53 protein-coding genes and 5 tRNA genes (2 of these 58 only partly in view) are annotated in these 56,670 nt (G+C 73.4%); 40 read left to right on the top strand and 18 right to left on the bottom strand.

What is annotated here, in order from left to right; all coding sequences use genetic code 11:
- A protein-coding gene (locus LG396_RS16510) for a serine/threonine-protein kinase (protein ID WP_225795333.1) crosses the window boundary here: on the bottom strand, positions 1-914 show its 5' portion. Its footprint begins 394 nt before the window's first position; the window shows 914 of its 1,308 coding nt (coding positions 1-914); its start codon is at positions 912-914; its stop codon lies off the left edge, out of view.
- A gap of 170 nt (positions 915-1,084) precedes the next feature.
- Between LG396_RS16510 and LG396_RS16505 the strand changes: the two genes are divergently transcribed.
- The 4 genes from LG396_RS16505 (at position 1,085) to LG396_RS16490 (ending at position 3,389) form a co-directional block, all read left to right on the top strand.
- Positions 1,085-1,339 (top strand): DUF8836 family protein, encoded by a 255-nt coding sequence (locus LG396_RS16505; RefSeq protein WP_037750879.1) that lies wholly within the window; start codon positions 1,085-1,087, stop codon positions 1,337-1,339.
- A 184-nt stretch (positions 1,340-1,523) separates the two neighbouring features.
- The gene (locus LG396_RS16500) at positions 1,524-1,730 is read left to right on the top strand and encodes a hypothetical protein (protein WP_018836780.1); all 207 of its coding nucleotides are present in this window, start codon (positions 1,524-1,526) and stop codon (positions 1,728-1,730) included.
- Positions 1,731-1,895: 165 nt separating this feature from the next.
- Entirely contained in the window at positions 1,896-3,035 is a 1,140-nt protein-coding gene (locus LG396_RS16495; RefSeq protein ID WP_225795332.1) for a phosphotransferase family protein, read from the top strand.
- Positions 3,036-3,101: 66 nt separating this feature from the next.
- Positions 3,102-3,389, top strand: coding sequence for a TFIIB-type zinc ribbon-containing protein (locus LG396_RS16490; protein ID WP_225795331.1), 288 nt, complete (start codon positions 3,102-3,104; stop codon positions 3,387-3,389).
- A 96-nt stretch (positions 3,390-3,485) separates the two neighbouring features.
- On the opposite strand, the gene LG396_RS16485 is transcribed toward LG396_RS16490, so the two are convergent.
- From LG396_RS16485 to LG396_RS16460, 6 genes are all read right to left on the bottom strand, one after another.
- Positions 3,486-3,557 (bottom strand) — tRNA-Val (locus LG396_RS16485).
- Positions 3,558-3,709: 152 nt separating this feature from the next.
- A complete protein-coding gene (locus tag LG396_RS16480) occupies positions 3,710-4,852 on the bottom strand; it encodes a S1 family peptidase (RefSeq protein ID WP_037742284.1) in 1,143 nt (380 codons plus the stop codon).
- Positions 4,853-5,065: 213 nt separating this feature from the next.
- Positions 5,066-6,280: a GNAT family N-acetyltransferase gene (locus LG396_RS16475; protein WP_037742280.1), complete on the bottom strand. Its 1,215-nt coding sequence runs from the start codon at positions 6,278-6,280 to the stop codon at positions 5,066-5,068.
- Positions 6,281-6,436: 156 nt separating this feature from the next.
- Positions 6,437-6,511, bottom strand: a tRNA-Val gene (locus LG396_RS16470).
- A 1-nt stretch (position 6,512) separates the two neighbouring features.
- Positions 6,513-6,583 (bottom strand) — tRNA-Cys (locus LG396_RS16465).
- A gap of 26 nt (positions 6,584-6,609) precedes the next feature.
- Positions 6,610-6,682 (bottom strand) — tRNA-Gly (locus LG396_RS16460).
- 170 nt (positions 6,683-6,852) lie between these two features.
- Here LG396_RS16460 and LG396_RS16455 point away from each other — a divergent pair.
- From LG396_RS16455 to LG396_RS16445, 3 genes are all read left to right on the top strand, one after another.
- The gene (locus LG396_RS16455; RefSeq protein WP_225795330.1) at positions 6,853-7,980 is read left to right on the top strand and encodes a chorismate-binding protein; all 1,128 of its coding nucleotides are present in this window, start codon (positions 6,853-6,855) and stop codon (positions 7,978-7,980) included.
- Entirely contained in the window at positions 7,977-8,816 is an 840-nt protein-coding gene (locus LG396_RS16450) for an aminotransferase class IV (RefSeq protein ID WP_018836774.1), read from the top strand. The genes LG396_RS16455 and LG396_RS16450 overlap by 4 nt, the downstream gene beginning before the upstream one ends.
- Positions 8,817-8,879: 63 nt before the next feature.
- On the top strand, positions 8,880-9,710 hold the full coding sequence (locus LG396_RS16445; protein WP_225795329.1) for a GNAT family N-acetyltransferase: 831 nt from the start codon (positions 8,880-8,882) through the stop codon (positions 9,708-9,710).
- A gap of 119 nt (positions 9,711-9,829) precedes the next feature.
- On the opposite strand, the gene LG396_RS16440 is transcribed toward LG396_RS16445, so the two are convergent.
- Positions 9,830-10,342: a DsbA family protein gene (locus LG396_RS16440; protein ID WP_018843100.1), complete on the bottom strand. Its 513-nt coding sequence runs from the start codon at positions 10,340-10,342 to the stop codon at positions 9,830-9,832.
- Between the two features lie 128 nt (positions 10,343-10,470).
- Between LG396_RS16440 and LG396_RS16435 the strand changes: the two genes are divergently transcribed.
- The gene (locus LG396_RS16435; protein WP_100298367.1) at positions 10,471-10,950 is read left to right on the top strand and encodes a hypothetical protein; all 480 of its coding nucleotides are present in this window, start codon (positions 10,471-10,473) and stop codon (positions 10,948-10,950) included.
- A gap of 152 nt (positions 10,951-11,102) precedes the next feature.
- Positions 11,103-11,255, top strand: a complete 153-nt coding sequence (locus LG396_RS16430; RefSeq protein ID WP_018836770.1) for a hypothetical protein — start codon at positions 11,103-11,105, stop codon at positions 11,253-11,255.
- Here the strand turns inward: LG396_RS16430 and LG396_RS16425 are convergent.
- Together LG396_RS16425 and LG396_RS16420 are read right to left on the bottom strand one after the other, a co-directional pair.
- Positions 11,242-11,901 (bottom strand): CGNR zinc finger domain-containing protein, encoded by a 660-nt coding sequence (locus tag LG396_RS16425; protein ID WP_225795328.1) that lies wholly within the window; start codon positions 11,899-11,901, stop codon positions 11,242-11,244. The genes LG396_RS16430 and LG396_RS16425 overlap by 14 nt on opposite strands.
- A gap of 179 nt (positions 11,902-12,080) precedes the next feature.
- Entirely contained in the window at positions 12,081-12,494 is a 414-nt protein-coding gene (locus tag LG396_RS16420; RefSeq protein WP_018836768.1) for an SsgA family sporulation/cell division regulator, read from the bottom strand.
- Positions 12,495-12,849: 355 nt separating this feature from the next.
- On the opposite strand from LG396_RS16420, the gene LG396_RS16415 reads away from it, so the two are divergent.
- Positions 12,850-12,921: transfer RNA gene (locus LG396_RS16415), tRNA-Val, on the top strand.
- Between the two features lie 137 nt (positions 12,922-13,058).
- Here LG396_RS16415 and LG396_RS16410 read toward each other — a convergent pair.
- Complete coding sequence (locus LG396_RS16410) at positions 13,059-13,787, bottom strand: 3'-5' exonuclease (protein ID WP_018836767.1); 729 nt, start codon at positions 13,785-13,787, stop codon at positions 13,059-13,061.
- 470 nt (positions 13,788-14,257) lie between these two features.
- On the opposite strand from LG396_RS16410, the gene LG396_RS16405 reads away from it, so the two are divergent.
- The 3 genes from LG396_RS16405 (at position 14,258) to LG396_RS16395 (ending at position 18,135) form a co-directional block, all read left to right on the top strand.
- On the top strand, positions 14,258-15,418 hold the full coding sequence (locus tag LG396_RS16405; RefSeq protein ID WP_225795327.1) for a hypothetical protein: 1,161 nt from the start codon (positions 14,258-14,260) through the stop codon (positions 15,416-15,418).
- Positions 15,419-15,531: 113 nt separating this feature from the next.
- Complete coding sequence (gene thrS / locus LG396_RS16400) at positions 15,532-17,514, top strand: threonine--tRNA ligase (protein WP_225795326.1); 1,983 nt, start codon at positions 15,532-15,534, stop codon at positions 17,512-17,514.
- Between the two features lie 60 nt (positions 17,515-17,574).
- The gene (locus LG396_RS16395; protein WP_100298363.1) at positions 17,575-18,135 is read left to right on the top strand and encodes an HIT family protein; all 561 of its coding nucleotides are present in this window, start codon (positions 17,575-17,577) and stop codon (positions 18,133-18,135) included.
- 202 nt (positions 18,136-18,337) lie between these two features.
- On the opposite strand, the gene LG396_RS16390 is transcribed toward LG396_RS16395, so the two are convergent.
- Positions 18,338-18,892 (bottom strand): DUF4360 domain-containing protein, encoded by a 555-nt coding sequence (locus tag LG396_RS16390; RefSeq protein WP_037742255.1) that lies wholly within the window; start codon positions 18,890-18,892, stop codon positions 18,338-18,340.
- 344 nt (positions 18,893-19,236) lie between these two features.
- Positions 19,237-19,884, bottom strand: a complete 648-nt coding sequence (locus LG396_RS16385; RefSeq protein ID WP_037742253.1) for a DUF4360 domain-containing protein — start codon at positions 19,882-19,884, stop codon at positions 19,237-19,239.
- Positions 19,885-20,616: 732 nt separating this feature from the next.
- Here LG396_RS16385 and LG396_RS16380 point away from each other — a divergent pair.
- Entirely contained in the window at positions 20,617-21,666 is a 1,050-nt protein-coding gene (locus LG396_RS16380; protein WP_225795324.1) for a hypothetical protein, read from the top strand.
- A gap of 60 nt (positions 21,667-21,726) precedes the next feature.
- On the opposite strand, the gene LG396_RS16375 is transcribed toward LG396_RS16380, so the two are convergent.
- Positions 21,727-22,914, bottom strand: coding sequence for a trans-sulfuration enzyme family protein (locus tag LG396_RS16375; protein WP_225795323.1), 1,188 nt, complete (start codon positions 22,912-22,914; stop codon positions 21,727-21,729).
- A gap of 63 nt (positions 22,915-22,977) precedes the next feature.
- Here LG396_RS16375 and LG396_RS16370 point away from each other — a divergent pair, with 63 nt between their 5' ends.
- On the top strand, positions 22,978-24,432 hold the full coding sequence (locus LG396_RS16370) for an aminotransferase-like domain-containing protein (RefSeq protein ID WP_225795322.1): 1,455 nt from the start codon (positions 22,978-22,980) through the stop codon (positions 24,430-24,432).
- Positions 24,433-24,476: 44 nt separating this feature from the next.
- On the opposite strand, the gene LG396_RS16365 is transcribed toward LG396_RS16370, so the two are convergent.
- Positions 24,477-26,138: an AbeC-like domain-containing protein gene (locus tag LG396_RS16365; RefSeq protein WP_051102880.1), complete on the bottom strand. Its 1,662-nt coding sequence runs from the start codon at positions 26,136-26,138 to the stop codon at positions 24,477-24,479.
- 93 nt (positions 26,139-26,231) lie between these two features.
- Entirely contained in the window at positions 26,232-28,430 is a 2,199-nt protein-coding gene (locus LG396_RS16360; protein ID WP_100298358.1) for an elongation factor G-like protein EF-G2, read from the bottom strand.
- A 250-nt stretch (positions 28,431-28,680) separates the two neighbouring features.
- On the opposite strand from LG396_RS16360, the gene pgsA reads away from it, so the two are divergent.
- The 15 genes from pgsA to LG396_RS16285 all read left to right on the top strand — a co-directional run bounded on the left by pgsA (position 28,681) and on the right by LG396_RS16285 (position 44,185).
- On the top strand, positions 28,681-29,397 hold the full coding sequence (gene pgsA / locus LG396_RS16355; protein WP_100298357.1) for a phosphatidylinositol phosphate synthase: 717 nt from the start codon (positions 28,681-28,683) through the stop codon (positions 29,395-29,397).
- A gap of 20 nt (positions 29,398-29,417) precedes the next feature.
- Positions 29,418-30,293: a phosphatidylinositol mannoside acyltransferase gene (locus LG396_RS16350; protein WP_263979219.1), complete on the top strand. Its 876-nt coding sequence runs from the start codon at positions 29,418-29,420 to the stop codon at positions 30,291-30,293.
- The gene (locus LG396_RS16345; RefSeq protein WP_037742241.1) at positions 30,290-31,462 is read left to right on the top strand and encodes a glycosyltransferase family 4 protein; all 1,173 of its coding nucleotides are present in this window, start codon (positions 30,290-30,292) and stop codon (positions 31,460-31,462) included. Before LG396_RS16350 ends, LG396_RS16345 begins: the two co-directional genes overlap by 4 nt.
- 1 nt (position 31,463) lies before the next feature.
- Positions 31,464-32,021 (top strand): LemA family protein, encoded by a 558-nt coding sequence (locus tag LG396_RS16340; protein ID WP_037742238.1) that lies wholly within the window; start codon positions 31,464-31,466, stop codon positions 32,019-32,021.
- Between the two features lie 193 nt (positions 32,022-32,214).
- Complete coding sequence (pdxS, locus tag LG396_RS16335) at positions 32,215-33,135, top strand: pyridoxal 5'-phosphate synthase lyase subunit PdxS (protein WP_018836751.1); 921 nt, start codon at positions 32,215-32,217, stop codon at positions 33,133-33,135.
- An 11-nt stretch (positions 33,136-33,146) separates the two neighbouring features.
- Positions 33,147-33,737 (top strand): pyridoxal 5'-phosphate synthase glutaminase subunit PdxT, encoded by a 591-nt coding sequence (pdxT, locus tag LG396_RS16330; protein WP_018836750.1) that lies wholly within the window; start codon positions 33,147-33,149, stop codon positions 33,735-33,737.
- Between the two features lie 71 nt (positions 33,738-33,808).
- Positions 33,809-34,561, top strand: coding sequence for a YebC/PmpR family DNA-binding transcriptional regulator (locus LG396_RS16325; protein ID WP_026276296.1), 753 nt, complete (start codon positions 33,809-33,811; stop codon positions 34,559-34,561).
- Positions 34,562-34,726: 165 nt separating this feature from the next.
- On the top strand, positions 34,727-35,344 hold the full coding sequence (locus LG396_RS16320) for a crossover junction endodeoxyribonuclease RuvC (RefSeq protein WP_372483514.1): 618 nt from the start codon (positions 34,727-34,729) through the stop codon (positions 35,342-35,344).
- Positions 35,341-35,964 carry a Holliday junction branch migration protein RuvA gene (gene ruvA, locus LG396_RS16315; protein WP_037742230.1) on the top strand — a complete coding sequence of 208 codons (624 nt, stop codon included), beginning with the start codon at positions 35,341-35,343 and terminating at the stop codon, positions 35,962-35,964. The genes LG396_RS16320 and ruvA overlap by 4 nt, the downstream gene beginning before the upstream one ends.
- A 67-nt stretch (positions 35,965-36,031) precedes the next feature.
- Complete coding sequence (gene ruvB, locus LG396_RS16310) at positions 36,032-37,075, top strand: Holliday junction branch migration DNA helicase RuvB (RefSeq protein WP_145901909.1); 1,044 nt, start codon at positions 36,032-36,034, stop codon at positions 37,073-37,075.
- Between the two features lie 242 nt (positions 37,076-37,317).
- Positions 37,318-37,827 (top strand): preprotein translocase subunit YajC, encoded by a 510-nt coding sequence (yajC, locus tag LG396_RS16305; RefSeq protein ID WP_199790311.1) that lies wholly within the window; start codon positions 37,318-37,320, stop codon positions 37,825-37,827.
- Between the two features lie 161 nt (positions 37,828-37,988).
- Positions 37,989-39,764, top strand: a complete 1,776-nt coding sequence (gene secD, locus LG396_RS16300) for a protein translocase subunit SecD (RefSeq protein ID WP_225795319.1) — start codon at positions 37,989-37,991, stop codon at positions 39,762-39,764.
- Position 39,765: 1 nt separating this feature from the next.
- Positions 39,766-40,965, top strand: a complete 1,200-nt coding sequence (secF, locus tag LG396_RS16295; RefSeq protein ID WP_225795318.1) for a protein translocase subunit SecF — start codon at positions 39,766-39,768, stop codon at positions 40,963-40,965.
- A complete protein-coding gene (locus tag LG396_RS16290) occupies positions 40,962-41,510 on the top strand; it encodes an adenine phosphoribosyltransferase (protein WP_225795317.1) in 549 nt (182 codons plus the stop codon). The genes secF and LG396_RS16290 overlap by 4 nt, the downstream gene beginning before the upstream one ends.
- A 179-nt stretch (positions 41,511-41,689) precedes the next feature.
- Positions 41,690-44,185 carry a RelA/SpoT family protein gene (locus LG396_RS16285; protein ID WP_225795316.1) on the top strand — a complete coding sequence of 832 codons (2,496 nt, stop codon included), beginning with the start codon at positions 41,690-41,692 and terminating at the stop codon, positions 44,183-44,185.
- An 88-nt stretch (positions 44,186-44,273) separates the two neighbouring features.
- Here LG396_RS16285 and LG396_RS16280 read toward each other — a convergent pair whose 3' ends face one another.
- Both LG396_RS16280 and LG396_RS16275 read right to left on the bottom strand, forming a co-directional pair.
- Complete coding sequence (locus LG396_RS16280; RefSeq protein ID WP_027746438.1) at positions 44,274-45,503, bottom strand: DUF349 domain-containing protein; 1,230 nt, start codon at positions 45,501-45,503, stop codon at positions 44,274-44,276.
- Positions 45,504-45,733: 230 nt separating this feature from the next.
- Entirely contained in the window at positions 45,734-46,588 is an 855-nt protein-coding gene (locus LG396_RS16275) for a peptidylprolyl isomerase (protein WP_018836739.1), read from the bottom strand.
- Positions 46,589-46,780: 192 nt separating this feature from the next.
- Between LG396_RS16275 and LG396_RS16270 the strand changes: the two genes are divergently transcribed.
- The 10 genes from LG396_RS16270 to mltG all read left to right on the top strand — a co-directional run.
- Positions 46,781-47,500: an MBL fold metallo-hydrolase gene (locus tag LG396_RS16270; RefSeq protein ID WP_225795315.1), complete on the top strand. Its 720-nt coding sequence runs from the start codon at positions 46,781-46,783 to the stop codon at positions 47,498-47,500.
- Complete coding sequence (gene hisS, locus LG396_RS16265; RefSeq protein ID WP_037742212.1) at positions 47,497-48,783, top strand: histidine--tRNA ligase; 1,287 nt, start codon at positions 47,497-47,499, stop codon at positions 48,781-48,783. Before LG396_RS16270 ends, hisS begins: the two co-directional genes overlap by 4 nt.
- A gap of 186 nt (positions 48,784-48,969) precedes the next feature.
- A complete protein-coding gene (locus tag LG396_RS16260) occupies positions 48,970-49,611 on the top strand; it encodes a vitamin K epoxide reductase family protein (RefSeq protein ID WP_225795314.1) in 642 nt (213 codons plus the stop codon).
- Positions 49,612-49,644: 33 nt separating this feature from the next.
- Complete coding sequence (locus LG396_RS16255) at positions 49,645-51,030, top strand: replication-associated recombination protein A (RefSeq protein WP_100298348.1); 1,386 nt, start codon at positions 49,645-49,647, stop codon at positions 51,028-51,030.
- A gap of 163 nt (positions 51,031-51,193) precedes the next feature.
- Positions 51,194-51,805, top strand: a complete 612-nt coding sequence (gene rpsD / locus LG396_RS16250) for a 30S ribosomal protein S4 (protein WP_018836734.1) — start codon at positions 51,194-51,196, stop codon at positions 51,803-51,805.
- Positions 51,806-52,002: 197 nt separating this feature from the next.
- A complete protein-coding gene (locus tag LG396_RS16245; RefSeq protein ID WP_078536366.1) occupies positions 52,003-52,461 on the top strand; it encodes a DUF948 domain-containing protein in 459 nt (152 codons plus the stop codon).
- Positions 52,462-52,466: 5 nt separating this feature from the next.
- Entirely contained in the window at positions 52,467-52,817 is a 351-nt protein-coding gene (locus LG396_RS16240) for a DUF6167 family protein (protein WP_018836732.1), read from the top strand.
- Positions 52,817-55,486 carry an alanine--tRNA ligase gene (gene alaS / locus LG396_RS16235; protein WP_225795313.1) on the top strand — a complete coding sequence of 890 codons (2,670 nt, stop codon included), beginning with the start codon at positions 52,817-52,819 and terminating at the stop codon, positions 55,484-55,486. Before LG396_RS16240 ends, alaS begins: the two co-directional genes overlap by 1 nt.
- Positions 55,487-55,529: 43 nt before the next feature.
- Positions 55,530-55,997, top strand: a complete 468-nt coding sequence (gene ruvX / locus LG396_RS16230) for a Holliday junction resolvase RuvX (protein ID WP_181788481.1) — start codon at positions 55,530-55,532, stop codon at positions 55,995-55,997.
- A 78-nt stretch (positions 55,998-56,075) separates the two neighbouring features.
- Positions 56,076-56,670 carry the beginning of an endolytic transglycosylase MltG gene (mltG, locus tag LG396_RS16225; protein WP_225795312.1) on the top strand. The gene runs 1,043 nt beyond the window's last position, so 595 of the gene's 1,638 nt are visible here — the first part of the coding sequence; the start codon lies at positions 56,076-56,078; its stop codon lies off the right edge, out of view.

The raw sequence follows: 56,670 nt of genomic DNA, 5'->3' as shown, positions 1-56,670 counted from the left end.
CGCGGAGGCGGCGGCCGGTGCGCGGCCGTCGGGCCCGGGGCCGCCCGGTCCGCCGCGGCACGGCGCGGCGGGGCGGCCTCCGGCCCCGGGCCGTGCGTCTCGCGGGCCGCGATCTCCTTCAGCCGCAGCGACAGCTGAAGCGTCGAGGGCCGGTCGTCCGGCGTCTTCGCCAGGCACGTGCGCAGCAGCGGCGCCAGCGCGTCCGGCACCCCGTCGAGCAGCGGCTCCTCGTGCACCACCCGGTAGAGCATGACCTCGGAACTGCCCTGGCCGAACGGCGAGTCGCCCGTCGTCGCGTACGCGAGCGTGGCGCCCAGCGAGAAGACGTCGCTCGCCGGCGTCACCGGCTGCCCCCGCACCTGCTCGGGCGCCAGGAACCCGGGGGAGCCGACCGCCGTCCCGACGTGCGTCAGCGTGGAGGCGCCCGTCGCCCAGGCGATGCCGAAGTCGATGATCCGCGGGCCCTTGGGGGAGAGCAGGATGTTGGACGGCTTCAGGTCGCGGTGCACCACGCCCGCCTCGTGCACGGCGACCAGGCCCTCCGAGAGCGCCGCGCCGATCGCCGCGACCCGGGCGGCCATGAGCGGCCCCTCGTCGCCGACCTTGTCGTGGAGGGAGGGCCCCGGTACGTACTGCGTGGCGAACCACGGGCGGTCCGCGTCCAGGTCGGCCGCCACCAGCCGGGCCGTGCAGCCGCCGCGGATCCGCCGGGCGGCGGAGACCTCGCGGGCGAACCGCGAGCGGAACTCCTGATCCTCCGCCAGATCCGGCCGGATCACCTTCAGCGCGACCCGCTGGCCGCGCCGGTCCGAGCCCAGGTAGACCACGCCCATGCCGCCCGCGCCGAGCCGCCGGTGGATCCGGAACGAGCCGACGACACGCGGATCCTCACGACGGAGCCGCATCATCGCCATACCGTAACCATCCCCGCTGCCCGGTCTGTCTGCCGTGCACAGCTTACGGACTTGACCGCCGCTCGCGCTGGCAGGGCGCCGTGCGGCGGGCCGAATTGTCAGTCCCGGGTGGGATCCTGGAGGTATTGCCGGGCCCAAGTGCGGCCCCTAGGAAGGGGGATGCGGGACAGGTGAAGGGCGATCGAGTGGAGATAGTCGTGGACGCGGGGGACACGACGAGGACGTACCAGGTGGTGGCCTCGCGCGCCGGCCGGAGGGTCGAGACGTCGGTGCGCCGGGGCGTGGTCGAGGTGAGCGAGGTGACGCGCAGCGGGTCGGTGGTGCGCACGGCGCGGTTCATGGCCACCAGGGTGCTCGCCCTGGTGGAGCAGCCCGTGCCGCGGTCGGACGGCGAGGTCCCTGTCGGGGAAGACCCCGGGACGTAGTACGCGGTCTCCACCCATGGGAGTAGCGACTTCCCGCCTCAGTCATCCTCCGGGAGGCCAGGCAATCGGTACGCGGGCATGACGACCCGTGCCGATCATTTCCCTAATGTTGTCGTCAAGCGGCGGGCGCAGCACTCGTCCCCCGAGGTCGGACGCCCGCCGCCCCAACACAGGAGTGGGAACCATGGAGAGAACAGCGGAGCACGCCGCACGGCCCAAGGCCGTCGCCGGGGCGCTCGCCGCGTTCGGCGCACAGCCGTCGGAGCGCAGGCACCCGCTGGTCGCCCTCGCGATGGTGCTGCCCCTGGCGATCGTCCTCACCGTCGTCTTCGGCGGCTGGGAAGCGGTCATCACACATGCGTCGTCCGTGGCCGGAATGATGGGGCACTAGCCCCGTCAGGCCCGGGAGAGCGGCCCGGGCCGGGGACAGCCGGCTCAGCCCCGTGGGGACGGGGGTGCGGCGGACGGACGTGTACGCCCGGGCGTCTGGGGAGACGCCCGGGCTACGCGTTTTCCGGGCCGGGTCGGCCGTCGGGACAGCACTTAGGATGAGCCGGTGCGCGTACGCCTCGTCGACCGGCTGGCGGAGCTGAGCCGGGGGGCCGGCGAGCCCGTGGTGATCGTCGACCGCCCGGACGTGACCGTCGTACGCAGCGGGGGCACCGTACTCAAGGCCCACGCCCCGCGCCTGGACCCCGCCGCCCTCGCCGCCCGGCTGCGGGTGGCCGCCCACCCGCTGCTCGCGGGCATCCTGCTGACGCCGCTCGGCGGGCTGACCGGCCCCGTCGAGGGCCGCCACGTGAGCCGCTGGCCGTACGGGGCCCCGGTGGCGCCGGACGCCCCGGAGGCGGCGCCGTGGTGGGAGGCGGGGCACCTCACGGCCCGGCTGCACGCGATACCGGTGGGCCGGCTGCCGGGCCCTCTGCCGCCGATGTCAGGACCGGCGAACGCGGCCCGTGCGGTCGCGGCGCTCCGCACGACGCTCGCCGCCCGGGTCGCTGCCCCCGTACCCGCGCCCCGTGCCCCCGCGGACGCCGCCCCGGCGCCGTACGTCGGCGCTCCGACCGTGCCGGCCCCCGCACCCGCGCCGGCCCTCGCGTCGGCCCCGGCCCTCGCGCCGGACCCCGCTCTGGCACCGGACCCCGCTCCCGCCGGCCCCGGTCCCGCGCAGGAGCGCACCTCCGCCGCCGCCCTCGTCCTGCGGGCCTGGGAGCGGCTGCCCTCCTGGGCCCGTGACGAGGAGCCCCGCGCGCAGCCCCGCGCCCTCCTCTGCCACGGCGACCTCCACCTCGGCCAACTCGTGCGCCACCCCGCCCCCGACGGGCCCTGGCACCTCATCGACGTCGACGACCTCGGCCTCGGCGAGCCCGCCTGGGACCTCGCCCGCCCCGCCGCCGGCTATGCCACGGGCCTCCTCCCCGCCCCCGACTGGGCCGCCTTCCTCGCCGGCTACCGCGCCGCCGGCGGCCCCGCCGTCGCCCCCGGCGACGACCTGTGGCCGCCCGAGGTCGACCTGCCGGCCCGCACCCTCACCGTCCAGCTTGCCGCCCGCGGCCTCGTGGACGCCGCGACGGGCGTGCGGCCTCTGGACGACACCGACCACGACCTGCTCGCCGCCTGCGCCCGCATCGCCGCCATGGGCGACGGGACGGGGGACGGGGCGGACGGCGGGACGGGGCCGGGCGGCGCATCGTAGGCTGTGCAGCCATGGCCGCCGTCCGTCATCCGTGGCGGCGGGAGAACCGAGGAGTTGAGGGCGACCATGCAGTGTCCCAAGTGCCGTGCGCCGATGCAGACGTACAACCGCAACGGCGTGCAGATCGAGCAGTGCAGCGGGTGCCGGGGGATCTTTCTCGACTACGGCGAGCTGGAGACCCTGACGCGACTCGAGTCCCAGTGGGCACAGCAGGCCCCGCCGCCCCCGGCCGCCCAGGGGTACCCGCAGCAGCAGGCTCCGGGCTGGGGCGGCGGCCACCACGGCGGCCATGGCGGCCACGGCCACTACGGGCACCGCAAGGGCGGCTTCTCCCGGATGCTGTTCTCGTCCTGATACGGGCCGACCGAGGCCGTGCGGCCCCCGCGGGGGGCCGCACGGCACACGCCGGAGGGCCGGAGCGAATCGCTCCGGCCCTCCGGTCTTCTGCTGTGCGCGGTACTGGGATTGAACCAGTGACCTCTTCCGTGTCAGGGAAGCGCTCTCCCGCTGAGCTAACCGCGCGCGGTTTCTGCGGCTAGATACTTCCACGCGCCGACCGGCATCGCAAGTCCATGATCATCGCGTCCCGGTACGGCCCGTGCCACCCGCCGGCGGGCGGGCGGCACGGGCGCGCGGTCACCGGCGAGGGGCCGGTGCCACGGGGTGGTGCCGTGCTAAGCGGTGTGCAGCGTCAGCCCGTAGCGGCCGAGGATCTCGTTGACCGGCTGGTACCAGGTTTCGCCGCCGCCGCTGCAGTTGCCCCAGCCGCCGGAGGTGACGCCCTGCGCCTGGTCGCCGCTGATGAACGAGCCGCCCGAGTCGCCGGGTTCGGCGCACACGCTCGTCTTCGTGAGCTGGTGCACGACGGCGCCGCCGCTGTAGTTGACCGTCTCGTTCTTGGCCAGCAGCGTGCCGCAGTGCCAGCGCGTGGTGGAGCCGGAGCGGCAGATGGAGGCGCCCACCGGGGCCTCCGCCGAGCCGCGGACGAGCTGGTCGGGCACGGTGCCCCAGCCGAGGACCACGGGGACGGTCCACCAGCCGCTGCCGACGTTGACCCAGGCGTAGTCGTTGTCGGGGAACGACGAGCCCTGGAAGTTGCCGATGTACGAGCGGTCCCAGCCGCTGACGCCGGCGCCCGCGCCGCCGCAGTGGCCCGCGGTGACGAAGCCGCCGTGCACCGAGAAGCCGATGGAGCAGCGGACGTTGCCCGTGTAGTACGGGTCCCCGCCGACGGTGCCGGCGGCGAACGTGCCCGGCGCCTCGGGGACCGTGCCGACCTCGACGGGTCCCGCGGCGCGGGCCCGGTCGAGGAACGTGCGGACCGCGGCGTCGTCGCGGCGGTCGGCGACGACGTCGACCCGGACGCTGTTGGCGCGCACGTCGACGCGCCAACTGGCCACCCCGGCGGGGGCGGACAGCTCGTCCAGGCGCTTCACGGCGGCGTCCAGCCGCGCGGCGCTGTGCTCGACGACGCGCACGTCCGCGCCCGTCGCCCGCACCGCCCCGGCGTGCTGTGCGCCGGCGACGGCGACGGTGAGCCGGCCGCTGTCCGCGTCGAACCAGGAGCCGCCGTAGGCGGCGCCGGCGGCGCGCTCGGCCTTCTTCTCGGTCTCGGCCGCCCGGCGTTCGTCGGCCAGCCGCTCCCGGGCCTGGTCGGCCGTCAGGCCCAGGTCCCGTTGGAGTGCGGCCGCCAGACCGGGCGAGAGCTGGCGCGCGGAGTCCGCGCCGGCGGCGGGGGCCAGGGCGGCGGCGCCGCCCCAGGTGCTCAGCAGCAGGAGTGCGGACAGGCCGAGCCTTAATCCGAAGGTACGTCTCACGATGGCGGACCTTTCTGTAGTTCCCTCATGTCGAGTGGGGGTGGAACACAGACGGTTGAGAGCGCTCTCATTCAGCGCGCTGTCACCACAGCACGGGCCCGGACCTTTGTCCAGACCTTTCGCAGGCACGAAGAAGCGGCCGCCCGGTCCCGCGGGGGACCGGACGGCCGCTGGTGAACTGCCTCCGGGCGCACGCCTCTTCGGCGCGCCGTCTTAGAACTCCTCGACCGTGTGCGGCAGCAGCGGTGTGCGCAGCGCGGCGTCGAGCGCGTCGGCCGCGCCGGGGGTGTGCTCGGTCGCCAGGCCCGCGCGGACGGCGGCACCGAGGGCGGTGCCGCCGAGGTAGGCGGCGGAGAGGTCGCGTACGTCCACGGTGAGGTCCGGCTCCGCGTCGACGCCCTCGTACGCGGCCGGGACCCCGGGGCCCGCGGTGAGCCGGTAGGTGCCCGCGTTGGCCGGCACCGCGTCGTCGGCCACGGCCAGCACGACGTCCGCGGCGGCGGCCCAGGAGCGGCTGCGCAGCGCCGCGCCGACGTCGGTGAGCCGCACCCACAGCGCGGGAAAGGTGCTCGTGACCCGCACCTGGTCGCGGTCCGCGGCGAAGAGCAGCAGCGGGTCGTCGAGCGGGCGGCCCCAGGCGCGTACGGTGCCGGTCAGGTCCAGGGAGGCGAGGTAGCGCCACAGGGCCGCGGCCACGGCCGGGGTGTCCGCCTCCAGCTCGTCCAGGCGCACCAGGCCGGACGCGTCGGGGCGGTCGCCCGCGTCCTTCGTTCGGTAGACGGCGTAGCCGGCGAGGGGGTCGCCGAGGGCGACGACGCGCGGGCGGGAGAAGTCCTCGTCGTCCGGGTCCTGTTCGGCCAGCCACTCCTTGGCCCACCACTCCTCGCTGCGCGCGGGCCGGCCGGCGCGCGCCGCGCGGGTGCGGTCGTAGTACGGGCCGAGCAGCGCGGGCGCCGCGGCCGGGTCGACCAGCCGCAGGGGCCGCTCGTCGGGGGTGATCCGCAGCCGCAGCGCGGCCCGGGAGTCGATCTCGACGGTCGCGCCGTACGTGCCGGGGCCGAAGCCGAACCGCCCGTAGATGGCGGTCTCCGACGCCCACAGCGCCGCGATCGGCCAGCCCTCGGCCGGGCAGCGCGCGAACAGCTCGGCGATCATCCCGGAGAGCACCCCGCGGCGCCGGTGGGTCGGCGCGACGGAGACGAAGGTCAGGCCGGGGCAGGGGAGTTCGGCGCCGGGGACGGCCATCGTGAACGGCAGCGCGGCGACCATGCCGACCAGCGTGTCCGCGTCGTAGGCGCCGATGCGCAGGCAACCCGCCAGGAGTTCGTGATGGCGTTTGCGAAGTTCGTCCTCGGGCTTTTCGTGGAAGACCAGATAGGCCAGCTCCTGAGCCCGGTCGATGTCGCTTTCGGGTATTTCACGGAACACAATGGGAGCACGGTCGTTCATATTCTGACACTATCCGTCATGCCCGACCCGTGCACATCGCTTGATGCGGGCTCACGACGGAGGCTGCACGGCCGTGCGGCAACGAAGAAGGCGACCCGTGAGCGCGTGGTCCGCGGTCATGGGTCGCCCCTCACGTGGTGGACGATACTGGGATTGAACCAGTGACCCCTTCCGTGTCAGGGAAGTGCTCTCCCGCTGAGCTAATCGTCCGAGGTGGAGACGGGATTTGAACCCGTGTAGACGGCTTTGCAGGCCGTTGCCTCGCCTCTCGGCCACTCCACCAGCGGGGGCCCGTGAGACCCCCATCGAGCGGACGACGAGATTCGAACTCGCGACCCTCACCTTGGCAAGGTGATGCTCTACCAACTGAGCTACGTCCGCCGGTCGTGCTCCGAAGGCGCCGGTGAGGCGCTTCCGGTAGTCATGAACCTTAGCGGATTCCGGGGCCAGCTCAAATTCGGTTTCCCGCACGCACCCGGCCCGCGGCCCGCCCGTACCCGCCGCGCACCGGCCCGGGGGCCGGTGTCCGCGGGCCGCCATAGACTCGCGGCGTGCCCCGCCTCGCCCCGCTCGCCCGCTTCGGCGGTCTCGTCGCCTCCGACCTGCGCGACGTCACCGGCGACCCGGCCGCACTCGACTCGTCGGGCTGGTGGGCCGTCGTCGCCGGGTACGAGGGCCGGACGGTGTGCGCGCGCTTCGGGGACGTACGCCCCGATCCGCACCCGCCCGCCCGCCGCGCGCGCCGCTGGCGCGGCCCCGGCGCCGCGAGCTGGACGACCTCGCTCGACCGCGCCGGCTACGTGGCGGGGGTGCGGCGCATACGGGAGCACATCGCCGCCGGCGACGTCTACCAGGTCAACCTGTGCCGCGTCCTCACCGCCCCGCTCCCCGGCCCCGGCGACCGCCCCGGCGCCCCTGACACCGCCGACGCCCCCGACGCCGCCGATCCCGCTGATGTGGCCGACGCCGACATCGACGCCCTCTCCGCCGTCCTCGCCCGCGGCAACCCCGCCCCGTACGCCGGCGTCGTCCGGCTGCCCGCGCACGGCGTCGAGGTCGCCACCGCCTCGCCCGAGCTGTACCTGCGCCGCCACGGCCGCGCCGTCGAGTCCGGCCCCATCAAGGGCACCGGCCGCACCGCCGCCGACCTGACCGCCAAGGACCGCGCCGAGAACGTCATGATCGTCGACCTCGTGCGCAACGACCTCGGCCGCGTCTGCACCACCGGCTCCGTCACCGTGCCCGCCCTCTGCGCCGTCGAGGAGCACCCCGGCCTCGTCCACCTCGTCTCCACCGTCCGCGGCGAGCTGGCTCCCGGCGCCGGCTGGGCGGAGCTGATCGGCGCCACCTTCCCGGCCGGCTCCATCACCGGCGCGCCGAAGAGCAGCGCGCTGCGCCTCATCGACGAGCTGGAAACCGCCCCCCGGGGCCCGTACTGCGGCGGCGTCGGCTGGGTCGACGCCGACCGCGGCACCGGCGAACTGGCCGTCGGCATCCGCACGTTCTGGATCGACCGCACCGCGGCCGGCGGCGCCGTCCTGCGCTTCGGCACCGGCGCGGGCATCACCTGGGGTTCCGACCCGGAGCGGGAGTGGCGGGAGACCGAATTGAAGGCATCCCGCCTGCTCGCGGTAGCGTCGGAAGTGGAAGTCACGAGTGAAGGGACCGTACGCCCATGAAGGTCTGGCTCGACGGCGGGCTCCGCGAGGTGGCCGACGCACGGGTGTCCGTGTTCGACCACGGCATCACCGTGGGCGACGGCGTCTTCGAAACGCTGAAGGCCACCGACGGCACCGCCTTCGCCGTCACCCGGCACCTGGAGCGCCTGGCCCGCTCCGCCCGCGGCCTCGGGCTGCCCGAGCCGGACCTCGACGAGGTCCGCAGGGCCTGCGCCGAGCTGCTGGCCGCCGAGCCGGTGGCGCACGGCCGGCTGCGCATCACGTACACCGGCGGCGCCGCGCCCCTGTCCTCCCTCCGCAGCGACGCGGACGACAGCCGCCCCACCCTGGTCGTCGCCCTGGCCGCCGCCGAGCCGCGGCCGGACGAGACGGGCGCCGTCACCGTGCCCTGGACGCGCAACGAGCGCGGGGCCGTCGCCGGCCTGAAGACCACGTCGTACGCGGAGAACGTCGTCGCCCTGGCCCGCGCCCACGACGGCGGCGCCAGCGAGGCGCTCCTCGCCAACACCCGCGACCGGCTCTGCGAGGGCACCGGGTCCAACGTCTTCGTCGTCCTCGACGGCGAGGTGCACACCCCGCCGCTCGCCTCCGGCTGCCTGGCCGGGATCACGCGGCAGCTGGTGCTGGACTGGACCGGCGCGCGGGAGACGGACCTGCCGTTCTCGGTGCTCGCCGAGGACAGCGCCGTGGAGGAGGTCTTCCTGACGTCCTCGCTGCGCGACGTCCAGGCCGTACGCCGCCTCGACGGCCGCGACCTGCCGGGGGTCCTCGGGCCGGTCACGGCGAAGGCGATGCAGGTGTTCGCGGAGCGCTCGGCGGCGGACATCGACCCCTGAGGGCTGTCCCGTACCACCACGGCGACCTGCAGACTCCGAGCGTGCGAGGACGAAGGGGAAGCGATGACGACCCACCTGCGCCCGGCCGGAGCCGAGCGGCGCCAGCCGGACGGCGGCCGTACGCGCGCGTTCGCCGTGTGCGTCAACGGCCACCCGGTCGGCGACGTCGAGCTGGCCACCGACCCGCGTCTCGGCCGCACCACGGGCCGCGTACGCACGCTGCGGATCCAGCGGTCCGAGCGCGGCCGCGGCCGCGGCACGGTGGCGGCGCTGGCGGCGGAGGAGGTGCTGCGCGGCTGGGGCTGCCGGGAGGTCCTGCTCAGCCTGGACGCCCGCGCGGGCGTCGGCCTGCGGCTGGCGGCGGCGCTGGGCTACACCGAGACGGGCCGGACGCTGGCCAAGGAACTGGCGGCGGAGCCGGAGCTGCCGCAGGGCTCCGTGGTGCGCCCGATGGCCGCGGGCGAGTACCCGGACTGGCGGGACGCGGAGGTGGACGCCTACGCGCACCGGTGGCTGGACCGGGGGATGTCGCAGGCCGAGGCGCGCGACCGCTCGGCCGCCAACCACGACGACCTGCTGCCCGGCGGCGCCGCCACCGCGGACGTGGCGCTGCGGGTCCTGGAGCACGACGGGGTCGGGGTGGGCACGGTCTGGATCGCGCTGCGGCCCCAGATCGCCACCGGTGGGTACGTCTACTCCGTGACCGTCGCCCCGGAGCACCGGGGGAGGGGCCACGGCCGCACCCTGATGCGCGCGGCGGAGGGCGAGTGCCTGGCGGCGGGGCTGCGGACCCTGGGGCTGCACGTCTTCGCGGGCAACGAGGTGGCGCTGCGGCTGTACGAGTCCCTGGGCTACGCCCCCACGGCGTACCACCTGGGCAAGCCCCTGATCTGAGCGCGAGCCGGCCCGCGGCGCCTCGGCCGGCCGGGCGGGTGGCCGCGGAAGGCGCCTCCGCCCGCCGGCGGGCGCCGCCCGGCCCGCGGGCCGGGCCCGGGCGACCCGGCTTCCGTCCCTCAGCCCGCCGCGGCGAGCAGGCGGTCCGCGATCTCCTCGATCCGCTCCCGCAGCCCCTCCTGGCTCTTGCCGCCGTCCAGGCGCTCGCCGCCGATGACGTACGTCGGCGTCCCCGTCACCCCGATCGCCTTGCCCTCCGCGACGTCCGCGTCCACGACCAGGAAGTGCCGCCCGTCCACGAGGGCGGTCTCCACCTCCGCCGCGTTCAGATCCAGCTCCCGCGCCGTCTCGGCCAGCAGCGGCTCGCCCTGCTTGCCGAACTTCTCCGCGCGGGCCAGCACGGCCTCCACGTACTCCCAGCCCTTCCCCTGCGCGAACGCCTCCTCGGCGGCCTGGGCGCCCGCCATCGCGTGCTGGTGCTTGTCCAGCGGGAAGTGGCGCAGCCGGATGTCGAGCCGGTCCCCGTAGCGCTCCCGCAGGGCGTGCACGTCGGCGAGGGCCGTGCGGCAGTCCGGGCACTGCAGCTCGCACCACACGTCGAGCACGGGCGCACCGTTCACTTCGTTCTCCATGGACGTCAGTCTTCCAGGCCCCGCGGGGCGGCGCCGTCTCGGCCCTGCGGACGAGCCGGACCCGGAGATGTCCCCCATGCCGTGCCGCACCATGGCAATCGCGGCGCATTCCGGTGCACGATGGAAGCATGTTCACCACCACGGTCTGCGCCGCGCTCTCCGCGGCGGGGCTCGCGATCTCGCTGCTGACCGCATACCGGAGAAGGTTCCGGCGGGCGACGAAGATCGCCGCCCTGTCGCTGGTGCCCGTCGGCCTGGCCATGGCGGGGCTGATCGAGCTGGGCGGCAAGGTCGGCAAGGCCACCGGGGACTGGGCGACGGACCTGGTCCTCAAGCCCTCGGTCTGGGGCGGCTTCGGCGTGCTCGCGGTCGCCGTCGTGCTGTGGGTGGGCCAGCGCCTCGTCGGCGAGCGCGCCAAGCGCAAGGCGGGCGGCGGCGCCCCGGCGGCCCCGGCGGCGGCGCCGTCCGCGTCCCAGCCCGCGCTCGGCGCCGGCCGGGGCGGCAAGCCGCGCGGCTCGGCGCCGGCGGCGAGCGGCCGGCGGGGGTCCGGCTCCGGGGACGAGGACTTCTCCGACATCGAGGCGATCTTGAAGAAGCACGGAATCTGACGCTGCGGGCCCACCGAACTACCCTGCGCAGCCGCTAAGTCGATCTCCCTCGACAGAAACCGATCAAGCACGGCCGATCTTCGTGAACAGGCCGGGTTTTCCTGGCGTGTTGCCCACTCGGGCATGCGGGCCTGCGCAATTATCTGCGCGAGATGAACGATCACACGCCCGCACCCCCGCCGCCCGCTCCCGCCGAGCCCCGCGGCTGCCTCTTCGCCCTGTCCCAGCCGCCGTTGATGCTCTTCCTCACCGTCGTGGGCGGGCTGATCTTCGGCACCTCGGTCTACGACCTCATCGGCTGGTGAGCGCCGCCCCGCCGGCGGCGCCGGCCGCCGCCTTCCCGGCCCCGCTATCCGCCCCGTTCCCGGCGCCGTTCCCCGCTCCGTTCTGGGCCGCGGCCTCGCGCTGCCGCGCGCGGTACGCCGCCACGTGCAGCCTGTTGCCGCAGGTGCGGCTGGAGCAGTAGCGGCGGGACCGGTTGCGCGAGTAGTCGACGAACGCCCGGCCGCAGTCCGGCGCCTCGCAGCGGCGCAGCCGCTCGCGCTCCCCGGCGACGACGAGGAACGCGAGCGCCATCCCGCCGTCCGCGGCCAGGTGTTCTGCGACGGAGGCGCCGGGCGCGAAGTAGTGCACGTGCCACTCGTAGCCGTCGTGGTCCGTGAGCTGCGGCGTGGTGCCGGCGGCGGCCACGATCGCGTTGAGCCGCTCGGCCGCCGCCCGGTCGTCCGTGGCCGCGAAGACGGCCGAGAGGTCGTTCCGTACGGCCCGGACCGCGGCCACGTCGGAGCGGCAGAGCGCTTCGAGGCCGCTGATCCCGTGCTCGTCGACGAATCCCTGGAGCGCCCCCACGTCCACCAGCGCGTCCGCTTCCTGGCCCCCGTCCCCGGCGTCCGTGTTCAAAAGCGCCACGACGATGTCGAGCGCGCACCGGGTGTCGTGATTGATCAGCACCGTTCCGCTCCCCTGGTCGGGCCGCGCGTTCCCCTGGTCGGTCTGACGCCGACTCTAGCCAAAACGTGACACCGCCGTCGCCCACGGTGGAACGACGGCGGTGCCTGGTGCGGTTGTCTGGTCGGGGTCCGGCCGTCTCCCCGAGGCTGACGGCTACGGACGGTGAGGTCGTACGGGCTTCAGCTCTCCGCGAGGATGTGCGAGAGCTCGGTGTCGAGGTCGAAATGGCGTGGCTCCGTCCCGGGCGGCACGGCGGCGTCCGTGCGCTTCAGGAAGGACTCCAGCGCCCGCGCGGGTGCTTCGAGCAGTGCCTCGCCCTCGGGCGAGCTGAGGGCGATGCAGACGACGCCCTGGCCGTGGCTTCTGGATGGCCAGACGCGGACGTCGCCGGTGCCGGTCGGGCGGTGGAGCCCTTCGGCGAGGAGGTCGCGGGCGAACACCCATTCGACCGTCTCTTCTGCGCCCGTGTGGAAGGTGGCGTGCACGGCGTAAGGATCCGCGGTGTCGTACCGCAGACCTGCGGGGACAGGCAGGGAAGACTCGCTCGACACAACGAGGCGCAGGTGCAGCTCGCAGCTGACCGTGTGGTTCATAAGCGCCAGGGCCTTTCGCTCAGTGTGCGCTCGGGGATTCGCACGTCGGCGAAGTCGACATGCCACCTACCGGGGCGTTGTAAACCCCTCTGACTGTTTTGTGATGTTTTTCGTAGTTCGTACGGCCTAGCGAAGCTCGTCCCAGCAGGGCCGTTCCGGTGAACTCTGGGGCACGGATAGTTTGGGCTCTCTGGATGCGGAGAGTAACGAGAATCGGGCGCGGTGTGACGGAGGCGCGCGGAGGGTGCGTGCACGGGGATGCTCACTCCGGGTGACTCCGGCCGCGCCCCCGCAACCGGTTTGAACGGCAACCCCGCCGCACGGTATGGTTCTGACCGCGCCGCCAAGGTGCTCCGGGCGATTAGCTCAGGGGGAGAGCGCTTCGTTCACACCGAAGAGGTCACTGGTTCGATCCCAGTATCGCCCACAAAGGCGAAGGCGACCTGCGTCCGCAGAAAGCGCGGACACAGGTCGCCTTCGTCGTTCCTGCGCGGCTGCGCCGCGCGTGCGAGGGCTTCGCCCCCGCGCCCCCGTCTCCCCGCAACGGGGCGATCGGCAACGTCGTCAGGCCACCGTCGCCAGGCCGGTCGTGCGCAACGGCCAGGCGGGGTCGCACCGTTCGGCCGAGCCCGTGTGCGCGAACCACGCCGTCAGGCCCCGCGCCTGCGCGCCGTGCCACACCGCCTGCCGGGTGTGCAGCTCCGCGGCGCTCAGCTCGCCCAGCCGGTCCGCGTGGCGCTGCCCGATGGCCCGTACGAGGCGCAGCGCCGCCGTCGCGTCCGCGCCCGCCTCGTGGGCGCCGGACAGCTCCACGCCGTACTGCTCGCACAGCGCCGTGAGCGTGCGGCGGCCCTTGCGGTAGCGGTCGAGGTGCCGGTCGAGCACCAGCGGGTCCAGCACGCACAGCGGCGCGCCGCCGAGGTACTTGGGCAGCGACGAGGCGCGGTGCCGCCGTAACTCGCGGTCCAGCAGCGTCAGATCGAAGGGGGCGTTCATCACCACCAGCGGCACATGGCTCGCGCACTGCGCCGCCAGTGCCTTGCCGACCTCCTCCATCACGGGCGCCGGCCAGCGGCCCAGGCGCTGCAGATGCGGCAGCGTCAGGCCGTGGACGGCGGTGGCCGCGGCCGGGATCTCCACGTCGGGGGAGACGAGCCACGACGTACAGCGGGGCGGCGAGGTGATGTGGGGCTGCACGACGACGGCTGCGGAGAGTATCCGGTCGCGTTCCACGTCCACGCCGGTGGTCTCGGTGTCGAAGGCCGCGAGCGGCCCCTCGTACCAGAGCGTCATCAGCCCAACTCCCTGGACGTTTGCGGTCGGTGGGGTCGGTCCCATCCGACCGGGTGATACCCGCAACACCCCTCATTCGAACAATGGTTGTTTGGCGGAGAGTCGGCGCGGTGACAACAGAGAGTGAGGGCCGGGTACGCCCCGGCCGCCCGTGCGGGGCCGGCCCCCGTCAGCTACCGACAGCGTGTGGAAGGCAGTTGGGCCATGGCCCTCACCCGGTCGAAACGGGGCGGCCCGCTCCCCGAGCGGGCCGCGCCGCGGCGCGGTGCCCGCGCCGTGGCGGCGTTCCTCCCCCGGACGCTGCCGACCGGCCCTCCGCGCGCGGTCGTTGCCGCTGCCGGCTGTGCTCCGGCGCAGCCCTTCCCCGGCAGCGGCATCGGCCGGCACGTCGGGTCACCGGGCGCGCCCGTCGTCGGCCACCGCGCGCGCCGCGCGCACCCGACGCGGGCCGGCAGGGGAGGGAGACCCTGATGTACCGGCAGCCGCCACAGCCCGACCCCGCCCGCACCGACCCCGCCGTGCTCGGCGCCCTCCTCGCCCGCCATGGCTGGCGCCGGCACGGCGGTTCCACCGGCCGGTACGCACGCTTCACCCCGCCCGGCGACGCGCCGGGCGGCGCCGGCGTCCTCGTACCGGCCGACCGCGCCTTCCCCGACTGCACCGGCCTGCTCGCCGAGACGCTCACCGCGCTGGCCCGCAGCCCCGAGCCGTCCGCCCCGCTCGTGCTCACCGCCGTGGCCGTGCCCAGCGACGAGATGAGCTGGGAGTACGGCGCCGAGCGGCGCGCCGGGCCCGCCCGGTGGGCCGACGCAGAACGGCTCTCCGCCGCCGCCCGCGCCATGCTGCTGGCCGGCGCGCTCGCCGCCCGCCGCCCGGCGGGGTTCCACGGCGCCCGGCTGCGCCCGCAGGCCGCCCGGGACGTCGAGCAGACCCTGCTCGGCCCCGGCGCCCACGCCGCCCGGCTCACCGCCTTCGTCCCCGCCCCGGAGAGCCGCGGCGTGACCACCACCCTGTTACGGGCCCTGCACGGCACCCGCAACGCGGTGGACCGCCAGCACACCACCGGCAGCATGGCCGCCTTCGACAACGCCGTGGAACTCGGCGTGTGCCACGAGCTGACCGAGGCCCTCACCGCCCTCGTGCGCGGCACGGACGGCGTGCGTATCACCCTGGCCTGGGCCCCCGCGCACCCGCCGCCGCGCGGCTTCACCGCCGCCCCCGCGCCGGTGGAGTTCACCCCCGGCGACATCCCGGCCCTGCAGCGGGCCGCCGTGCGCTACCGGCACCGGGAGCCCTCCCTCCCGGTCCGGCTCACCGCAGCCGTCACCCGGCTCAGCCGGACGGCAGCCACCGGCCCGGGCCGGGTGCGGCTGCGGGTACTCGCGGGCGCGGACGTCACCGAGGTGCGCACGTCGCTCGACGAGGACGCGTACGGGGTCGCCTGCCGGGCACACCTGGCCGGTGTGCCGGTGCGGCTGACCGGCCGGCTGGAGAGCCGCGGCGGCTTCCGCCGGCTGACCGGGGCGTCGGACGTGCGGCCCGCGCCGGTGGAGGACGCCGCCCGGGACCGGCCGGCGCAGGCACCGCTCCAGCACCCGGACCTCTTCGGCGAGGCGTACGGCGACGGCTGAGACCGGCGCTCCGCGCACCCGGTGCCCGATTTCGCCGTGCACCCCCCTCGCTCGGTACGATTCACGCCGTGCCGCCGCTCGCGCGGCGCCCCGTTCCCTGCGAAGGAGACCCCGTGTCCGACGTCCGTGTGATCATCAGCCGCGATGCCGCCGAGCGGGAAGAGCGCGTGGTCACGACGGGCACGACGGCCGGCGACCTCTTCCCCGGCCAGCGCACCGTGATCGCCGCCCGCGTCGCCGGCGCGCTCAAGGACCTCGCGTACGAGGTCACCGACGGCGACGAGGTCGAGCCGGTGCTGATCGACAGCCCCGACGGCCTGGACATCCTGCGCCACTCCACCGCGCACGTCATGGCCCAGGCGGTGCAGGAGCTGTTCCCCGCGGCCAAGCTCGGCATCGGCCCGCCCATCAAGGACGGCTTCTACTACGACTTCGACGTGCCCGAGCCCTTCCACCCCGACGACCTCAAGCGCGTCGAGAAGAAGATGCAGGAGATCGTCAAGCGCGGCCAGCGGTTCTCCCGCCGGGTCACCACCGACGCCGACGCCCGCGAGGAACTGGCCGCCGAGCCGTACAAGCTGGAGCTGATCGGCCTGAAGGGCAACGCCGCCGACGCCGCCGAAGGCGCGTCCGCGGAGGTCGGCGCCGGCGAGCTGACGATCTACGACAACCTCGACGCCAAGACCGGCGAGCTCTGCTGGAAGGACCTCTGCCGCGGCCCCCACCTGCCGACGACGCGGCTGATCCCGGCGTTCAAGCTGATGCGCTCCGCCGCCGCGTACTGGCGCGGCAGCGAGAAGAACCCGCAGCTCCAGCGGATCTACGGCACCGCCTGGCCGTCGAAGGACGAGCTGAAGGCGCACCTGGAGTTCCTGGCCGAGGCCGAGAAGCGCGACCACCGCAAGCTCGGCGCCGAGCTGGACCTCTTCTCCATCCCCGAGGACATCGGCTCCGGCCTCGCGGTCTTCCACCCCAGGGGCGGCATCGTGCGCCGCGTCATGGAGGACTACTCGCGCAGGCGGCACGAGGAGTCGGGCTACGAGTTCGTCTACACCCCGCACGCGACGAAGGGGAAGCTCTTCGAGAAGTCGGGCCACCTGGACTGGTACGCCGACGGCATGTACCCGCCCATGCAGCTCGACGAGGGCCAGGACTACTACCTCAAGCCCATGAACTGCCCCATGCACAACCTGATCTTCGACGCCCGCGGGCGCTCGTACCGCGAGCTGCCGCTGCGCCTCTTCGAGTTCGGGACGGTCTACCGGTACGAGAAGTCCGGCGTCGTGCACGGCCTCACCCGGGCCCGGGGCTTCACCCAGGACGACGCGCACATCTACTGCACCAAGGAGCAGATGGCCGGCGAGCTGGACTCGCTGCTGACCTTCGTGCTGAACCTGCTGCGCGACTACGGCCTGGAGGACTTCTACCTGGAGCTGTCCACCAAGGACCCGGAGAAGTTCATCGGCTCCGACGAGGTCTGGGAGGAGGCCACCGAGATCCTGCGCCAGGCCGCCGGCAAGCAGGGTCTGCAACTGGTCATGGACCCGGGCGGGGCGGCGTTCTACGGGCCGAAGATCTCCGTGCAGGCCAAGGACGCCATCGGCAGGACGTGGCAGATGTCCACGATCCAGGTGGACTTCAACCTCCCCGAGCGCTTCGACCTGGAGTACACCGCGGCCGACGGCTCGCGGCAGCGCCCGGTGATGATCCACCGCGCGCTCTTCGGCTCCATCGAGCGGTTCTTCGCCGTGCTGCTGGAGCACTACGCGGGCGCCTTCCCGGCGTGGCTCGCGCCGGTGCAGGTCGTCGGCATCCCGATCGGCGACGACCACGTGCCGTACCTCCAGGAGGTCGCGGCGAAGATGCGGGCGCGCGGGCTGCGCGTCGAGGTCGACTCCTCCTCGGACCGGATGCAGAAGAAGATCCGCAACGCCCAGAAGGCCAAGGTCCCGTACATGCTCATCGCGGGCGACGACGACATCGCCAAGGGCGCCGTCTCGTTCCGCTACCGCAACGGCGAGCAGAACAACGGCGTGCCGGTCGACGACGCGATCGACGAGGTGGCCCGCGCGGTCGCGGAGCGCGCCGGGGCCTGATCGGGCGCGGGCGGGGCGCCGGGCCGGGCCCGGGGCCCGGCCCGCGGGGTCGTACGCCATATGCTGCTGACCATGACCAGTGAGCCGGAGCAGCAGCTCGGGGTCGGCACCCCGGATCAGTTCCAGCGGCTGTGGACGCCGCACCGCATGGCGTACATCCAGGGGGAGAACAAGCCCACCGGCAGCGCCGCCGGCGACGGGTGCCCGTTCTGCGCGATCCCGGAGAAGTCCGACGAGGACGGGCTGATCCTCGCCCGCGGCGCACAGGTCTACGCGGTGCTGAACCTGTACCCGTACAACGGCGGGCACCTGATGGTCGTCCCGTACCGGCACGTCGCGGACTACACCGAGCTGACCGACGACGAGACCGCGGAGCTGGCGGCGTACACCAAGAGTGCGATGACCGCCCTGCGCACCGCGTCCGGCGCACAGGGGTTCAACCTGGGCATGAACCAGGGCCCGGTCGCGGGCGCGGGCATCGCCGCGCACCTGCACCAGCACGTGGTGCCCCGGTGGGGCGGGGACACGAACTTCATGCCGGTCGTCGGCCACACCAAGGTGCTGCCGCAACTCCTCGCGGACACCCGCGCGATGCTCGCCGCCGCCTGGCCCGCGGGCTAGTCGTATTGCTCACGACCGCGGGCGCCGGTCGTGGTCAATGCACCCGGACCCGGTTCGGGCCGGAGCGGGACACCCACGGACCCCGCCGCCCCCACATCCGCGGACGCACCTGCCCCCCGGCCCGCGCCCGCGCCGGGAACCGGGGCGTGCGACCCCCCGGGCTGCTCCCCGGCGCGGGGCGGGTGTTCCCGCTGTCCGCGGATCAGTCCTCGCCCGGCACGCACTCCCGCCAGGCGACGTGGTACGTCGTCTCGATGTCTCCGTCCGTCGAGTCCATGGTCAGCATGCTGGTGGTCGTCGCGGGGTTCGACGTGCCGGCGTTGACGCGGAGCTCCGTGTTGATGTTGAAGTTGCGGATCTCCCCGCACGGCGCCCAGACGAGTGACTCCAGGTCGGTCTCGTCCGTCGTGGTCCAGTTGTCGTCCATGGGCCCGGTGAAGTTGTGCGTGAAGGTGTCCGTGTCGGGCGAGCCCTGGAAGTAGTACGACGCCTTCTCCATGCCGGTCGCGCCGTTCTCCAGGTAGCCGTACCCCCGGTAGTCGACGCCGGCGATGGCGTAGGTGAAGCCTCCCGGCACCTTGATGGCCAGGTTGAGCTGGCAGTTCTTGCGGAAGTCCGTCGGCGTGGCGCCGACGCCGACCAGGGCCACGTAGTTGCTGTAGGTCACGGTGAAGGCCTGGTTGTCCGCGGAGACCGCGATGGCGGCGCTGCCCGGCTCGCATCCGGTGCCGTTGACGGTGAGCACCTGGATCGCCATCTGGTCGGGCGGTACGTCTTCGAAGTACGGCGGCGTCGCGATATCGTTGGACGGCGACGCGATGGGGCTGGTGACGGTCGCGGCCAGTAATGCTGCCAGGACACTGCCTGCGACAAGAGTCATGGTTCTCCAATCGGTCGGATGGGCCGTATCCCGGGCACGGCAATGCCCAAGAGCGGGCCATGCGGGCGGAATCTGGCGAGCGGGCGGCAAAGGGTCCGCTGGCCGGATTCCGTCAAGACACACACCGGCGGCATACCGCCGCCGAATGAGGGACGGGCAGGAATTTACGCCGCCGTCTCCGAAGGCGTACCGCGGGTAAGGTGCTTACCCTTCGCGGTATCTCAGCACTCCTTCCACGCCAGGTGGTACTTCGTGCTCACCGCGCTGTCGGTGGAGTCCATCGTCATCAGGCTCGTCGCCCGCTGGTCCGAGGAGCCGCGGTACACCCGGAGTTCGGTGTTGATGTTGAAGTTCCGTTTTTCGCCGCAGGGTGCCCACACCAGCTCGGCCCACTCCTTGGAGTCGGTCACCTGCCAGTTGTCGTCGTACGGACCGTCGAAGGTCTGGCTGCTCGCGGTCGTCTCCGCGGAACCCATGTGGTAATACGACGCCTGCTCCAGGCCGGACGCGCCGTCCGCCAGGTACGCGTAGCCGCGGTAGTCCACGCTCTGGATCGCGTACGTGAACCCGGAGGGAACCTCCAGCGCCAGGCTGAGCTGGCAGTTCTTGCGGAAGTCGATCGGGCTGGCGCCGGCCCCCGCGGCGGCCAGGTAGTCGCTGTAGGTCACGGTGAACGCCGTGTTGTCCGCGTTGGCCGCGACCGCCGCCGTGCCGGCGGGGCACCCCGAGCCGTTGATGGTCTGGATGCCGACCCTGATCTGCTCGGCGGGCCCGTCGGCCGGCGCCTCGTCCGCCGCCGCGGTCCCGGCGGAGAGGGTGGCGGCTACCAGGGCCGCCAGCGCTCCACCAGTAATCAACTTACCGGACATGTTTCTCCTATCCTTTGTCTCCGGTCCGGGCCGGACGAAACCGGCGCCGACCGCACTGAATTGGGCAGGGAGAGCCGGATTACGGCTCGTGAAAGCACATGCGCCGCAGGCGGGCCGAAGAGGTGCGCCCGCTCCTGAGGGTCGCGCAGAGCATGGCGAAAGAGCTCCCGGGCGCCCGGGAGGGCGCGAGGGTGAAGAAAGGGGAGAGCGGCTTCGGGGACTGGGAAGCATTCGTGCGGAACGCTGTTGGTGGGGGTGCCGTACCGAATGCGTCCCCGACCTCATGGAGCGTGAGGTGGGAGCGTTCTCATTCTAGGGCCATGTAAAGCCTGCGTGAAGAAGAGTTCCACGAAGAAGGGCGGGAGTCCGAAAACGAGTTCCCGCCCGGGTTGGCGTCATGTTGCGAAGTGTCAAGTCTACGCGGGTGGACGCTCGGAATACGCGACGGTAGGGAAACAAATTCTCAGGGTGCCCGGTACGGGCTGCCGGAGTCCGGCCAGAATCATGCGTTTATGCCGCGGGGGTTACCGGCGGAAAGGCCGTTCGGCCCAACCCGCGGGCCCGTTCGGCGGATCGCGGGACAGGGCGGCCGTGGTACACCCCCGGCCCGCCGGCCGGAGGGCCGATCACGCCCGTGGTGTCCGACCGGGGTGTGCCGTCCCGGGTTGCGTGCACACTGGATGAAAGCGGGGGTTTCGGCCCCGTATGCGCGACGGTGTGCAGGGGGCACAGATGTCGGGACACGAGACGGTCGTCTATGCGGAGAGATCGTGGAACCCGCTGGCGGCCAACGTGCGGTTGACGACGGCCGGGTTATCGCAGACGCGGGGTCCGCACGTGCGGGTCGGCGACATGAACCTGATGGCCATGGCCGAGGCGTACCAGCGGGGCAGGTGGGTCGGCGGCGGCGGGATGGAGCGCGCGCTCGCCCGGATCGGGGAGGGCCGCGGCGCCGTGCCGTTGATCCGCGTGACCGGCTCCGCCCAGGTCGTCCGGGTGCGGCAGGCGGCGGCGTTCGCGCAGGCCCTCGGCGCGCTGGCGGTGGAGCTGAGCGGCGGGCCCGAGGAGGTGGCCGCGGCCGGGCGGCGGGCCGAGGCGGAGGGCGTGCCGCTGTGGATGGCGCGGCGCTCCGCGCCGGGGCCGCACGACGGGCCGGTGGTGGTGGCCGTCGACCGGCGGCTGGTGCGGGCGGACGTGTGGGCCGAGGGGGCGCCCGGGACGCCCGCGGTGCGACTGCGCGGGGAGGCCGGACTCACCACCGAGCAGGTGCGGACGCGGAACCCGCCGCTGACGGTCACCGTGGCGGGCCGGCCCGCCGTGCTCAGCGTCCTCGACTCCTCGTTCCGGGGGCTGATCGCCGCGCTCCGGACGGTGAAGGTGCGCTGGGAGCTGGAGGGACAGGATGTGGAGTCGTCCCGGCTGCTGCGGGGCAACCGCCCCGTGGCCCTGCTCACCCGGCGCCGGGACTGGGAGCTGCGGTACGCGACGGTGGAGCCGCTGATGGACGTGCGGTACGAGTCCGACGACCCGCTGGACGCGGTGGTGGCCCACTTCTTCGGCGCCGTGTGCGGTGCGGGCGACGAGAACGCGCTGATCCGCCTCGGCACGACGCACCGGGTGCGGGACCCGTACGGGTCGGGCGGGGCGGGCCCGGGCTACGGCTGGGACACCCCGTGGTCCACCGACGTGGGCCACGAGCCGTCCGGCGCTGGTGGGGGCGGGTCCGACGGCGGCGGCCACGACGGCGGCGGTGGCGGGGGAGGTGACGGCGGCGGGGGGTGAGCCGCGGGGAGGCCCGCGGGGGCGGCCCCGGGCCGGCATGGCCCGGGGGCCCGCGGTCGCTCAGTCCGCCGCCCTCTCCAGCGCCTGCGCCAGGTCCGCCCACAGGTCGTCCGGGTGCTCGATGCCCACGGAGACCCGCACCGTGCCCTCGCCGATGTCCATCGCCGCCAGCGCGGCGGCGTCGAGTTGGCGGTGCGACGTGCTCGCCGGGTGCATGACGAGCGTCCTGACGTCGCCCAGCGACGGGCTCAGCAGTGCCAGCCGCAGCGACTCGACGAACCTGCGCCCCGCCTCCCGGCCGCCCGCCAGGTCGAACGCCAGCACCCCGCCGCCGGCGGCCAGCAGCCGGGCGGCCGTGGCCCGGTCCGGGTGGTCCGGCAGGCCGGGGTGGCGGGCCCGGGCCACCGCCGGGTGGGCGGCCAGGCGTTCGGCCAGGGTCAGCGCCGTCGCGGACTGCCGCTCGACGCGCAGCGCCAGGGTCGCCATGCCGCGCAGCGTCAGCCAGGCCGCGAACGGGTCGGCCGACGCGCCCTGTTCCACGGCGTGCGCCCAGACGCGGCGGCGCAGCTCCGCGTCCCGGAAGACGGCGACGCCGCCCAGGACGTCGGCGTGGCCGCCGAGGTACTTGGTCGCCGAGTGGACGACCACGTCGGCGCCGTGCTCGACCGGGCGGCAGAGCATCGGGGTGGCGAAGGTGTTGTCGACGACCCCGGTGACGCCCGCCTCCGCGGCGGCCGCGAGGAGCGCGGGCAGGTCGGTGACGGCGGTGGTGGGGTTGGCGATGGTCTCCAGGTAGAGCACCCGGGTGCGCGGCGTGAGCGCGGCCCGTACCTCGTCCGCGTCCCGGCCGGAGACGTAGTCGACGGACACCCCCCAGCGCGCGGCGAGGTCGGTCAGCGTCGCGTACGTGCCGCCGTACAGGGAGCGCTGCGCGACGACGTGGTCCCCGGCGGAGAGCAGGCCCAGCAGCACGGCGTTGATCGCGCCCATGCCGGACGCGAACGCCAGCCCGCCAGCGCCGCCTTCGAGTCCGCTGACGGCCTCCTCCAGGGCGCGGACGGTGGGGTTTCCGAAGCGGTTGTAGAGGTACGCGCCGTCCGGGTCGTGGAAGGCGGCGGCCATCGCGTCGGCGGAGTCGAACGCGAAGACGTGGCCCTGGTGGATCGGCACGGTCACCGGGCGGCTGCCCTCGGGGACGGGCACGGGCGGGTGGGCGGTACGGGTCGAGGGGTGCAGATCGGCGCTCATGGCGAAAGTCTCCGCGGCGAATGGGTTGCCGGGACAGGGCCAATTCCGGGAGATTGGTCCGCCATGGACACCGACGACGTGCGGGCCTCCGACCTGGTGGCCGCCCTGGGCCGCTGGTCGGCCGGGCGCGGCCCGCTGTACGTGCTGCTCGCCGCCCGGCTCAGGCGGCTCGTCGACGAGGGCCGGCTGCGGCCCGGCGCGGCGCTGCCGCCGGAGCGGGCACTCGCGGCGGCGCTGGCCGTCGGGCGCACGACGGTGGTCGCGGCCTACGGCGTGCTGCGCCAGGAGGGCCGCGTCGTACGGCGGCAGGGGAGCGGCACCCGCGTCGCGGAGGCGGCGCTCGTGCCCGGCCGCGCGGCCGAGACCGCGAACCCGCTCTTCCTCAACCTGCTGGAGCCGGCCGACGGCGTGATCCTGCTCAGCTGCGCCGCCCCGGACGGCCCGCCACCCGAACTGGTCCGCGCCTACCGCGAGCTGGCCCTGCCCGCGACCGGCCTCGGCTACCACCCCGCAGGGCTGCCCGCCCTGCGCGCCGCCGTCGCCGCCCGCTACGCGGCGCGCGGCATCCCCACCGAGCCGGAGCAGATCCTCGTCACCACCGGAGGACAGCAGGCACTGGCGCTGCTGACCCGGCTCTTCGTCGCCCCCGGTGACCCGGTGCTGGTCGAGGCGCCCGCGTACCCGGGGGCGCTGGACCTGTTCCGCGAGGCGGGCGCCGTGCTGCGGCCGGTGCCCGCGGGGCCGGACGGGATCGACGTGGACGCGGCGGTACGGACCCTGGCTGAGCACCGGCCGGCGCTCGCGTACGTCGGCTCGGTGCACCAGAACCCGACTGCCGCCGTGCTGCCCCCGCTGCGCGGGCGGCGGCTCGCCGAGGCGGCGGGGCACCTCGGCGTGCCGCTGGTGGACGACGAGGTGGTGGCGGACCTGGCGTTCGAGGGTGCCGCGCCGCCGGCGCTCGCCGCGTACGCGGACGGCGCCGAGGTCATCAGCGCCGGGTCGCTCAGCAAGGTGGTCTGGGGCGGGCTGCGCATCGGCTGGGTGCGCGGGCCCGCCGGGGTCGTCACCCGGCTCGCCCGGCTGAAGGCCGTCCACGACCTCGGCACCGACGTGCCGGCCCAGCTCGTCGCCGTCTCGCTGCTGGCCGCGTACGAACCGCTGCTCGCCCGGCGCCGCGCCGGACTGCGCCGCGCCCACGACCACCTGCGCGCCGAGCTGGCCCGGCTGCTGCCCTCCTGGACCTGCCCGCCTGTGCCCGGCGGGCAGACGGTGTGGCTGCGGCTGCCGTACGGGGACGGGGTGTCCTTCGCGCAGGTCGCGCTCCGGCACGGGGTCGCCGTCCTGCCCGGCGCCTGCGTCGACGCCGCCGGGGGCAGCGGCCCGTACCTGCGGCTGCACTTCTGCTCCCCGCGCGACGTGCTCACCGAGGCGGTCGAGCGGCTGGCCGCGGCCTGGGCGGCGTACGACGGCAGCTCCCGCCCGGCGACGCCCGCGGCGCTCGGGGGCGTAACGGTCTGAACAGGGGCCCGAACCCGGCCCGCGCGCGCCCCCTGCGGGCGCCGTCAGGCGTCGTACACGTCCGCGCGCCGCGGCTCCGCGCTCTGCACCATCCCGCTGAGGGCCAGCGACCGGCCCGCGAAGTTGGTGGTGTCGACGTTGTTCTCCTCCAGCACCCGCAGCGCCGCCTGGTGCACCACCCGCAGCACGGGCGGCGCCGCGCGCAGCACGTCGTCGGCCATGAAGCGGTGCCGCCACATCTTGTCCGCCCACACGTGCCGCAGCCCGAAGGGCTCGGGGAGCTTCAGCTTGCCGCCGAGGTAGTCGAGCAGCGGCGGGTACCAGGTGAACGGCGCGCGGGCGGCCAGCCGCACCACCTCGCGGGAGGGCACCAGCGGCAGCGGCTTCTCCTTGGTCTCCCAGAACTTCATGCCGCTCACCGTCTTGGTCTGGCGGCTGGGCTTGCTGGTGAACATCGGGTGCACCGGGCCCAGCGCGTGGCCCGTGACCTCGATGCGCAGCGTCTCGTGCAGCACGGTCACCGAGATCATCATGGTGATGACCAGCTGGCCGTCCCAGAGCGTGAACTGCACGCCCAGATAGTGCCGGTTGCCCGCGCCGAACTGCTGCTCGTTGCAGATCCGCTGGACCTCGAAGTCCCGTACGGAATAGCCGTCGACGATCGTGCCGCCGGGCCGGGCGACCTCGCCCGCGCCTTCGCCTATCGGGGCGACGATCCAGTGCCGTATCGCGGGCGCCGGGAAGCCGCCGGTGTGCAGCGGGGTGCGCTCCAGCATGCGCAGCTTGTCGTGGATCGCCTTGACGACGTCCCAGCTGCGGAACGGGTGGATCTCGCCGCCGGACTCCTTCGGCTTGAGGTCCTCCGCCAGCTGCCAGGAGCCCCAGCGGGTGCCCATGCCGAGTATCCCCTTGGGGCCCGCGTAGAAGACGACGTTGCTGTGCTGCTCCGCCGACAGCTTCGCCAGGCCCAGCCGCAGCCGCTCCGCGCTGGCCTCGCCGGGGTTGCTCGGCACCGCCTCCGGGATCTTCGCGCCGAGGCCGCCGCCGGACAGCAGGGCCGTCCAGTGCTCGCGCAGCCCCTTGGCGTACTGCTCGCAGATCCGGTTCGCCCAGAACCAGCCTATGATCGGCGCCACCAGCAGGCCGCGCAGGTAGATGTTGAGCAGGCCGCCCGCCGGCAGCGTGATGAACAGGTATATGGCGGCGAGGCCGAGGATGCCCAGCAGCACGTAACCCACCGCGCCGACGCGCTTGTCCGACGCCCCGGCCAGGGTGCGGCGGAGCTGGAAGACGCCGAGCCAGAGCAGCACGCCGGGCAGGAACAGCAGCCCGAAGACGGCCATCACCACGGTCAGCCGGGTGTCGCGCTCCTTGCGGTAGCGGTTGGCCGCCAGGCAGTGCTCCAGCACCGCCTGCGGCTCCGTCCCGAACGACTGGATGAGCGGCTTGCGGCCGTCGGCGAGCATGCGGACCGTGACCGCGCGTGCGAACGCCTCGCCCAGGTTCGGCTCGAAGAGCGAGAGCCGGCCCTTCTTGAAGTCCGACTTGCTGGTGTCGTTGTTGGCGTCGAGCAGCTTGGTGACCGCGCTGTCGCGGTACGCCGTGGAGGCGAGCGCGTGCGTCGCGGCCGTCTGCCCCTGGGCGCCGGACAGCGGCACCTGCGCGCGCGGGGCGAAGTCGAACTCCAGCCCATCGGAACCTGCCACTGCCGCCCCCAACGCCGCGCGTCCGCCCCGGTGATGGGGCCGGGCCCGCGGGCAAGCGGGCCCGACCACCAATGTGCCCCAGCCTAGCCGCGGTCAACCGTCGTGGCCCTGCCGATCACGGATCTTCGCCGCCAGCTGCTGCGGCATCGGCTCGTGTCTGGCGTACGAGCGGTCGAAGCGGCCGGTGCCGTGCGACAGGGAGCGCAGATCCACCGCGTACCGGCCGATCTCGAACTCCGGCACCTCCGCGCGCACCAGCGTCCGGCCGCCGCCCGCCTGCTCGGTGCCGACCACGCGGCCGCGCCGCCCGGACAGATCGCTCATCACCGGGCCGACGTACTCGTCCGCGACGAGCACGCTGATCTCGGCGACCGGCTCCAGCAGATGGATCTGCACCTGCGCCGCGGCCTCCCGCAGTGCCAGCGCGCCCGCCGTCTGGAACGCGGCGTCGGAGGAGTCCACCGAGTGCGCCTTGCCGTCGACGAGCGTCACCCGCACGTCGACCAGCGGATAGCCGGTGGCCACGCCCTTGACCGCCTGGCCGCGTACGCCCTTCTCCACCGACGGGATGAACTGCCGCGGCACCGCGCCGCCGACCACCTTGTCCACGAACTCGATGCCCGAGCCCCCCGGCAGCGGCTCGACCTCGATCTCGCAGATGGCGTACTGCCCGTGGCCGCCGGACTGCTTGACGTGCCGCCCGCGCGCCGCCGCCCGGCCGGAGAACGTCTCGCGCAGCGACACCTTGTGGTCCACCGAGTCGACCTGCACGCCGTACCGCGTGCGCAGCCGCTCCAGCGCCACGTCGCGGTGCGCCTCGCCCAGGCACCACAGCACCAACTGCCGGGTGGCGGCGTTCTGTTCCAGCCGCATCGTCGGGTCCTCCGCGCACAGCCGCGCCAGGCCCTGCGACAGCTTGTCCTCGTCCTGCTTGGTGTGCGCCTCGATGGCCACCGGCAGCAGCGGGTCGGGCATCAGCCACGGCGCCATCAGCAGCGGCTCGTCCTTGGCCGAGACGGTGTCGCCGGTCTCCGCGCCGTTCAGCTTGCCGACGCAGGCGATGTCGCCGGCGATCGCCGCGTCCAGCGGGCGCTGGAGCTTGCCGAACGGGGCGGTCAGCGAGCCGATCCGCTCGTCGGTGTCGTGGTCCTCGTGCCCGCGGTCCTCCATGCCGTGGCCCGAGACGTGCACCGTCTGGTCGGGGCGCAGCGTGCCGGAGAAGACGCGCAGCAGCGACAGCCGGCCGATGTACGGGTCCGAGGACGTCCTGACCACCTCGGCGGCCAGCGGGCCGGCCGGGTCGCAGGCCAGCGCCGTGCGCTCCTCGCCGCGCACCGTGGTCACGTCGGGGATACGCCGCTCCGGCGGTGTGGGGAAGCCGCCGGTGACCAGCTCCAGCAGCTCGACCGTGCCCAGCCCCTGCGTGCCGCCGTCCACCGCGGGCGCGGCGGCCAGCACGGGGTGGAACACCCCGCGCGCGACGGCCTTCTCCAGGTCCTGCACGAGCGTCTTGACCTCGACGTCCTCCCCGCCGAGGTAGCGCTCCATGAGCGACTCGTCCTCGCTCTCGGAGATGATGCCCTCGATGAGCCGGTTGCGCGCCTCCTCGATCAGCGGCAGCTCGTCCGGGCGCGGCGCCCTGTCCTCGCGGGCACCGGAGGTGTAGTCGAAGACCCGCTGCGTGAGCAGGCCGATGAGCCCGTGCACGGGCGCGTGGCCGTCGGCCGCGGGCTCGCCGAGCAGCGGCAGGTACAACGGCAGCACGGCGTCGGGGTCGTCGCCGCCGAACGCCTCCCGGCAGGTCTCGGTCATCTGGTCGAAGTCGGCTCTGGCGGCGTCCAGGTGCGTGACGACGATCGCCCGCGGCATCCCGACCGCCGCGCACTCCTCCCAGAGCATCCGGGTCGCGCCGTCCACGCCGTCCGCGGCCGAGACGACGAAAAGGGCCGCGTCCGCCGCTCGCAGACCGGCCCGCAACTCCCCGACGAAGTCCGCGTAGCCGGGGGTGTCCAACAGATTGATCTTGATGCCGTCCCACTCCACCGGGACCAGCGAGAGCTGGACCGAGCGCTGCTGGCGCTGTTCGATCTCGTCGTAGTCGGATACGCAGCCGCCGTCCTCGACCCGGCCGGCCCGGGTGAGCGCCTTCGTGGTCAGCGCCAGCGCCTCCACCAGCGTCGTCTTACCGGATCCGCTATGGCCGACCAGCGCCACGTTCCGAATGTCGGAGGGCCGGGCGGCCGCCGCTGCCCTGCCGGCGGCCCCGGGGTGTGCGTTTGCCTTGTCACCCATGTGTCTCGCCTCCGTCTGACACGTGCGGTGCATTCGAGCTTTGCACCGCGGTCAGACGCCGTAAATAGCACGGACGGGTTCGGAAACCGCGACCCCCGCCGACGTGCACGGGGCCCGGCAGGGCACCGGCGTACGGCCCGCGCGGCCCCTCCCGGGCGCTGGCTACGATGGCTGCGCTACGTTGAGCGACTTCCACCGACGAGCCCCCGGCCAGCCGCGGGGCCCGCCGACCGGCAACCCTGGGACGGCCATGCTGAACAAGTACGCGCGTGCGATCTTCACGCGTGTCTTCGCACCCATCGCCGCGATGCTGCTGCGTCGCGGCGTGAGCCCCGACACCGTCACCTTCGTGGGCACCCTCGGGGTGATGGCGGGCGCCTTGGCCTTCTTCCCCCGCGGGGAGTTCTTCTGGGGCACGGTGATCATCACCCTCTTCGTCTTCTCCGACCTGATCGACGGCACCATGGCCCGCCAGTCCGGCCGCTCCAGCCGCTGGGGCGCGTTCCTGGACTCGACGCTCGACCGGGCCGCGGACTCGGCCGTCTTCGGCGGCATCGCGCTCTGGTACGCGGGCGACGGCGACGACCTGGTGATGTGCGCGGTGGCGATCTTCTGCCTCGCCGGCGGCCAGGTCGTGTCCTACACCAAGGCGCGCGGCGAGAGCATCGGCCTGCCGGTCAAGGTCAACGGCCTGATGGAGCGCGCCGACCGGCTGGTGATCACCCTGGTGCTCGCCGGCTTCGCGGGCATGGAGCGCACGTTCGGCATCCCGCACATCGACCTCCTGCTGCCCATCGCGCTGTGGGCCGTCGCCGCCGGCAGCGCCGTCACGCTCTGCCAGCGGATGGTGACCGTGCACCGGGAGGCGGCGGAGAAGGACGCCGCCGACCCGCTGCCGCCGCCCGCGCCGCGCGGCGGCTCCGGCCCGGAGTCCGAGGCCGCGCCCGCGGACCAGGAGAGCGCGTGAAGGAGCGCCTGACCGACGGGATGTACGGCCTGGGCTGGGCAGCCGTGAAACGGCTGCCGGAACCCGCCGCCGCCGCCCTCGGCAGGCGCATCGCCGACACCGCCTGGCGCCGCGACGGCAAGGGCGTGCGCCGGCTCACGTCGAACCTCGCCCGGGTGGTCCCGGACGCCGGGCCCGAGCAACTGGCCGCGCTCAGCCGGGCCGGCATGCGCTCGTACATGCGCTACTGGATGGAGTCCTTCCGGCTGCCCGCGTGGAGCAAGCAGCGCGTCCGCGACGGCTTCGACCCCGAGGACGTGCACTGGCTGGAGGACGGCATCGCCGGCGACACCGGCGTGATCCTCGCGCTGCCGCACATGGGCAACTGGGATCTGGCCGGCGCCTGGGTCACCACCAAGCTCGGGGTGCCCTTCACCACCGTGCAGGAGCGGCTGAAGCCGGAGTCGCTGTACGACCGGTTCGTCACGTACCGGGAGAGCCTGGGCATGGAGGTGCTGGCGCACGGCGGCGCGAGCGCCTTCGGCACCCTCGCCCGGCGGCTGCGCGACGGCGGGCTGGTCTGCCTGGTCGCCGACCGCGACCTGTCGGCCACCGGCGTCGAGGTGGACTTCTTCGGCTCCGCGGCCCGGATGCCCGCGGGCCCCGCGCTGCTCGCCCAGCAGACCGGCGCGCTGCTGCTGCCCGTCACGCTCTGGTACGACGACTCGCCCGTCCTCCAGGGCCGGGTGCACGCCCCCGTGGAGGTGCCCGCGACCGGCACCCGGGCGGAGAAGACCGCCGCCATGACGCAGGCCATGGCCGACGACTTCGCCGCCGGCATCGCCGCGCACCCGCAGGACTGGCACATGCTCCAGCGCTTCTGGCCGGACGACCTCGCGGGCGGGGCGTCGCGGTGAGGATCGGGATCGTCTGCCCGTACTCCTGGGAGGCGCCCGGCGGCGTGCAGTTCCACGTCCGGGACCTGGCGGAGCACCTGCGCGCCGCCGGCCACGAGGTCTCCGTCCTCGCGCCCGCGGACGACGACACCCCGCTGCCCGAGTACGTCGTCGGGGCCGGCAGGGCCGTCCCCGTGCCGTACAACGGGTCCGTGGCGCGCATCAACTTCGGCTTCCTGTCCGCCGCCCGGGTGCGCCGCTGGGTCCGCGACGGCGACTTCGACGTGCTGCACATCCACGAGCCGGCCGCGCCGTCGCTCGCCCTGCTGGCCTGCTGGGCGGCGAAGGGGCCGATCGTGGCCACGTTCCACATGTCCAGCCCGCGCTCCCGCGGCATGATCGCCGCGTACCCGATCCTGCAGTCGGCGCTGGAGAAGATCAGCGCCCGCATCGCCGTCAGCGAGTACGCGCGCCGCACGCTGGTCGAGCACCTGGGCGGCGACGCCGTCGTCATCCCCAACGGCGTCGACGTCTCGTTCTTCGCCGGGGCCGAGCCGAAGGCTGCGTGGCAGGGCCGCACGCTGGGCTTCATCGGCCGGATCGACGAGCCGCGCAAGGGGCTGCCGGTGCTGATGGAGGCGTTCCCGCGGATCCTGGAGCGGGTGCCCGACGCGCGCCTGCTGGTCGCCGGGCGCGGCGACCCGGCGGAGATCGCGGGGCACCTGCCGCCCGAGGTGCGCGCGCGGGTGGAGTTCCTGGGCATGGTCAGCGACGAGGACAAGGCGCGGCTGCTGCGCAGCGTCGACCTCTACGTCGCGCCGAACACCGGCGGCGAGTCGTTCGGCATCATCCTCGTCGAGGCGATGTCGGCGGGGGCGCCGGTGCTGGCCGCCGACCTCGACGCCTTCGTGCAGGTGCTGGACGGCGGCACGGCGGGCGAGGTGTTCGCGCGCGAGGACGCCGGGGACCTGGCGGAACGGGCGGCGGGGCTGCTGCTGGACGACGCCCGCAGGGCCGAGCTGCGCGAGCGCGGCAGCCGGCACGTACAGCGCTTCGACTGGTCGACGGTCGGCGCGGACATCCTGGCGGTGTACGAGACGGTGACCCAGGGCGCCCAGTCCGTGGCGGAGGACGAGCGCGCCGGCCGCTGGGCGGCCCGCTTCGGCCCCGCCCGCGACCGGGAGGCGTGACGTGTCGACACCCCTGACGCTGCTGCTGATCGCGGTCGTGCTCTGCCTGATCGGCGTCTACCTGAGCTGGACCGCCGGCCGGCTCGACCGGCTGCACACCCGTATCGACGCCGCCAAGGCGGCCCTCGACGCCCAGCTGCTGCGGCGCGCCTCGGTGGCGCAGGAGCTGGCCACCAGCGGCGTCCTCGATCCGGCCGCCTCGATCGTGCTCTACGAGGCCGCGCACGCCGCCCGGCAGGCGGAGGAGGACCAGCGCGAGGTCGCCGAGAGCGAGCTGAGCCAGGCGCTGCGGGCGGTGTTCGAGGCCCCCGAGCAGGTGGAGGCGGTGCGCGGGGCGCCGGGCGGCGAGGAGGCCGTGCACGAGCTGGCGGAGGCCGCGCGGCGGGTGCCGATGGCGCGGCGCTTCCACAACGACGCGGTACGCGCGGCGCGGGCGCTGCGCCGGCACCGCAAGGTGCGCTGGTTCCGGCTGGCGGGGCACGCGCCGTTCCCGCTGGCGGTCGAGATGGACGACGAGCCGCCGCCGGCCCTGACCGACCGCGCCCCCTCGGCGGGCTGACCCCGCGGCGCACCGCCGGCGGCTCGGCGGCCACAGCTTGCCGATTGGCTCTTTCCTGACCCCTCCCGCCTGGGGTTTCCTTGACCGTGGCGCACATTCGGCCCGCCGTCCGAACGTGTTTACGATGGAAGCGGTGCACCGTGCGCCATGCACACACCCACACCGCACCCACATCACCGAGCGAGGTTCCACCGTGTCCAGCACGCCCAGCTCCGCCCCCCAGTCGTCGGCTCCCGAGACCGGCACCGCACGCGTCAAGCGCGGCATGGCCGAGCAGCTCAAGGGCGGCGTGATCATGGACGTCGTCACGCCCGAGCAGGCGAAGATCGCCGAGGACGCGGGCGCCGTCGCGGTGATGGCCCTGGAGCGGGTGCCCGCCGACATCCGCAAGGACGGCGGCGTGGCGCGCATGTCGGACCCCGACATGATCGAGGGCATCATCGAGGCCGTCTCCATCCCGGTGATGGCCAAGTCCCGCATCGGCCACTTCGTCGAGGCCCAGATCCTCCAGGCGCTCGGCGTCGACTACGTCGACGAGTCCGAGGTGCTCACCCCCGCCGACGAGGTCAACCACTCCGACAAGTGGGCCTTCACCACCCCCTTCGTCTGCGGCGCCACCAACCTGGGCGAGGCCCTGCGCCGCATCGCCGAGGGCGCGGCCATGATCCGCTCCAAGGGCGAGGCCGGCACCGGCAACGTCGTCGAGGCCGTCCGCCACCTGCGCCAGATCAAGAACGGGATCGGCGCCCTGCGCGGCCTCGACAACCACGAGCTGTACGCTGCGGCCAAGGAACTGCGCGCCCCGTACGAGCTGGTCGCCGAGGTGGCCCGGCTCGGCAAGCTGCCCGTCGTGCTGTTCTCCGCGGGCGGCGTCGCCACCCCCGCCGACGCCGCGCTGATGCGCCAGCTCGGCGCCGAGGGCGTCTTCGTCGGCTCCGGCATCTTCAAGTCCGGCGACCCGGCCAAGCGCGCCTCCGCCATCGTCAAGGCCACCACCTTCTACGACGACCCGAAGGTCGTCGCGGACGCCTCCCGCAACCTCGGCGAGGCCATGGTCGGCATCAACCTCGACACCCTGGACGACTCCGAGCGCTACGCCGGCCGGGGCTGGTGAGGACGACCCCCATGGACACCCCCGCCATCGGCGTGCTCGCCCTCCAGGGCGACGTACGCGAACACCTGGCGGCCCTCGCCGCGGCCGGCGCGAGCGCCGTGCCGGTGCGCCGGCCGGCGGAGCTGGCGGAGGTGTCCGGCCTGGTCATCCCGGGCGGCGAGTCCACCACGATGTCCAAGCTCGCCGTCGCCTTCGGGCTGCTGGAGCCGCTGCGCGAGCGGGTGCGGGCGGGGATGCCCGCGTACGGCTCCTGCGCCGGCATGATCATGCTGGCGGACAAGATCCTCGACCCGCGCTCCGGCCAGGAGACCGTCGGCGGCATCGACATGATCGTGCGGCGCAACGCCTTCGGCCGGCAGAACGAGTCGTTCGAGGTGCCGCTGGAGGTCGCCGGCGTCCCCGGCGGCCCGGTGCACGGCGTCTTCATCCGGGCGCCGTGGGTGGAGTCCACCGGCGCCGGGGTGGAAAGGCTGGCGGAGGTCGGCGGGCACCCCGTCGCCGTCCGGCAGGGTCCGCTGCTGGCCACGTCGTTCCATCCCGAACTCACCGGGGACCACCGCGTGCACGCTCTCTTCGCCGATATGGTGCGCCGGGCGGGCTGACCGGCACCGGTAGGATCGACGAGTTCGTTGCCGGTTAGTCGAATGCGCGGAACGCGGAATGGAGCGGGGCTGTGTCCGGCCACTCTAAGTGGGCAACCACCAAGCACAAGAAGGCCGTGATCGATGCCAAGCGAGGAAAGCTCTTCGCCAAGTTGATCAAGAACGTCGAGGTCGCGGCGCGGCAGGGGGGAGCCGACCCCGACGGAAATCCCACGCTGTACGACGCGATCCAGAAGGCCAAGAAGCAGTCCGTCCCGAACAAGAACATCGACAGCGCCGTCAAGCGCGGCGCCGGTCTCGAAGCGGGCGGCGCCGAGTACGAGACGATCATGTACGAGGGCTACGGGCCCAACGGCGTGGCCGTGCTCATCGAGTGCCTGACGGACAACCGCAACCGCGCCGCCTCCGACGTCCGCGTCGCCATGACGCGCAACGGCGGCTCCATGGCCGACCCGGGCTCCGTGTCGTACCTCTTCAACCGCAAGGGCGTGGTGATCGTCCCCAAGGGCGAGCTGGGCGAGGACGACGTGCTCGCCGCGGTGCTGGACGCCGGCGCCGAGGAGGTCAACGACCTGGGCGAGTCCTTCGAGGTGCTCAGCGAGGCCGGCGACATGGTCGCGGTCCGCACCGCGCTGCAGGACGCCGGGATCGACTACGACTCGGCCGAGGCGAACTTCGTCCCCACCATGCAGGTGGAGCTGGACGAGGAGGGCGCCCGCAAGATCTTCCGGCTCATCGACGCCCTGGAGGACAGCGACGACGTCCAGAACGTCTTCGCCAACTTCGACGTCTCCGACGAGGTCATGGAGAAGGCCTCCGCCTGAGCCGTACGCGCACGCCGCGACGGGCCCGCAGGATGGCGACATCCGGCGGGCCCTTCGGCTGCGGTGTCGGTGCCGGCCGGTAGCCTGCACACACGTACGCGGGCGGACGAGAGGGGGCGGCGGGTGCGGGTGCTCGGAGTGGACCCGGGACTGACGCGGTGCGGTGTGGGGGTCGTGGACGGAGCGCCGGGCCGGGCGCTGCGGATGGTCGCCGTCGGCGTCGTGCGCACCCCTTCCGACGCCCCGACCGCCGAGCGGCTGCTGCTCATCGAGCGCGGCGTCGAGGAGTGGCTCGACGCGCAGGCGCCGGAGGCCGTCGCCGTCGAGCGCGTCTTCAGCCAGCACAACGTACGCACCGTCATGGGCACCGCCCAGGCCAGCGCCGTCGCCATCCTCTGCGCCGCCCGCCGCGGCCTGCCCGTCGCGCTGCACACGCCCAGCGAGGTCAAGGCCGCCGTCACCGGCTCGGGCCGGGCCGACAAGGCACAGGTCGGCGCCATGGTCACCCGGCTGCTGCGGCTCGACGCCCCGCCGAAGCCGGCCGACGCCGCCGACGCGCTGGCGCTGGCCATCTGCCACCTGTGGCGGGCCCCCGCCCAGGACCGCCTGCTGCGCGCCCGCGGCAAGGGGGCATCGGCCCGCGCCGGGACGGCCGCCCGCGCCGCCGCCCCGGGGGTGCGGCGCACCGCCCGCCCGGCCGGCCAGGGCGCCCCGCGCGCCGGCCGTGCGAGCCAGGACCGCCCGGAGCACCGGGACCGCGAGATCCGGAGGGACCCCGCATGATCGCCTTCGTCAGCGGCCCCGTCGCCGCACTCGCCCCCGACGCCGCGGTCATCGAGGTCGGCGGCATCGGCATGGCCGTGCAGTGCACGCCCGACACCCTGTCCACGCTGCGCGTCGGCAAGGACGCCCGGCTGGCCACCTCCCTCGTCGTCCGGGAGGACTCCCTCACCCTGTACGGGTTCGCCGACGACGACGAGCGCCAGGTCTTCGAGCTGCTCCAGACCGCCAGCGGCGTCGGCCCGCGGCTGGCCCAGGCCATGCTCGCCGTGCACCGCCCCGACGCGCTCCGCCTCGCCGTCTCCACCGGCGACGAGAAGGCGCTGACCGCCGTCCCCGGCATCGGCAAGAAGGGCGCCCAGAAGCTGCTGCTGGAGCTGAAGGACCGGCTCGGCGAGCCGCTGGGCAGCAGCGGACTCGTCGGCAGGCAGGCGGGCGCCGCCGCGGCCGCCGGCTGGCGCGAGCAGCTGCACGCCGCCCTCACGGGCCTGGGGTACGCGCCCCGCGAGGCCGACGAGGCCGTCACCGCCGTCGCCCCGCAGGCGGAGGGGGACGGCGCCGCGCCCCCGCCGCTGCCGCAGCTGCTGCGCGCCGCCCTGCAGACCCTGAACCGCACCCGATGACGCCGCCCCGCTCCCGGGGCGTACGACGCACCGCACCGGCACCCGAACCACGACGGACGGATCCACGATGACCTGGGAGGACGCCGACCCGCGGCTGGTGGACTCGGCCGCCGCCGACGACGACCGGGCGGTGGAGACCGCGCTGCGCCCCAAGGACCTGGCCGAGTTCGTCGGCCAGGAGCGCGTGCGCGAGCAGCTCGACCTGGTGCTGCGCGCCGCCCGCCAGCGCGGCGGCGCCGCCGACCACGTGCTGCTCTCCGGCGCCCCCGGCCTCGGCAAGACCACGCTCGCGATGATCGTCGCCGCCGAGATGGCCGCACCGATCCGCATCACCTCGGGCCCCGCCATCCAGCACGCCGGCGACCTGGCCGCCATCCTCTCCTCGCTCCAGGAGGGCGAGGTGCTCTTCCTCGACGAGCTGCACCGCATGTCCCGTCCCGCCGAGGAGATGCTGTACATGGCGATGGAGGACCTCCGCGTCGACGTCATCGTCGGCAAGGGCCCCGGCGCCACCGCCATCCCGCTGGAGCTGCCCCCCTTCACCCTGGTCGGCGCCACCACCCGGGCCGGGCTGCTGCCCCCGCCGCTGCGCGACCGCTTCGGCTTCACCGGGCACATGGAGTTCTACTCGCCGGCCGAGCTGGAGCGCGTCCTGCACCGCTCCGCCCACCTCCTCGACGTCGCCGTGGACGCCGCCGGCGCCGCCGAGATCGCCGGCCGGTCCCGCGGCACCCCCCGCATCGCGAACCGCCTGCTGCGCCGCGTGCGGGACTACGCCCAGGTCAAGGCCGACGGCGTGATCACCCGCGAGATCGCCGCCCGCGGCCTGGAGGTCTACGAGGTCGACGACCGCGGCCTCGACCGCCTCGACCGCGCCGTCCTCGGCGCCCTGCTCAAGCTCTTCTCCGGCGGCCCCGTCGGGCTGTCCACGCTGGCCGTGGCGGTGGGGGAGGAGCGGGAGACCGTCGAGGAGGTTGCCGAGCCCTTCCTCGTACGCGAAGGGCTGCTGGCCCGCACGCCCCGCGGCCGCGTCGCCACCCCCGCGGCCTGGGCCCACCTGGGCCTCACGCCCCCGCAGCCCGGCGGCGGCATGCAGCAGACCGCCTTCTGAGCGCCCGCCGCGCCCGCCGGGCCCGTCGCCGGGCGGGACGGGCCCCGGCGGCACGGGCGCCCCGGCACGTACCGGGGCGGCGCGGAGAGTCGCCGGTTACGGAACCCGGGTGACATGCTGGGCGTTGTTCACACGGCGGAAACCGCTTAGACTCCGCCGACGCCTTCCGGAACCGGAGGGCACCCCCGCCCCCCAGAACGAGGCCGTGGCGAACGCGGTCCTACGAAGGAAACCCGGACACCGTGGATATCACGATTCTCTTGCCGTTCATCGTGCTCATCGGGGCGATGTTCCTGATGACCCGCTCGGCAAAGAACAAGCAGCGCCAGATGATGAGCATGCGGGACCAATTGCAGCCGGGCAGCGGCGTGCGGACCGTCGGCGGCATGTACGCCACGGTCAAGGAGGTCCACGAGGACACCCTCCTTCTGGAGGTGGCCCCAGGAGTGCACGCGATCTACGCGAAGAACTCCATCGGCGCCGTCCTGGACGACGCCGAATACAACCGCATCGTGCACGGCGCTCCGGAGTTCGACGACGAGGAGATCACCGCGCCCGACGACGCGTCCTCGCTGACGGAATCCGCCGACGGTGACGACACCGCCGACGAGGACGACCGCCGGGAGACGTCGGACAAGATCGACCTCGACAAGAAGGACGCGGCGGACGACGCCGCCGACGGCGACGCGGATGCCGCGGACGCCGCCGACGAGGACGAGAAGAAGAAGAACGGCGGCTCCGCCGCGAAGTGACCGCGGCCGTTCGGCGGCGGCCCCGCACCTTGTTGCGGAGGCCCCGCCGGCCGCGGTGAACGGGGGACCGGTCACTTTTCGCCTCGCGGCATCGCGGGGCTACACTTCGTGACCGCGCGACGAGCTGCGCCGCGCGGCGTCTGGACAGGAGAATCGAGAAGGTGGCAGCACCCAAAACGGGCCGCAGGTCCCAGGGATCTCACGGCAGGCCCTGGCGCCCCCTGCTGCTGATCCTGACCGCGATCGCCGCGCTCACCGGTGGGATGTTCCTCTCCGGGCACACCACCCCGCGCCTCGGTATCGACCTCGCCGGCGGCACCAGTATCACGCTGGAGGCCAAGTCCCAGCCGGGCAGCGAGAACGCGATCAACTCCACCAATATGGATACCGCCGTCAATATCATCGAGCGCCGCGTCAACGGCCTCGGTGTGCAGGAGGCGGAAGTCCAGACCCAGGGCGACCGGCACATCATCGTCAACATCCCCAAGGGCACCAACCAGAAGACGGCGCGCGAGCAGGTGGGCACCACCGCGCGGCTCTTCTTCCGCCCCGTCCTGTCGTACGAGGTGAACGAGGCCCCGGCGCCGAAGCCCTCGGAGTCCGGGAACAAGGACGAGGACTCCGGGGACAAGGAGAAGGACAAGGACGCCTCCACCTCGCCGTCCCCGTCCGAGACCGCCTCCGACGAGGCCAGCCCCGGCGACGACGCCACCGAGCAGGGCCGGGCCCTGTCCGAGGGCCTCGCCCAGGCCGACGACTCGCCCAGCCCGACCCAGTCGCAGGAGCCGCCCGCAGACACGCCGCCCCCGGCCGAGCAGGCGCCCACGGGCCAGGTCCCCGCCGACGTGCAGAAGAAGCTGGACGCGCTGGACTGCTCCAACGCCGAGGAGCGCACCAAGATCGGCGAGAACGCCAAGCCGACCGACACCGTCGTCGCGTGCGACAGCGACGGCGCGTACAAGTACGCGCTCGGCCCGGCCGAGGTCGAGGGCACGGACGTCGACGACGCCTCCGCCACGTACGACGCCCAGCAGGGCTCCGGCTGGATCGTGCAGCTGGAGTTCAACGGCAAGGGTTCCGACAAGTTCGCCGACGTCACCGGCACGCTCGCCGGCCAGGCGCCGCCGAACAACCAGTTCGCCATCGAGCTGGACGGCGAGGTCGTCTCCGCGCCGTCCGTCGACGAGTCGATCACCGGCGGCCGGGCGCAGATCTCCGGCAGCTTCAACCAGGAGTCGGCCGAGGAGCTGGCCAACGTCCTGTCCTACGGCGCCCTGCCGCTGTCCTTCGAGGAGTCCGAGGTCACCACCGTCTCGCCGGCCCTCGGCAACGAGCAGCTCAAGGCCGGCCTCATCGCCGGCGCCATCGGGCTGGCGCTGGTGATCATCTACCTCGTCGCGTACTACCGCGGGCTGGCCCTGGTGGCCGTCGTCAGCCTCCTGGTCTCCGCCGCCCTCACGTACACGATCATGGCCCTGCTCGGCCCGGGCATCGGCTTCGCGCTGAACCTCCCGGCGGTCTGCGGGGCGATCGTGGCGATCGGCATCACGGCCGACTCGTTCATCGTCTACTTCGAGCGCATCCGCGACGAGATCCGCGAGGGGCGCACGCTGCGCCCCGCCGTGGAGCGGGGCTGGCCGCGGGCCCGGCGCACCATCCTGGTGTCCGACTTCGTGTCGTTCCTCGCCGCGGCCGTGCTCTTCGCGGTCACCGTCGGCAAGGTGCAGGGCTTCGCCTTCACGCTGGGTCTGACCACGCTCCTCGACGTGGTCGTGGTCTTCCTCTTCACCAAGCCGGTGATGACCATCCTGGCCCGCAAGCGGTTCTTCGCCAGCGGCCATCCCTGGTCCGGGCTCGATCCCAAACGGCTGGGAGCCAGGCCACCGCTGCGCGGCCGCCCGCGCGCCGCCGGTCCCGTCAACCCGAAGGAGGTCTGAGATGTCGCGCCTCGGCACCCTCGGCGCCCGCCTCTACCGCGGTGAGGCCGGCTACGACTTCGTCGCGAAGCGGTTCCTCTGGTACGGCGTCTCGATCCTCATCACGATCATCGCGATCGCGGGCTTCTTCATCCGCGGCCTGAACATGGGCATCGAGTTCGAGGGCGGTGCGGTCTTCACCACCCCGAAGACCGAGACCTCGGTCTCGCAGGCCCAGGAGGTCGCCGAGGAAGCCTCGGGGCACCAGGCGATCGTCCAGGAGCTGGGCAGCGGGAAGCTCCGCATCCAGGTCAGCAGCATCGAGACGCAGCAGTCCGACCAGGTCAAGTCGGCGCTCGCCGAAGAGCTGAACGTCGACGCGGCGGACATCAACGACCAGCTCGTCGGCCCCAGCTGGGGCGAGCAGATCGCCAACAAGGCCTGGCAGGGCCTGGCGATCTTCATGGTCCTCGTGGTGATCTACCTCGCCATCGCCTTCGAGTGGCGCATGGCGCTCTCGGCGCTGGTCGCGCTGATCCACGACCTGACGATCACGGTCGGCGTCTACACGATCGTCGGCTTCGAAGTCACCCCGGGCACGGTCATCGGCCTGCTGACCATCCTCGGTTACTCGCTGTACGACACGGTGGTGGTCTTCGACGGCCTCAAGGAGAGCACGAAGGACATCACCAAACAGACGGGCTTCACCTACCGCGAGGCGGCCAACCGCAGCCTCAACGGCACGCTCGTCCGTTCCATCAACACCTCCGTCGTGGCCCTGCTGCCGGTCGCCGGCCTGCTGTTCATCGGCGGCGGCGTCCTCGGCGGCGGCATGCTCAACGACATCGCGCTGTCGCTGTTCGTCGGCCTCGCGGCCGGCGCGTACTCCTCGATCTTCATCGCCACCCCGCTGGTGGTCGACTTCAAGGAGCGCGACCCCGCCATACAGGCCCACAACAAGCGCGTGGCCGCCCGCCGCGCCTCCGACGCCCGCGCCGCCGCCCGCGGCGAGAAGCCGTCGGCCCGGCGCGACGACGACCCCGGCGCGGAGGGCGGGGGCGACGAGCCCGAGGACGACCCGCGTGACCCCGAGCCCGCGGGCCAGGGCGTCGTCGGCCCGCCGCGGGCCGAGGGCCGCCGGCAGCAGCCGGTGTCCCGCCAGCGCGGCCGCGGCCGGCCCTCCGGCAGCCGCGGCGGCCGGTCGGGGGGCAAGCGCCGGTGAGCGTGCCCGACGGGACCAGGGAGCTGCTGCTCAGCCGGATCCAGGACGTGCCGGACTACCCGCAGCCGGGCGTGATGTTCAAGGACATCACGCCGCTGCTGGCCGACGCCAAGGCGTTCGCCGTGCTCACGGACGCCCTCACCGAGGTCTGCCGGGAGCAGGGCGCGCAGAAGGTCGTCGGCCTGGAGGCGCGCGGCTTCATCCTGGCGGCGCCGGTCGCGGTGCGCGCGGGGATCGGCTTCGTGCCCGTACGCAAGGCGGGCAAGCTCCCCGGCGCTACCCTCGGGCAGGCGTACGACCTGGAGTACGGCACGGCGGAGATCGAGATACACGCCGATGCCCTGGAGCCGGGCGACCGCGTCCTCGTCGTCGACGACGTGCTGGCCACCGGAGGCACCGCGGAGGCGTCGGTGCAGCTCATCAGACGGGCCGGCGGCACGGTGACGGGTCTGGCCGTGCTGCTGGAGCTGGGTTTCCTGGCTGGCCGGGCGCGCGTCGAGCAGGCGCTCGCCGGCGCCCGGCTGGACGCGCTCGTCACGGTCTGACGGCACCCGCGGGCGGCCGGGCCCCGCCCGGCCGCCCGCGGCCCGTATACGCTCCCCGGTCGGCGTTGTGCCTGGTCGGGGGCCTGGTCGTGCCGTTGCCGGGTGGCGGGGCCGGGACGGCAGATACCATGGCAGTTCCGGGGATCTCCCCGTGGGCCGTCCACCGTCAAGGAGTGCTCTTGCCAGACGAGGCTCATCGGTCCACCGCCGCGCCGCCCGACAAGCAGCGGCAGTCCGGCGGCACGGACCGCCCGCTGCCCGCGAGGGCCGCGGAGAACGGCTCCGGACGCCGTGCCGCGCCGCCGGAAGGGCGGGCGCAGCCGGCCACCTCCGCGCGCGTCGAGCCGGCCTCCGGCCACAGCGGCGGTCAGGCCGGCCGCGGCGGCTCGCCGAGCAGGGTGCGGGCCCGGCTGGCCCGTCTCGGCGTGCAGCGGCAGAGCCCGTACAACCCGGTGCTGGAGCCGCTGCTGCGGATAGTGCGCGGGAACGACCCCAAGGCCGACACGTCCACGCTGCGCCAGATAGAGCGCGCCTACCAGGTCGCGGAGCGCTGGCACCGCGGCCAGAAGCGCAAGAGCGGCGACCCGTACATCACCCACCCCCTGGCCGTCACCACGATCCTGGCCGAGCTGGGCATGGACCCGGCCACCCTCATGGCCGGCCTGCTGCACGACACGGTCGAGGACACCGAGTACGGCCTGGAGGACCTGCGCCGCGACTTCGGCGACCAGGTGACGCTGCTGGTGGACGGCGTCACCAAGCTGGACAAGGTCAAGTTCGGCGAGGCCGCGCAGGCGGAGACCGTACGCAAGATGGTCGTCGCCATGGCCAAGGACCCCCGGGTCCTGGTGATCAAGCTCGCCGACCGGCTGCACAACATGCGCACGATGCGCTACCTGCGCCGGGAGAAGCAGGAGCAGAAGGCCCGCGAGACGCTGGAGATCTACGCGCCGCTGGCCCACCGGCTGGGCATGAACACCATCAAGTGGGAGCTGGAGGACCTCGCCTTCGCGATCCTCTACCCGAAGATGTACGACGAGATCGTCCGCCTGGTCGCCGAGCGCGCCCCGAAGCGGGACGAGTACCTGGCGGTCGTCATCGACGAGGTGCAGCAGGACCTGCGCAGCGCCCGGATCAAGGCGACCGTCACCGGCCGCCCGAAGCACTACTACAGCGTCTACCAGAAGATGATCGTGCGCGGCCGCGACTTCGCCGAGATCTACGACCTGGTGGGCATCCGCGTCCTCGTCGACTCGGTCCGCGACTGCTACGCGGCGCTGGGCACCATCCACGCGCGGTGGAACCCCGTCCCCGGACGGTTCAAGGACTACATCGCGATGCCCAAGTTCAACATGTACCAGTCGCTGCACACCACGGTCATCGGACCCGAGGGCAAGCCCGTCGAGCTGCAGCTCCGCACGTTCGACATGCACCGCCGCGCCGAGTACGGCATCGCCGCGCACTGGAAGTACAAGCAGGAGGCCACCGGCGCCGCCGCCCGCCAGCAGGGCTCCGGTACCCGCAGGGGCAGCAAGTCCGAGCAGGTCAACGACATGGCCTGGCTGCGCCAGCTGATCGACTGGCAGAAGGAGACCGAGGACCCCGGCGAGTTCCTGGACGCGCTGCGCTTCGACCTCTCCCGCAACGAGGTCTTCGTCTTCACGCCCAAGGGCGACGTGATCGCCCTGCCCGCCGGTGCCACGCCCGTGGACTTCGCGTACGCGGTGCACACCGAGGTCGGGCACAAGACCATAGGAGCGCGGGTCGGCGGCCGGCTCGTACCCCTGGAGTCCGCCCTCGACAACGGCGACACCGTCGAGGTCTTCACCTCCAAGGCGTCCGGCGCGGGCCCCTCCCGGGACTGGCTGAACTTCGTCAAGTCGCCCCGCGCGCGCAACAAGATCCGCGCCTGGTTCTCCAAGGAGCGCCGGGACGAGGCCATCGAGCAGGGCAAGGACGCCATCGCGCGCGCGATGCGCAAGCAGAACCTGCCGATCCAGCGCATCCTCACCGGCGACTCGCTGGTCACCATCGCGCACGAGATGCGCTACCCCGACATCTCCGCGCTCTACGCGGCGATCGGCGAGGGCCACATCTCCGCGCAGAACGTGGTGCAGAAGCTGGTCCAGGCGCTCGGCGGCGAGGAGGCGGCCACCGAGGACATCGAGGAGAGCGCCCCGCCGCTGCCCGGCACCCGCAAGCGCCGCGCGGCCAACGACCCCGGCGTCATCGTCAAGGGCGTCGACGACGTGTGGGTGAAGCTCTCCCGCTGCTGTACGCCGGTGCCCGGAGACCCGATCATCGGCTTCGTCACCCGCGGCAAGGGCGTCTCCGTGCACCGCGCCGACTGCGTCAACGTCGAGTCGCTGTCGCAGCAGCCCGAGCGGATCATCGAGGTGGAGTGGGCGCCGACGCAGTCGTCCGTCTTCCTCGTCGCCATCCAGGTCGAGGCGCTGGACCGCTCCCGGCTGCTCTCGGACGTCACCAGGGTGCTGTCCGACCAGCACGTGAACATCCTGTCCGCCGCCGTGCAGACCTCCCGCGACCGGGTCGCCACCTCGCGCTTCACCTTCGAGATGGGCGACCCGAAGCACCTGGGGCACGTGCTGAAGGCGGTACGGAAGGTGGAGGGCGTCTACGACGTGTACCGCGTCACCTCCGCCCGGAACAACTGAGCGCACCCGCCGCCACCGTCCGCGTACGTATATGACGAGGGCCCCGCCGTCCGGCGGGGCCCTCGTCACGTACGTACTGCCCGGCCGCTCAGCCGCCGAACTCCCGCAGGCCCTTGAGCGCCTGGTCGAGCAGCGCCTGCCGGCCCTCCAGCTCACGGGCCAGCTTGTCGGCCTTGGCGTTGTTGCCCTGCGCCCGGGCCTGCTCGATCTGCCGGTGGAGCTTGTCGACGGCGTCCTGCAACTGCCCCGTGAGCCCCTCGGCGCGCGCCCGCGCCTCCGGGTTCGTACGGCGCCACTCGGCCTCCTCCGCCTCGCCGATCGAGCGCTCCACGGCGTGCATCCGGGCCTCGATCTTCGCCCGGGCGTCCCGCGGCACGTGCCCGATGGCCTCCCACCGCTCGTTGATCGAGCGGAAGGCGCCCCTCGCGGTCTTGAGGTCGGTGACCGGCAGCAGCTTCTCCGCCTCCGCGACCAGCTCCTCCTTGCGCGTCAGGTTCTCGCGCTGCTCGGTGTCCCGCTCGGCGAAGACCTCGCTGCGGGCCTGGAAGAAGACGTCCTGCGCGCCCCGGAAGCGGGCCCACAGGTCCTCCTCCTGGTCCCGCTGGGCGCGGCCGGCGGCCTTCCAGTCCGCCATCAGCTCCCGGTAGCGGGCGGCCGTCGGCCCCCACTCACGGGAGCCGGAGAGCGCCTCCGCCTCCTCGACCAGCTTCTCCTTGCGCCGCCTGGCCTCCTCGCGCTGGGCGTCGAGGGACGCGAAGTGCGCCTTGCGGCGCTTGGAGAACGCCGAACGCGCGTGGCTGAAGCGGTGCCACAGCTCGTCGTCGCTCCTGCGGTCCAGCCGCGGCAGACCCTTCCAGGTCTCCACCAGCTCGCGCAGCCGCTCGCCCGCCGCGCGCCACTGCTCGCTCTGCGCCAGCTCCTCCGCCTCGGCGACCACCGCCTCCTTGGACTCGCGCACCTCCTGCTGATGCTTGGCCTTGGCCGCCTTGCGCTCCTCCTGACGGGCGCCCACCGCCTCCACCAGCCGGTCGAGCCGTGCCGTCAGCGCGTCCAGATCCCCGACCGCGTGCGCCTCCGAGACCTGCGCGCGCAGGTGCTCGATGGCGGTGGTGGCGTCCTTGCTGGACAGGTCGGTGGTCTGTACCCGGCGCTCGAGGAGGCCGATCTCCACGACCAGGCCCTCGTACTTGCGCTTGAAGTAGGCGAGTGCCTCTTCGGCCGAGCCCGCCTGCCAGGAGCCGACGACTCGCTCGCCGTCGGCGGTACGCACGTACACGGTGCCCGTCTCGTCGACCCGGCCCCATGGGTCGCTGCTCACAGCGCCTCCTCACATGACGCCCCGCGGGCCCGGCAGCCCGGCGGCGTCTTCCACAGTTGTCTGCGGCCGGAAAGGGGATGGGGTACCGGATCCGGCCGATCCGGCGGCGGGCGAAAGCGACTGCCGCCGGCACCCCCGCACCTGCACAACGCCAACATAGGCGAACGGCGGGCCGGCTGTCCGCATCCCGCGCGAGACCAATCCCGTAACGACGCGGCCCCGGCGGTGGCTCAGTGGTCGGTCTCCTGCTCCTTGGTGCCCTCGGTGACGGTCGCCTTGTTGATGACCACCGTCGCGTTCGGGGCGGTGTTGCCGGTCTGCGGGTCCTGCGGCTGCGCGCCGGCCTCGGCGATGGTCTTGACCGTGGCCATGCCCTCGTCGGTGATCCGGCCGAACGGCGTGTAGTTGGGGGGCAGCGGGCTGTCCTCGTAGACGAGGAAGAACTGGCTGCCGCCGGAGTCCTTCTGACCGGTGTTGGCCATCGCCACGGTGCCCGCGGGATACGTCCCGCCCTTGACCGCCTTGTCCTTGAGGTTCTCATCCGGGATCGTGTACCCGGGCCCGCCCTGGCCGGTGCCGGCCGGGTCGCCGCACTGCAGGACGAAGATGCCGGACTCCTGGCCGGTCAGCCGGTGGCACGGGCTGTGGTCGAAGTAGCCCTCGTCGGCGAGGAAGCGCATGTTGTTCACCGTGTGCGGCGCCTTGCCCGCGTCCATCTCGATGCCGATGTCGCCACAGGTGGTCTCCATCGTCATCGTGTACGTCGCCGAGTCGTCGATGTCGAGCCCCGGCTCCTTCTTCCACGTCTTGTCCGACGGCTTGCCCTTCTCCGGCTTGCCGCAGGGGTCGTGCGCCTTCTCCGGGCTCGCGCTGGGCGTCGCGGCGGCGTCGTCCTTCTTCTTGTCGTCGTCGGAGCCGAAGCCGGTGACCGCCACGACCGCGACGGCGGTGATCACCACCACGAGCGGGGCGGTGATGACCGCCGCGAGCTTCCGGTTGTGCTTTCTGCGGTCGGCGCGCCTGCGCTGCTGCCGCTCGTACTTGTCCCGGGCGAGCTGCCGCCTCCGCTGGTCCTTGCTGACCACCGCGTCTTCTCCCTCGAGTCGCTGCCACAACCGTTCGTGGACCGGAATTCCGTTGCCGTACCGTATATCGATTCGCTGCCGGATGAGGAGCGCCGGTAGTCTCGGAACGGCCGCAATTCCGGGGCCGCCGCGGGCCGCGCGGCTCCCGGCGGCGGCACACATCCGACGACATCCGACAGGTGAAGGACGATCGTGCTCATTGCCGGGTTCCCCGCGGGTGCATGGGGTACCAACTGTTACCTCCTCGCCCCGGCCGCCGGGGAGGAGTGCGTGATCGTCGACCCCGGGCACCAGGCCGCGGACGGCGTCGCCGAGGCCGTCGCCAAGCACCGGCTCAAGCCGGTCGCGGTCGTGCTCACCCACGGGCACCTGGACCACGTCGCCTCGGTGATCCCGGTCTGCGGCGCCCACAACGTGCCCGCCTGGATCCACCCCGCCGACCGGTACATGCTCGCCGATCCGGAGAAGGCGCTCGGCATGTCCATCGGGGCACCGCTGCTGGGCGAGCTGACCGTGGGGGAGCCGGACGACGTGGCCGAGCTGGCCGACGGCGCCGAGCTGGAGCTGGCCGGACTGAGCCTCACCGTCGCGCACGCGCCCGGCCATACCAAGGGGTCGGTGACCTTCCGGCTGCCCGAGCAGCAGGATGTGCCGCAGGTCCTCTTCTCGGGCGACCTGCTCTTCGCCGGCTCCATCGGACGCACCGACCTGCCCGGCGGCGACAGCGCCGAGATCCTCCAGTCGCTGGCCCGCGTGTGCCTGCCGCTCGACGACTCGACCGTGGTGCTGCCCGGGCACGGCCCCCAGACGACCATCGGCCGCGAGCGCGCCGGCAACCCCTTCCTGCAGGAGCTGGCCGCGGGCCGGGCGGGCGGCCCGACCGCGCCGCTCCGCCACCAACGACGAATGTGACGACACTCTCCGTGAGCACTGCACCGGCCTTCAAGGCCCCCAAGGGCACCTACGACCTGATCCCGCCGCGCTCCGCGGCCTACCTCGCCGTCCGCGAGGCGTTCGCCGCGCCCGCACGCCGCGCCGGCTACGGCTACGTCGAGACCCCCGGCTTCGAGGACGTACGGCTCTTCGCCCGCGGCGTCGGCGAGTCCACCGACATCGTGACCAAGGAGATGTACACCCTCACCACCAAGGGCGGCGACGAGCTGGCGCTGCGCCCCGAGGGCACCGCCTCCGTGCTGCGCGCGGCGCTGGAGAGCAACCTCCACAAGCAGGGCAACCTGCCGGTCAAGCTCTGGTACTCGGGCTCGTACTACCGCTACGAGCGCCCGCAGAAGGGCCGCTACCGGCACTTCTCGCAGGTCGGCGCCGAGGCCATCGGTGCCGAGGACCCCGCGCTCGACGCCGAGCTGATCGTCCTGGCCGTCGACGGCTACCGCGCGCTGGGGCTGACGGGCTTCCGGCTGCTGCTCAACTCGCTGGGCGACCAGGAGTGCCGGCCCGCGTACCGCACCGCGCTCCAGGACTTCCTGCGCGGCCTCGACCTCGACGAGCCGACCCGCGAGCGGATCGAGATCAACCCGCTGCGGGTGCTCGACGACAAGCGCCCGGAGGTCCGCGCGCAGCTCGACGGGGCGCCGCTGATGCGCGACCACCTGTGCGAGGCGTGCAAGGCATACCACGAGCAGGTCCGCGAGCTGCTGACCGCGGCCGGCGTCGCGTACGAGGACGACCCCCGGCTGGTCCGCGGGCTCGACTACTACACGCGCACCACCTTCGAGTTCGTCCACGACGGCCTCGGCGCCCAGTCCGCCATCGGCGGCGGCGGCCGCTACGACGGGCTGTCGGAGATGATCGGCGGCCCCGCGCTGCCGTCGGTCGGCTGGGCCCTGGGCGTGGACCGCACGGTGCTGGCGCTGGAGGCCGAGGGCGTCGCGCTGGACCTGCCCGCGACCACCGACGTGTACGCGGCGGCGCTCGGCGAGCAGGCCCGCAGGACGCTCTTCGGCGTGGTCACGGAGCTGCGCCGGGCCGGGGTCGCGGCGGACTTCGCGTTCGGCGGCAAGGGCCTGAAGAACGCGATGAAGTCCGCCGACCGCTCCGGCGCGCGCTACGCGCTGGTGGCGGGGGAGCGGGACCTCGACGAGGGCGTGGTGCAGCTGAAGGACCTCGGCAGCGGCGAGCAGCGGGCCGTGGCGCTCGGGGCGGTCGTCGGCGAGCTGCAGAAGCTGCTGGCCTGACCCCTGCGGGTGGCGCGTTGACGGGTGGATTTACGCCGGTCGAACGAGCAGTCGGGCATCGTTGACCCCTGCCGGTGGATGGCCGGCGGGGCACCGGCTGACCACCGGTGCACCGGTGCCCGATCGCCCTGCGTTGCGGCACAATGAGGTGCCGCCACCGACCCGAGCCCACACGGAAGCAGCGAGATGACCACGACCGCAACGAGAACGGCCCCGTCCCAGCACGAGGACCCGCCCGAGTCCGGACTGATCGGGTCGAGCCGACCGTTCGCCTGGCTGCTGGTGATCGGCGGGGTGCTGGGCGTGGTGGCGTCCGCGGTGATCACGCACGACAAGATGAAGCTGCTGGAGGACCCGAACTACGTCTCGGCCTGCAGCCTGAACCCCGTCCTGTCCTGCAACAACATCATGAAGAGCTGGCAGGCGTCGGTGTTCGGGTTCCCGAACCCGTTCGTCGGCTGGATCGCCTTCCCGATGCTCGTCGTGATCGGCGCCGGCCTGCTGGCCGGCGCGGGGCACCGCCGCTGGTGGTGGACCGGGCTGTGGGCGGGCTCCCTCTTCGGGGTGGGCTTCGTCACCTTCCTCCAGTACTCGTCGCTGTACAAGATCGGCTCGCTCTGCCTGTGGTGCTCGCTGGTCTGGGCGGTGACGATCCTGATCTTCTGGTACACCACCGTGCACAACGTCAAGACCGGCGTCTTCCCGGCCTCGGCGCGGGTGCGCGAGACGGTGCTGGAGTTCAACTGGGTGGTGCCCGTCCTCTGGTACGGGATCCTGCTCATCCTGATCGGCATCCGCTGGTGGTCCTACTGGAAGACGCTCCTCTGAGCGCTGTCGGTCCCGTGGCATAGGCTCGCCGGTGTGGAGCCCGACCTGTTCACCGCCGCCGCAGAGGAGCGCCAGGAGAAGGATCCCGGCAGCTCCCCGCTGGCAGTCCGGATGCGCCCGCGCAGCCTCGACGAGGTCGTGGGGCAGCAGCACCTGCTGAAGCCCGGCGCGCCGCTGCGCCGCCTCGTGGGCGAGGGCGCCGGAGGGCCTGCGGGCCCGGCGTCCGTGCTGCTGTGGGGCCCGCCCGGCACCGGCAAGACCACCCTGGCGTACGTGGTCAGCCAGGCCACCCAGAAGCGCTTCGTGGAGCTGTCCGCGATCACGGCGGGCGTCAAGGAGGTCCGCGCGGTCATCGAGGGCGCCCGCCGCGCCGCCGGGGGGTACGGCAAGGAGACCGTCCTGTTCCTCGACGAGATCCACCGCTTCAGCAAGGCCCAGCAGGACTCGCTGCTGCCCGCGGTGGAGAACCGCTGGGTGACGCTCATCGCGGCCACCACGGAGAATCCGTACTTCTCGGTGATCTCCCCGCTGCTCTCCCGCTCGCTGCTGCTCACGCTGGAGCCCCTGACCGACGACGACGTCCGCGGGCTGCTGCACCGGGCGGTCGCCGCCGAGCGCGGCCTCGGCGGCGCGGTGACGCTGCCGGAGGAGACCGAGGAGCACCTGCTGCGCATCGCCGGCGGCGACGCGCGCCGGGCGCTGACGGCGCTGGAGGCGGCGGCCGGGGCGGCGCTGGCGCAGGGCGAGGCGGAGGTGTCGCTGCCGACGCTGGAGGCGGCGGTGGACCGCGCCGCCGTGGCGTACGACCGGGACGGCGACCAGCACTACGACGTGGCCAGCGCGCTCATCAAGTCCGTGCGCGGCTCGGACGTCGACGCGGCGCTGCACTATCTGGCGCGCATGATCGAAGCGGGCGAGGACCCGCGGTTCATCGCCCGGCGGCTGATGATCTCCGCCAGCGAGGACATCGGCCTCGCCGACTCCACCGCGCTGCAGACGGCCGTCGCGGCGGCCCAGGCGGTGGCCATGATCGGCTTCCCGGAGGCGGCGCTGACCCTGGCGCACGCCACGGTGGCGCTCGCGCTGGCCCCGAAGTCCAATGCGGTGACGAAGGCCATCGGCGCCGCGATGGACGACGTACGGGCCGGGAAGGCGGGACCGGTGCCGGCGCACCTGCGGGACGGGCACTACAAGGGCGCGGAGAAGCTGGGGCACGCGCAGGGGTACGTGTATCCGCACGACGTCCCCGGCGCCATCGCCGCCCAGCAGTACGCCCCGGACGCCCTCGCCGGCCGCCGGTACTACGAGCCGACGAGGTACGGCGCGGAGGCGCGGTACGCCGAGGTGGTCGAGCGGGTGCGCGAGCGGCTGGCGGGGCGGGGGCAGGACGGCCCGGGCCGGGGCGACGCGCGCGACTGACGTGCGGAGCACCGGCGGCCCGGCCTGTCCGTGATACGGATCACCCTGGCCGGTCGCCGGGAATGCCCGGAATCGCAGCCGCGTTTCCCAGGGTCGTCGCGCGAGGGCGCGACTATCGTTTAAGGTAAGCCTTGCCTAACTTTTCCGAGGAGGACGGAACCACGTGAACCAGCCGCGCCCCAAGGTCCGCAAGTCGCGGGCCCTCGGCATCCCGCTCACCCCGAAGGCCGCCAAGTACTTCGAGGCCCGCCCGTACCCGCCCGGCATGCACGGCCGCGGCCGCAAGCAGACCAGCGACTACAAGGTGCGGCTGCTCGAGAAGCAGCGGCTGCGCGCGCAGTACGACATCAGCGAGCGCCAGCTCGTCCGGGCGTACGAGCGGGCCAGCAAGGTGCAGGCCAAGACCGGTGAGGCGCTGATCGTCGAGCTGGAGCGCCGGCTGGACGCGCTGGTGCTGCGCGCGGGCCTGGCCAGGACCGTCTACCAGTCCCGGCAGATGGTCGTGCACGGCCACATCGAGGTCAACGGCCGCAAGGTCGACAAGCCGTCCTTCCGCGTCCGCCCCGACGACGTGGTGCGGGTCCGCGAGCGCAGCCGCGAGAAGTACCCGTTCCAGGTCGCGCGCGAGGGCGGCTACGCCACGGACGGCGAGACCCCCCGCTACCTGGAGGTCAACCTGCCGGCGCTCGCCTTCCGGCTGGACCGCGAGCCCAACCGCCGCGAGATCCCCGTCATCTGCGACGAGCAGCTGGTCGTGGAGTACTACGCGCGCTGACGCCCTCCGCTCCCGGCGGGCGCACGGAACGTGCGCGGCAGTATGCGCAACGTACAATCCGCTCGCGCAACTCCCCTGTGCACGGGGGTTAATCCGGTACGGCGCTGTCGGTCCGGCGCGATAGGGTCGGAGCCTGCCCTGGCAGCGCAACACCCCGTCGACTCGCCCGGCGAGCAGCCCTGAAGGAGCGGTGCATCGTGTCCGGTGGAGAGGTGGCCGGCATCCTCGTGGCCGTCTTCTGGGCCATCCTGGTCTCTTTCCTGGCCGTGGCCCTCTTCCGGCTCGCCCGGACGCTCCGCGCCGCAAGCGAGTTGGTCACACGCGTCACCGAGGAGGCCGTGCCGCTCCTCGCGGAGGCCGGCGCCACGGTCCGGTCGGCGAACACGCAGCTCGCCCGGGTCGACGCCATCGCCTCCGACGTCCAGGAGGTCACGGCCAACGCCTCGGCCCTGTCCTCCACCGTCTCCACCGCGTTCGGCGGCCCCCTGGTGAAGGTGGCCGCGTTCGGTTACGGGGTGCGCCGTGCGCTCGGCCGGAACCGCGGCGCGGGCGGGGACGACGGCGGCGAGGTGATCGTCGGCGGCCCGGTGGGCGGGTCCGCCGCGCGGGTGCCCGCCGCCCGCCGGGGCTTTTCCGCCAGGCGCAGAAAGGGCTGAGCAGCATGTTCCGTCGGACCTTCTGGTTCACGACCGGTGCGGCCACCGGCGTCTGGGCCACCGTGAAGGCACAGCGCGCGATGCGCCGCGTCTCCCCGGAGGGCATCGCCGCCACGGCCGCCAACCGCGCCGTCGACACCGGCCGCCGCGCCCTGCTCTTCGCCCAGGACGTACGCGCCGCGATGGCCGAGCGCGAGGACCAGCTCAACGACGCCCTCGGACTCAGCCCCCGCAGCCGCCCCGCGGAACTCCCGGGGCAGCGCGCCAAGGCACAGCTCGAACGCAAGGCCGCGCGGCGCCGCCCGGCCGACCGGAACCCGCACCACCGCAATCGCAACCTGAAAGAGGACCACTGATGGAGTCGGCCGAAATCCGCCGCCGCTGGCTGCGCTTCTTCGAAGAGCGTGGGCACACCGTCGTGCCGTCGGCGTCGCTGATCGCCGACGACCCCACGCTGCTCCTCATCAACGCGGGCATGGTCCCCTTCAAGCCGTACTTCCTCGGCGAGGCCACCCCGCCGTACAAGCGCGCCACCAGCGTGCAGAAGTGCATCCGCACCCCCGACATCGACGAGGTCGGCAAGACCACCCGGCACGGCACGTTCTTCCAGATGTGCGGCAACTTCTCCTTCGGGGACTACTTCAAGGAGGGCGCCGCCACCCTCGCCTGGGAGCTGCTCACCAGCCCGCAGGACGCGGGGGGTTACGGCCTGGACCCCGAGCGCCTGTGGATCACGGTCTACGAGGACGACGACGAGGCCGAGCGCATCTGGCGCGACGTGGTCGGCGTGCCCCCGGAGCGCATCCAGCGCCTGGGCAAGGAGGAGAACTACTGGGACATGGGCGTGCCCGGTCCCTGCGGCCCCTGCTCCGAGGTCAACTACGACCGCGGCCCCGAGTTCGGCGAGGCCGGCGGCCCCGCCGTCAACGACGAGCGCTACGTGGAGATCTGGAACCTGGTCTTCATGCAGTACGTGCGCGGCCCCGGCAGGGGCAAGGACTACCCGATCCTCGGCGACCTGCCCCAGCAGAACATCGACACCGGTCTCGGCCTCGAACGCCTCGCAATGATCCTGCAGGGCGTGCACAACATGTACGAGATCGACACCTCGCGCGCCGTCATCGACAAGGCCGAGGAGCTGACCGGCGTCCGCTACGGCTCCGCCGACCACTCGGACGTCTCGCTGCGCGTCGTCTCCGACCACATGCGCGCCTCCGTCATGCTCATCGGCGACGGCGTCACCCCCGGCAACGAGGGCCGTGGCTACGTGCTGCGCCGCATCATGCGCCGCGCCGTACGCAACATGAAGCTGCTCGGTGCCGACGGCCCCGTCGTCGGCGAGCTGGTCGACGTCGTCATCGCCACCATGGGCGAGCAGTACCCGGAGCTGGTCTCCGACCGCAAGCGCATCGAGTCCGTCGCGCTCGCCGAGGAAGCCCGCTTCCTCAAGACCCTCAAGGCCGGCACCAACGTTCTGGACACCGCCGTCACCGAGGCCAGGGCCGCCGGCTCCGGCGTGCTCCCCGGTGACAAGGCGTTCCTGCTCCACGACACCTGGGGCTTCCCCATCGACCTCACCCTGGAGATGGCCGGCGAGCAGGGCCTGACGGTCGACGAGGACGGCTTCCGGCGGCTGATGAAGGAGCAGCGGGACCGCGCCAAGGCGGACGCCGCCGCCAAGAAGACCGGCCACGCCGACCTGTCGGCGTACCGCGAGGTCGCCGACTCCGCCGGCGCCACCGAGTTCACCGGCTACACCCACACCGACGCCGAGTCCACCGTCGTCGGCCTGCTGGTCGGCGGCGTGGCCGCGCCCGCCGCCGCCGAGGGCGACGAGGTGGAGGTCATCCTCGACCGCACCCCCTTCTACGCGGAGGGCGGCGGCCAGCTCGCCGACACCGGCCGGATCCGGCTCGGCTCCGGCGCCGTGGTCGAGGTGCGCGACGTGCAGCAGCCCGTGCCCGGCGTCAGCGTGCACAAGGGCGTCGTCCAGGTCGGCGAGGTCACCGTCGGCGAGCCCGCCCAGGCCGCCATCGACGTGAGCCGGCGCCGCGCGATCGCCCGCGCCCACAGCGCCACCCACCTCACCCACCAGGCGCTGCGCGACGCCCTCGGCCCGACCGCCGCCCAGGCCGGTTCCGAGAACGCCCCGGGCCGCTTCCGCTTCGACTTCGGGGCGCCCGCCGCCGTGCCGAACGGCGTCCTCGGCGACGTCGAGCAGAAGATCAACGAGGTGCTCGCCCGCGAACTCGACGTGCACGCCGAGGTCATGTCGATACAGGACGCCAAGAAGCAGGGCGCGCTGGCCGAGTTCGGCGAGAAGTACGGCGACCGGGTCCGCGTCGTCACCATCGGCGACTTCTCCAAGGAGCTGTGCGGCGGCACGCACGTGCACAACACCGCCCAGCTCGGCCTGGTCAAGCTGCTCGGCGAGTCCTCCATCGGCGCCGGCGTGCGCCGGGTGGAGGCCCTGGTCGGCGTGGACGCGTACAACTTCCTCGCCCGCGAGCACACCGTGGTCCACCAGCTCACCGAGCTGCTCAAGGGCCGCCCGGAGGAGCTGCCGGAGCGCATCTCCGGCATGCTCGCCCGGCTGAAGGACGCGGAGAAGGAGATCGAGAAGTTCCGCGCCGAGAAGGTGCTGCAGGCCGCCGCCGGCCTCGCCGAGGGCGCCGGGGACGTACACGGCGTCGCGGTCGTCGCCGCCCGGGTGCCGGACGGCACCGCCGCCGAGGACCTGCGCAAGCTCGTCCTCGACGTACGGGGCCGGATCCCCGGCGACCGGCCGGCGGTCGTGGCGCTCTTCTCCGTCGCGAACGCCCGCCCCGTCACCGTGATCGCCACCAACGAGGCCGCCCGCGAGCGCGGTCTGAAGGCCGGCGACCTGGTGCGTACGGCAGCCAAGACGCTCGGCGGCGGCGGTGGTGGCAAGCCCGACATCGCCCAGGGCGGCGGGCAGGACCCGCAGGCCGTCGGCGAGGCCGTGGCCGCGGTGGAGCGGGCCGTAGCGGAGACCGCGGCCTGATGCGGGACAACCGCTTGACGCGGGGCGGCCGCCGGAGGGCCGGATGATCCGCCGCGGGCGCAGGCTCGCGGTGGACGTCGGCGACGCCCGGATCGGGGTCGCGTCCTGCGACCCCGACGGGATCCTTGCCACCCCCGTGGAGACCGTCCCGGGCCGGGACCTGCCGGCGGCGTTCCGCAGGCTGGCCGCGCTCACCGAGGAGTACGAGCCGCTGGAGGTGCTCGTCGGCCTGCCGCGCTCGCTGCACGGCGGCGAGGGCCCGGCCGCCGCCAAGGTCCGCGGCTTCGCGGAGAAGCTGGCGCGCCGCGTCCACCCGGTGCCGGTGCGGCTGGTCGACGAACGCATGTCCACGGTGACGGCCTCTCAGAACCTGCGTGCGGCCGGGAAGTCGAGCCGCAAGGGCCGATCGGTGGTCGACCAGGTGGCGGCCGTCGTCATCCTCCAGAGTGCGCTCGAAGCCGAACGGGCGTCAGGGGCGGCGCCGGGTGAGAGCGTCGAAGCGGCCCTGTGATCGCGATACGGTAACGTTCCGCGCGGACACGGCACCCGTCGTATAAAAGCACCGGCGGTCACGCGGCATAGGGGACTGATGACTGACTACGGCCAAAACCCCGGCTCCCAACCCTGGCAGCCCGACGACAGCCTTTACGGCGGGCAGCAGGACTGGTCGGGCGGGCAGCCCGGCGCCGGGCACCACCACTACGGGGGACAGCAGCCGCAGCAGCACTACCCGCCCCAGCAGCAGGCCTCCTGGGACTCCGGCCACCAGCCGCAGTACCCCGGCGGCTGGGACACCACCGGCGGCGGGATGCCGCTGACCGACCCGTACGGCAACCCCGCGCCGCAGCCCGACTACTACGGCACCCCGGACGCCTACCCGCCGCCCAACCCGCACCCGCGCCGCCCTCAGCCGCACCAGCAGCAGCCCGGGCACCAGCAGCCCCACCCGCACCAGCAGCCCGGCCAGCACCAGCAGCAGCCGCCGCACCCGGGCCAGGCCCGCCGCCGCCCCGACGGCCGCGAGGACTGGGACCCCGCGTCCCGCCCGCCGGAACGCGACGACCACCCCTTCTTCGACGGGGACGGCGCCGGTGACGACGACTTCGACGACGACCCCCGCGAGGGCCGCCGCGGCGGCGGCCGCAGCGCCGGCCGCGGTACAGGCCGCGACCGGCGCGGCGCCA

Origin of the sequence: Streptomyces aculeolatus (assembly GCF_020400605.1) — a bacterium.
Classification (GTDB): domain Bacteria; phylum Actinomycetota; class Actinomycetes; order Streptomycetales; family Streptomycetaceae; genus Streptomyces; species Streptomyces aculeolatus.
This window is presented reverse-complemented; position numbering and strand designations above follow the sequence as displayed.

Bases quoted from the DNA above. Each gene is read 5' to 3' on its own strand.
- LG396_RS16500 (WP_018836780.1), top strand. From the start codon at position 1,524: ATGGAGAGAACAGCGGAGCACGCCGCACGGCCCAAGGCCGTCGCCGGG.
- LG396_RS16490 (WP_225795331.1), top strand. From the start codon at position 3,102: ATGCAGTGTCCCAAGTGCCGTGCGCCGATGCAGACGTACAACCGCAAC.
- LG396_RS16450 (WP_018836774.1), top strand. From the start codon at position 7,977: ATGAAGGTCTGGCTCGACGGCGGGCTCCGCGAGGTGGCCGACGCACGG.
- LG396_RS16445 (WP_225795329.1), top strand. From the start codon at position 8,880: ATGACGACCCACCTGCGCCCGGCCGGAGCCGAGCGGCGCCAGCCGGAC.
- LG396_RS16440 (WP_018843100.1), bottom strand. From the start codon at position 10,342: ATGGAGAACGAAGTGAACGGTGCGCCCGTGCTCGACGTGTGGTGCGAG.
- LG396_RS16435 (WP_100298367.1), top strand. From the start codon at position 10,471: ATGTTCACCACCACGGTCTGCGCCGCGCTCTCCGCGGCGGGGCTCGCG.
- LG396_RS16430 (WP_018836770.1), top strand. From the start codon at position 11,103: ATGAACGATCACACGCCCGCACCCCCGCCGCCCGCTCCCGCCGAGCCC.
- LG396_RS16420 (WP_018836768.1), bottom strand. From the start codon at position 12,494: ATGAACCACACGGTCAGCTGCGAGCTGCACCTGCGCCTCGTTGTGTCG.
- LG396_RS16410 (WP_018836767.1), bottom strand. From the start codon at position 13,787: ATGACGCTCTGGTACGAGGGGCCGCTCGCGGCCTTCGACACCGAGACC.
- LG396_RS16405 (WP_225795327.1), top strand. From the start codon at position 14,258: ATGTACCGGCAGCCGCCACAGCCCGACCCCGCCCGCACCGACCCCGCC.
- LG396_RS16395 (WP_100298363.1), top strand. From the start codon at position 17,575: ATGCTGCTGACCATGACCAGTGAGCCGGAGCAGCAGCTCGGGGTCGGC.
- LG396_RS16390 (WP_037742255.1), bottom strand. From the start codon at position 18,892: ATGGCGATCCAGGTGCTCACCGTCAACGGCACCGGATGCGAGCCGGGC.
- LG396_RS16385 (WP_037742253.1), bottom strand. From the start codon at position 19,884: ATGTCCGGTAAGTTGATTACTGGTGGAGCGCTGGCGGCCCTGGTAGCC.
- LG396_RS16380 (WP_225795324.1), top strand. From the start codon at position 20,617: ATGTCGGGACACGAGACGGTCGTCTATGCGGAGAGATCGTGGAACCCG.
- LG396_RS16375 (WP_225795323.1), bottom strand. From the start codon at position 22,914: ATGAGCGCCGATCTGCACCCCTCGACCCGTACCGCCCACCCGCCCGTG.
- LG396_RS16370 (WP_225795322.1), top strand. From the start codon at position 22,978: ATGGACACCGACGACGTGCGGGCCTCCGACCTGGTGGCCGCCCTGGGC.
- LG396_RS16360 (WP_100298358.1), bottom strand. From the start codon at position 28,430: ATGGGTGACAAGGCAAACGCACACCCCGGGGCCGCCGGCAGGGCAGCG.
- pgsA (WP_100298357.1), top strand. From the start codon at position 28,681: ATGCTGAACAAGTACGCGCGTGCGATCTTCACGCGTGTCTTCGCACCC.
- LG396_RS16350 (WP_263979219.1), top strand. From the start codon at position 29,418: ATGTACGGCCTGGGCTGGGCAGCCGTGAAACGGCTGCCGGAACCCGCC.
- pdxT (WP_018836750.1), top strand. From the start codon at position 33,147: ATGGACACCCCCGCCATCGGCGTGCTCGCCCTCCAGGGCGACGTACGC.
- ruvA (WP_037742230.1), top strand. From the start codon at position 35,341: ATGATCGCCTTCGTCAGCGGCCCCGTCGCCGCACTCGCCCCCGACGCC.
- ruvB (WP_145901909.1), top strand. From the start codon at position 36,032: ATGACCTGGGAGGACGCCGACCCGCGGCTGGTGGACTCGGCCGCCGCC.
- secF (WP_225795318.1), top strand. From the start codon at position 39,766: ATGTCGCGCCTCGGCACCCTCGGCGCCCGCCTCTACCGCGGTGAGGCC.
- LG396_RS16260 (WP_225795314.1), top strand. From the start codon at position 48,970: ATGACCACGACCGCAACGAGAACGGCCCCGTCCCAGCACGAGGACCCG.
- LG396_RS16240 (WP_018836732.1), top strand. From the start codon at position 52,467: ATGTTCCGTCGGACCTTCTGGTTCACGACCGGTGCGGCCACCGGCGTC.
- alaS (WP_225795313.1), top strand. From the start codon at position 52,817: ATGGAGTCGGCCGAAATCCGCCGCCGCTGGCTGCGCTTCTTCGAAGAG.
- ruvX (WP_181788481.1), top strand. From the start codon at position 55,530: ATGATCCGCCGCGGGCGCAGGCTCGCGGTGGACGTCGGCGACGCCCGG.